Origin of the sequence: Vibrio satsumensis (assembly GCF_050337435.1) — a bacterium.
GTDB lineage: Bacteria > Pseudomonadota > Gammaproteobacteria > Enterobacterales > Vibrionaceae > Vibrio > Vibrio satsumensis.
Genome location: NZ_JAKJSX010000008.1, coordinates 115,343 through 173,013 on the forward strand (window position 1 = coordinate 115,343; position 57,671 = coordinate 173,013).

At 44.2% G+C, this 57,671-nt stretch carries 45 protein-coding genes (1 of these 45 cut by a window edge); 23 read left to right on the plus strand and 22 right to left on the minus strand.

Going from position 1 to position 57,671, the window contains the following annotated elements:
- The 3 genes in view from L4C44_RS11540 to L4C44_RS11550 are tightly spaced (at most 31 nt apart) and all read right to left on the minus strand, a layout consistent with a single transcriptional unit that may run on beyond the window.
- On the minus strand, positions 1–1,015 hold the 5' portion of the coding sequence (locus tag L4C44_RS11540) for a M48 family metallopeptidase (RefSeq protein ID WP_428805062.1). It extends 599 nt beyond the left edge of the window; 1,015 of the gene's 1,614 nt are visible here — the first part of the coding sequence; its start codon is at positions 1,013–1,015; its stop codon lies beyond the left edge, outside the window.
- Positions 1,015–1,392, minus strand: coding sequence for a hypothetical protein (locus tag L4C44_RS11545; protein WP_048660953.1), 378 nt, complete (start codon positions 1,390–1,392; stop codon positions 1,015–1,017). Before L4C44_RS11545 ends, L4C44_RS11540 begins: the two co-directional genes overlap by 1 nt.
- 31 nt (positions 1,393–1,423) lie before the next feature.
- Complete coding sequence (locus L4C44_RS11550) at positions 1,424–2,830, minus strand: CHASE2 domain-containing protein (protein WP_146491059.1); 1,407 nt, start codon at positions 2,828–2,830, stop codon at positions 1,424–1,426.
- 293 nt (positions 2,831–3,123) lie between these two features.
- On the opposite strand from L4C44_RS11550, the gene L4C44_RS11555 reads away from it, so the two are divergent.
- The 3 genes from L4C44_RS11555 (at position 3,124) to L4C44_RS11565 (ending at position 6,001) form a co-directional block, all read left to right on the plus strand.
- Positions 3,124–3,921 (plus strand): Cof-type HAD-IIB family hydrolase, encoded by a 798-nt coding sequence (locus L4C44_RS11555; protein WP_327784716.1) that lies wholly within the window; start codon positions 3,124–3,126, stop codon positions 3,919–3,921.
- A gap of 189 nt (positions 3,922–4,110) precedes the next feature.
- Entirely contained in the window at positions 4,111–4,758 is a 648-nt protein-coding gene (locus tag L4C44_RS11560; RefSeq protein ID WP_428805063.1) for a DsbA family oxidoreductase, read from the plus strand.
- Between the two features lie 34 nt (positions 4,759–4,792).
- The gene (locus tag L4C44_RS11565) at positions 4,793–6,001 is read left to right on the plus strand and encodes a winged helix-turn-helix domain-containing protein (protein ID WP_428805064.1); all 1,209 of its coding nucleotides are present in this window, start codon (positions 4,793–4,795) and stop codon (positions 5,999–6,001) included.
- A 63-nt stretch (positions 6,002–6,064) separates the two neighbouring features.
- Here the strand turns inward: L4C44_RS11565 and L4C44_RS11570 are convergent, their stop codons facing one another.
- The gene (locus L4C44_RS11570; RefSeq protein WP_428805065.1) at positions 6,065–7,003 is read right to left on the minus strand and encodes a LysR family transcriptional regulator; all 939 of its coding nucleotides are present in this window, start codon (positions 7,001–7,003) and stop codon (positions 6,065–6,067) included.
- Between the two features lie 106 nt (positions 7,004–7,109).
- Here L4C44_RS11570 and L4C44_RS11575 point away from each other — a divergent pair, with 106 nt between their 5' ends.
- The 3 genes from L4C44_RS11575 to L4C44_RS11585 all read left to right on the plus strand — a co-directional run bounded on the left by L4C44_RS11575 (position 7,110) and on the right by L4C44_RS11585 (position 8,927).
- Complete coding sequence (locus L4C44_RS11575; protein ID WP_428805066.1) at positions 7,110–7,412, plus strand: putative quinol monooxygenase; 303 nt, start codon at positions 7,110–7,112, stop codon at positions 7,410–7,412.
- A 3-nt stretch (positions 7,413–7,415) separates the two neighbouring features.
- A complete protein-coding gene (locus L4C44_RS11580) occupies positions 7,416–8,390 on the plus strand; it encodes a Gfo/Idh/MocA family protein (RefSeq protein ID WP_428805067.1) in 975 nt (324 codons plus the stop codon).
- Positions 8,391–8,588: 198 nt separating this feature from the next.
- Positions 8,589–8,927, plus strand: a complete 339-nt coding sequence (locus L4C44_RS11585) for a Fis family transcriptional regulator (RefSeq protein WP_086714822.1) — start codon at positions 8,589–8,591, stop codon at positions 8,925–8,927.
- Between the two features lie 86 nt (positions 8,928–9,013).
- On the opposite strand, the gene L4C44_RS11590 is transcribed toward L4C44_RS11585, so the two are convergent.
- Entirely contained in the window at positions 9,014–9,913 is a 900-nt protein-coding gene (locus L4C44_RS11590) for an AraC family transcriptional regulator (protein WP_428805161.1), read from the minus strand.
- Between the two features lie 498 nt (positions 9,914–10,411).
- Here L4C44_RS11590 and L4C44_RS11595 point away from each other — a divergent pair, with 498 nt between their 5' ends.
- The gene (locus L4C44_RS11595; protein WP_428805068.1) at positions 10,412–12,643 is read left to right on the plus strand and encodes a hypothetical protein; all 2,232 of its coding nucleotides are present in this window, start codon (positions 10,412–10,414) and stop codon (positions 12,641–12,643) included.
- A gap of 61 nt (positions 12,644–12,704) precedes the next feature.
- Here L4C44_RS11595 and L4C44_RS11600 read toward each other — a convergent pair whose 3' ends face one another.
- Positions 12,705–13,166, minus strand: coding sequence for a hypothetical protein (locus L4C44_RS11600; protein WP_146491046.1), 462 nt, complete (start codon positions 13,164–13,166; stop codon positions 12,705–12,707).
- Positions 13,167–13,346: 180 nt separating this feature from the next.
- Positions 13,347–14,105 carry a DeoR/GlpR family DNA-binding transcription regulator gene (locus L4C44_RS11605; RefSeq protein ID WP_285953867.1) on the minus strand — a complete coding sequence of 253 codons (759 nt, stop codon included), beginning with the start codon at positions 14,103–14,105 and terminating at the stop codon, positions 13,347–13,349.
- A 280-nt stretch (positions 14,106–14,385) separates the two neighbouring features.
- Here L4C44_RS11605 and ltnD point away from each other — a divergent pair, with 280 nt between their 5' ends.
- The 8 genes from ltnD (at position 14,386) to L4C44_RS11645 (ending at position 23,628) form a co-directional block, all read left to right on the plus strand.
- Positions 14,386–15,300, plus strand: coding sequence for an L-threonate dehydrogenase (gene ltnD / locus L4C44_RS11610; protein WP_428805069.1), 915 nt, complete (start codon positions 14,386–14,388; stop codon positions 15,298–15,300).
- A 2-nt stretch (positions 15,301–15,302) separates the two neighbouring features.
- A complete protein-coding gene (gene otnK, locus L4C44_RS11615; RefSeq protein WP_372385674.1) occupies positions 15,303–16,559 on the plus strand; it encodes a 3-oxo-tetronate kinase in 1,257 nt (418 codons plus the stop codon).
- 11 nt (positions 16,560–16,570) lie between these two features.
- Positions 16,571–17,218, plus strand: coding sequence for a 3-oxo-tetronate 4-phosphate decarboxylase (otnC, locus tag L4C44_RS11620; protein ID WP_179946885.1), 648 nt, complete (start codon positions 16,571–16,573; stop codon positions 17,216–17,218).
- Positions 17,218–17,994, plus strand: a complete 777-nt coding sequence (gene otnI / locus L4C44_RS11625) for a 2-oxo-tetronate isomerase (protein ID WP_428805070.1) — start codon at positions 17,218–17,220, stop codon at positions 17,992–17,994. Before otnC ends, otnI begins: the two co-directional genes overlap by 1 nt.
- A gap of 178 nt (positions 17,995–18,172) precedes the next feature.
- Positions 18,173–19,627: a GntP family permease gene (locus tag L4C44_RS11630; RefSeq protein WP_146491041.1), complete on the plus strand. Its 1,455-nt coding sequence runs from the start codon at positions 18,173–18,175 to the stop codon at positions 19,625–19,627.
- 114 nt (positions 19,628–19,741) lie between these two features.
- Positions 19,742–20,926: a glycerate kinase gene (locus L4C44_RS11635; RefSeq protein ID WP_428805071.1), complete on the plus strand. Its 1,185-nt coding sequence runs from the start codon at positions 19,742–19,744 to the stop codon at positions 20,924–20,926.
- A 200-nt stretch (positions 20,927–21,126) separates the two neighbouring features.
- Complete coding sequence (katE2, locus tag L4C44_RS11640; RefSeq protein ID WP_428805072.1) at positions 21,127–22,578, plus strand: catalase KatE2; 1,452 nt, start codon at positions 21,127–21,129, stop codon at positions 22,576–22,578.
- 177 nt (positions 22,579–22,755) lie between these two features.
- Entirely contained in the window at positions 22,756–23,628 is an 873-nt protein-coding gene (locus tag L4C44_RS11645) for a patatin-like phospholipase family protein (protein WP_428805073.1), read from the plus strand.
- Between the two features lie 119 nt (positions 23,629–23,747).
- On the opposite strand, the gene L4C44_RS11650 is transcribed toward L4C44_RS11645, so the two are convergent.
- From L4C44_RS11650 to L4C44_RS11660, 3 genes are all read right to left on the minus strand, one after another.
- The gene (locus tag L4C44_RS11650) at positions 23,748–24,740 is read right to left on the minus strand and encodes a 2-hydroxyacid dehydrogenase (RefSeq protein ID WP_428805074.1); all 993 of its coding nucleotides are present in this window, start codon (positions 24,738–24,740) and stop codon (positions 23,748–23,750) included.
- A gap of 195 nt (positions 24,741–24,935) precedes the next feature.
- A complete protein-coding gene (locus tag L4C44_RS11655; RefSeq protein ID WP_146491036.1) occupies positions 24,936–25,274 on the minus strand; it encodes a TehB family protein in 339 nt (112 codons plus the stop codon).
- Between the two features lie 66 nt (positions 25,275–25,340).
- Entirely contained in the window at positions 25,341–26,144 is an 804-nt protein-coding gene (locus tag L4C44_RS11660; RefSeq protein WP_428805075.1) for a ferredoxin--NADP reductase, read from the minus strand.
- A 342-nt stretch (positions 26,145–26,486) separates the two neighbouring features.
- Here L4C44_RS11660 and yihG point away from each other — a divergent pair, with 342 nt between their 5' ends.
- The gene (gene yihG, locus L4C44_RS11665) at positions 26,487–27,422 is read left to right on the plus strand and encodes a 1-acylglycerol-3-phosphate O-acyltransferase, YihG family (protein WP_327784731.1); all 936 of its coding nucleotides are present in this window, start codon (positions 26,487–26,489) and stop codon (positions 27,420–27,422) included.
- A gap of 163 nt (positions 27,423–27,585) precedes the next feature.
- On the opposite strand, the gene L4C44_RS11670 is transcribed toward yihG, so the two are convergent.
- From L4C44_RS11670 to glgX, 3 genes are all read right to left on the minus strand, one after another.
- Positions 27,586–28,308 carry a tRNA (adenine(22)-N(1))-methyltransferase gene (locus L4C44_RS11670; protein ID WP_428805076.1) on the minus strand — a complete coding sequence of 241 codons (723 nt, stop codon included), beginning with the start codon at positions 28,306–28,308 and terminating at the stop codon, positions 27,586–27,588.
- 141 nt (positions 28,309–28,449) lie between these two features.
- A complete protein-coding gene (locus L4C44_RS11675; protein ID WP_102478806.1) occupies positions 28,450–30,192 on the minus strand; it encodes a sensor domain-containing diguanylate cyclase in 1,743 nt (580 codons plus the stop codon).
- A gap of 248 nt (positions 30,193–30,440) precedes the next feature.
- Positions 30,441–32,414, minus strand: a complete 1,974-nt coding sequence (gene glgX, locus L4C44_RS11680; RefSeq protein ID WP_428805077.1) for a glycogen debranching protein GlgX — start codon at positions 32,412–32,414, stop codon at positions 30,441–30,443.
- A gap of 434 nt (positions 32,415–32,848) precedes the next feature.
- Here glgX and L4C44_RS11685 point away from each other — a divergent pair, with 434 nt between their 5' ends.
- The 3 genes from L4C44_RS11685 to L4C44_RS11695 all read left to right on the plus strand — a co-directional run bounded on the left by L4C44_RS11685 (position 32,849) and on the right by L4C44_RS11695 (position 36,097).
- Entirely contained in the window at positions 32,849–34,240 is a 1,392-nt protein-coding gene (locus tag L4C44_RS11685) for a carbohydrate porin (RefSeq protein WP_428805078.1), read from the plus strand.
- A 78-nt stretch (positions 34,241–34,318) separates the two neighbouring features.
- Complete coding sequence (locus tag L4C44_RS11690) at positions 34,319–35,173, plus strand: MalM family protein (RefSeq protein ID WP_428805079.1); 855 nt, start codon at positions 34,319–34,321, stop codon at positions 35,171–35,173.
- A gap of 96 nt (positions 35,174–35,269) precedes the next feature.
- A complete protein-coding gene (locus L4C44_RS11695) occupies positions 35,270–36,097 on the plus strand; it encodes an alpha/beta hydrolase (RefSeq protein WP_428805080.1) in 828 nt (275 codons plus the stop codon).
- Positions 36,098–36,152: 55 nt separating this feature from the next.
- Here L4C44_RS11695 and L4C44_RS11700 read toward each other — a convergent pair whose 3' ends face one another.
- The 3 genes from L4C44_RS11700 to L4C44_RS11710 all read right to left on the minus strand — a co-directional run bounded on the left by L4C44_RS11700 (position 36,153) and on the right by L4C44_RS11710 (position 42,181).
- Positions 36,153–38,969 (minus strand): amylo-alpha-1,6-glucosidase, encoded by a 2,817-nt coding sequence (locus L4C44_RS11700; RefSeq protein WP_428805081.1) that lies wholly within the window; start codon positions 38,967–38,969, stop codon positions 36,153–36,155.
- A gap of 32 nt (positions 38,970–39,001) precedes the next feature.
- Positions 39,002–40,180, minus strand: a complete 1,179-nt coding sequence (malE, locus tag L4C44_RS11705; protein WP_123284887.1) for a maltose/maltodextrin ABC transporter substrate-binding protein MalE — start codon at positions 40,178–40,180, stop codon at positions 39,002–39,004.
- 369 nt (positions 40,181–40,549) lie between these two features.
- Positions 40,550–42,181, minus strand: coding sequence for a glycoside hydrolase family 13 protein (locus L4C44_RS11710; RefSeq protein ID WP_428805082.1), 1,632 nt, complete (start codon positions 42,179–42,181; stop codon positions 40,550–40,552).
- Positions 42,182–42,375: 194 nt separating this feature from the next.
- On the opposite strand from L4C44_RS11710, the gene L4C44_RS11715 reads away from it, so the two are divergent.
- Positions 42,376–43,293, plus strand: a complete 918-nt coding sequence (locus L4C44_RS11715; protein ID WP_428805083.1) for a LysR family transcriptional regulator — start codon at positions 42,376–42,378, stop codon at positions 43,291–43,293.
- Between the two features lie 150 nt (positions 43,294–43,443).
- Here the strand turns inward: L4C44_RS11715 and L4C44_RS11720 are convergent, their stop codons facing one another.
- Both L4C44_RS11720 and pulA read right to left on the minus strand, forming a co-directional pair.
- A complete protein-coding gene (locus L4C44_RS11720; RefSeq protein ID WP_428805084.1) occupies positions 43,444–45,210 on the minus strand; it encodes an alpha-amylase family protein in 1,767 nt (588 codons plus the stop codon).
- A 248-nt stretch (positions 45,211–45,458) separates the two neighbouring features.
- Positions 45,459–49,100 carry a pullulanase-type alpha-1,6-glucosidase gene (pulA, locus tag L4C44_RS11725; RefSeq protein WP_428805162.1) on the minus strand — a complete coding sequence of 1,214 codons (3,642 nt, stop codon included), beginning with the start codon at positions 49,098–49,100 and terminating at the stop codon, positions 45,459–45,461.
- 603 nt (positions 49,101–49,703) lie between these two features.
- On the opposite strand from pulA, the gene L4C44_RS11730 reads away from it, so the two are divergent.
- Positions 49,704–50,093 carry a DUF1294 domain-containing protein gene (locus L4C44_RS11730; RefSeq protein ID WP_372385690.1) on the plus strand — a complete coding sequence of 130 codons (390 nt, stop codon included), beginning with the start codon at positions 49,704–49,706 and terminating at the stop codon, positions 50,091–50,093.
- Between the two features lie 55 nt (positions 50,094–50,148).
- Here the strand turns inward: L4C44_RS11730 and L4C44_RS11735 are convergent, their stop codons facing one another.
- Positions 50,149–50,733 (minus strand): LysE family translocator, encoded by a 585-nt coding sequence (locus L4C44_RS11735; RefSeq protein ID WP_428805085.1) that lies wholly within the window; start codon positions 50,731–50,733, stop codon positions 50,149–50,151.
- 141 nt (positions 50,734–50,874) lie between these two features.
- Here L4C44_RS11735 and L4C44_RS11740 point away from each other — a divergent pair, with 141 nt between their 5' ends.
- Entirely contained in the window at positions 50,875–51,315 is a 441-nt protein-coding gene (locus tag L4C44_RS11740) for an Lrp/AsnC family transcriptional regulator (RefSeq protein WP_010431662.1), read from the plus strand.
- A gap of 26 nt (positions 51,316–51,341) precedes the next feature.
- A complete protein-coding gene (locus L4C44_RS11745; protein ID WP_327784736.1) occupies positions 51,342–52,271 on the plus strand; it encodes a LysR family transcriptional regulator in 930 nt (309 codons plus the stop codon).
- Positions 52,272–52,426: 155 nt separating this feature from the next.
- On the opposite strand, the gene L4C44_RS11750 is transcribed toward L4C44_RS11745, so the two are convergent.
- From L4C44_RS11750 to L4C44_RS11760, 3 genes are all read right to left on the minus strand, one after another.
- A complete protein-coding gene (locus L4C44_RS11750) occupies positions 52,427–53,488 on the minus strand; it encodes a c-type cytochrome (protein ID WP_327784737.1) in 1,062 nt (353 codons plus the stop codon).
- A gap of 9 nt (positions 53,489–53,497) precedes the next feature.
- On the minus strand, positions 53,498–54,139 hold the full coding sequence (locus L4C44_RS11755) for a c-type cytochrome (RefSeq protein WP_428805086.1): 642 nt from the start codon (positions 54,137–54,139) through the stop codon (positions 53,498–53,500).
- 437 nt (positions 54,140–54,576) lie between these two features.
- A complete protein-coding gene (locus tag L4C44_RS11760; protein WP_428805087.1) occupies positions 54,577–57,669 on the minus strand; it encodes a tetrathionate reductase subunit A in 3,093 nt (1,030 codons plus the stop codon).
- Between the last annotated feature and the right edge of the window lie 2 nt (positions 57,670–57,671).

Here is a 57,671-nt window from a genome sequence, read left to right on the forward strand (position 1 = left end):
TTCTATATTCACGTTTAACGTAAGCTGATAGGTCTTTCTTGCGATCTATTGGAGAGGCATGTCTGGCAGAAAAACTCTGCAAAAGTTGAGTGCCAGCTTCATTTGCAGCTAAATAGCCTAAGTTACTCCATTTGTTTTCACTGGATAAGTGCTTACTCGCATCACTCGCTAGGCTAACAAAGCTTTGAAAGTCTTGTTTTTTTTCCTTGAGCTGAGCTGTTGTATACTTCTGACTACTGTCTAGTCGTTCAAGTACTGGTGAGAAGGCTCTTGGGCTGTACCCCGCTTTTACTAAGAGATCCATGCCGAGTAGATCTGCTTCATCTTCAGCATTACGGCTCATTGAAGAGCTAATAACGTCTCGACTTAAGCGGTTAATGGTTAAACCCGCACGGTAGGAGTCTTTAATTAGATTTTTGGTCGAGCTTTTATTTTGGTTAGTTATTTTGTAACCATTGTTTGTTTTTTCCGTTTTCATATCAGTGATGAGTGCGGTACTCATTGCTATGTTTGCCGTTTTACTGACTAAAGCGCTTTGCTTAGCAAAGTATTCATTGGTGTCGTTATGCTTAAGTAAAATATGGGAAAGCTCATGTGCAATAATGAACGCTACCTCATCTTCAGATTCCGCATCGGCTAATACGCCTTGAGTGATGACGATGGTACTAGGTGTTGCATAAGCAGAGTAGCTGCGGTCAGATGAGACCATAATGGCAATGTCGTTATCGACAGGTTGGCCCCACTGCTTAAGAATTTTAGCTAAGATACCTTCTAGGTATTTATTAACGTATGGGTTTGCGATCAGGTCTTTATCGGCAGCGGCGCGCGTGTTGACTATATTCGAAAACTCAGCGCTCGCCTCGGTATTTTTCTTTGGAGAATTTGTTTCACCAAGGTGTTGGTCGATATATTTACCATCGAAAGATTCATATTTGCTGCCTACAAGATTATTGAGGCTGTCGACGGCACATCCTGATATTAATAAAGGCGCAGCTAGCCAAAATAGTTTCTTCATTAGTTACACCCCTCACCTAAACCAAGGGTTGCGTAAGTACCACTGTCACTTTTGGCACTAATGACTTGTGTGCTACATACGACACTGGCCACCGCAGTTTTATTGAGCTGCACTTCGATTTGGTCAAACCATTTTTCTTGGCCATCAATTTTGACCATTACCATCTGTTCTTTGCGGTCATAGTTTTCAACAATGAGCCCACTTTGGGTTGGGTCAGGTAAAGTCTTCGTTGATACGTCTGCGCATTCATTATTCTTGTCACACACCCAAACATTATCGACTAAAAAGTCAATAATCTTGACGTGGTCTTGCGCCATGGCTGCTGATGTCGAAAAACCTAATGATAAGCCTAGAACTAGCGTTGATAATAGTTTCATAAATGTTCCTTATTTACTGAATATTATGTGTTTATTGTATTTTTCTTAATTTATGCTTGGCTGTTTTTGCGAATACACAGGCTTTCTCTCGATATATTTCGAGTTTTGGTCTGAAAGCTTCAAATATGAAGAAGAAAAACACCGGCAAGTCGATAAAAATGATCAGAACCAATCCATACCAATTAGGTGCACCGACGTTAAGTACAAAGTGAGATATGGCAACTGAAATGGCGATGACAGCAATGATGATTATCATCGGAACGAAAGCGCCCCAAAGTTTTTGTCTTTCATTGAATTGCAGACTTTCTTGTTGTTCTAGAAAGTTAAAGCGAAACCAAATGACTAAAAATAGAACGATGGTTTGCACTGAAATCTCAACCATATCTGCAATACTTAGGTTAAATAACCCAGTGTCGTCAGGGGAACGCCAGTAGTCATCTTTAAGTGTGACTAGGTTATCGAGTGCCATAGCATGAAAGTAGACCCCAGGAAGCGTGCCGTGAACGGGTGAAACAACTAGATCGACACCACCAGTAACATGGTAACCAACGAGTACCATTTTCCCCTTAATGGCTTGTTTTAGTTCAGGTGAACCAGCTGCACCAGGAGCACTGAGCTTGGAAGCTGCAATAGTAAGAAAGGGCGGACAGCGTTTTCTGAGCGTGGCATCGACATCATTTTGGTCTTGTATGCCTTGAGTAAGGCTTACGACAAGTAACTCTTTTAACTGTTGAAACTGGCTGGTGTGTTCTCCACAGTCAAACCCAAGTGGAAAAAATGACTCCTGGTTACTAGCGTGTTTGTTGCTCCATTGGACAATGACCGCGTCATCCATATTGCCGATGGATGTGGTATCGCACTGTTTGTCTCGTGCGCACCAGTCTTGATACATCGCAGCCGCAACGGTGTTCATTGTCTTATCATTCCATGGGACAGACAACGGGTAGTATCGTCCTTCACCACTCCAAGATACTGCTGCCAGTTGTGCGACATTTGATATTTTGTGTCTTAGTGATTCCGGATCATTAAGTCTTTGTTCAGTGTCATAATTGGTGTTGCTGGCCATGAAAATGGGGAACTTCTGGTTATCCAGCATGCGCAACCAACGCTTTAGATTATCGGAATGCTCATGATGTTGAAGAATATCGTAGAACATGGATTGTGGTTCGTAACGTGAGATAGTTTTAAGTAGCCGGGCAAGATTTCGGTAGCTAACCGGGTAAGTGTTAGTTTCTTCTATATATTGGTCATCAATTAATACAACTACAATGTCTTCAGAAACTGTTTCACTAAAGAATGGAGACCATAATCTTAGAATATGATCTTCATAGTGGTCTTCGGCAGAGTTTCTGATTCCAAGTGGGTCAACAATGAAGACGACTAATATCAGGCTCGTTGTGATTAGGGCTTTAAGGAATATTTCGAAGCTAAAAAACATTAATCAACAACCATAAATTATAAATAAGCAATATGTAGGTGAACAACTCGTTGCAAAGTTGTGCAAAATAACACTGCTAGGGGTGTTTTTATGGGAGTAATATCACAAAAGTATGGCGTATTTATAAATGGAACAATAAGTTAATGATGAGTCCCAGTTTTTTCACTTTTTATTGATTTTTATGTTAGTTATTTAATCATGTTAGAGGGGATCAATTAGGTTAGATTGAGATATAATCAACGACTTGCCCACGACATTGTGGACTCATTACAATTTTAAGGTAAGTATCTGAAATGCCACAACAGAACATCAAATTTATCGCTGCTGATATGGACGGCACTCTGCTTAATGAACACGGAAAATTAGCCCCAGAATTTTTCAACCTGTACGAGCGACTAGAAGCTCAAGACATTATCTTTGCTGCTGCGTCGGGTCGCCAGTATTACAGCTTAATGGAAACTTTTGCTCCAATTAAAGACCGCATGATGTTTGTTGCTGAAAACGGCACATTAGTGATGCACAAAGGCCAAGAGCTTTACAGTTGCTTGCTTGATACTGATGCCATCAAAGACATCATCAAAGAAGCGCGTGCTATCGAAGGCGCTCATGTTGTGTTGTGTGGTAAGAAGTCGGCATACATCGAAACTAAAGACGAGCGTGCTTTAGCTGAGATCTCTAAGTACTACCATCGCCGTGAGCAAGTAGAAGACTTGCTGGCGGTAGAAGACGATTTCATCAAGGTTGCTATTTGCCACTTTGATGGTTCACAAGAGAAAGTAAACCCAAGCATCGACGCTAAGTTTGGTGAGAATTACCAAGTGGTTGTGAGCGCAAAAATTTGGTTGGATGTGATGAACGCTGAAGCGTCAAAAGGTGCGGCGCTCAAGCATCTGCAAAACACATTAGGTTTCACTTACGAGCAGACCATGAGCTTTGGTGACTACCTGAATGACTTGGAAATGCTTAAAGAGAGCTACCACTCTTACGCAATGGAAAACGCACATCCTAAGCTGAAAGAGATCGCACGTTTTGGTGCGCCAAGTAACGTTGATGCGGGTGTGTTCCAAGTGCTAGAGAAGCTGCTAGCATAATGCGCTTTAGCTCGAACAGATTTTGGTCAAAGCCAACTCGGTAATATGAGTTGGCTTTTTTGTTGGCTACAGGTGCTGTGATTGGTATTAGTTGAATTTGAACGATTGTTCAGGTTGTTGTAGTCTGAAGATAAATTGGATGCCTGCTTTTACTGTAGACATGCCTTATCAACTATATTTGGAATGACGATGAGCAAGAAACTTCAACTCGATATTATTTCTGACGTAATGTGCCCATGGTGCGTGGTCGGCTACAAAAACTTAGAGCAAGCCATTACGGAACTTGGCTTAGCGGAGCAAATTGAACTTGAATGGCAGCCGTTTGAGCTGAATCCCGATATGCCGCAAGAGGGTGAAAACTTGCGTGACCATATCATGAGGAAATACGGTTCTAGTGCGGAAGAGAGCCAAAGTTCGCGTGAACAGCTTGCGGCTCGTGGCAAAGCGGTTGGTTTCGATTTTAACTTCTATGACAACATGAGAATGGTCAATTCACGCCACCTGCATGTGCTACTGGATTTTGCACTAGCGCACGGTAAACAGACTGAGTTAAAGCTACGCTTCTTTACCGCTCACTTCACAGAGCAAAAAGATCTGTCTGATCTTGAGGTCATCGCGCAAGAACTTGAAGCGGTTGGGCTAGATTCAACGAAGGCACTGAAGTGCCTAAAGAACACCGACAACTTGAAGCAAATAGAAGCGCAAGAGTTTGAGTGGCAACGTATGGGGATCTCTGCGGTTCCTACCGTGGTATTTAACCGCAAGAGTGCAGTCACTGGCGCGCAGACGGTCGAAACGTACAAGCAGATCCTTCAAGAGCTTATTGCTGAATCATAAGCCGGTCATTGCTATCAATTAAAGTCTGAAGTTCATGGAATCACTTTCACTCGCACAAGCGAAAAAAATTGTACTGCTTTCGCAAAAACTACCGCCTAAAAAGCTGTCGCCTAAAAATCAACGTAATGGGGGCGCTTTGGCGAATACGCTGTCTGCGATTGAAAACCTTGGCTATGTGCAAATTGATACGATCTCTGTGATTCAGCGAGCCCACCATCATACGCTGTGGAATCGCAATCCAGACTACCAATTGAACCACCTTGATAAGCTGTTAGAGCGTCGAGACGTTTTTGAGTATTGGTCGCATGCTGCCGCGTATTTACCTATCCGAGACTACCGCTTCAGCCTGCATCGAAAGAACGCGTTCGCAAGTGGTAAGCTGAAGCATTGGTATAAAAAAGATGAGGCACTCATGGCTCATGTTCTCAAACGTATTGAGAGCGAAGGGCCATTGATGGCGAAAGACTTTGAAGGGGATAGACCCAACCCCGGCGGGTGGGGTGGTAAACCGGCTAAACAGGCGCTAGAAACTTTGTTTATGCAAGGTGACTTAATGGTGCCAAGCCGAGTGAACTTTCATAAGGTGTATGACCTAACCGAGCGAGTTTTGCCGAGTGGTATTGATACCTCTGAACCCACAGAACAAGAGTACATTGAGCACCTGATTATTCGTTATTTAGAAACGAACGGTGTGGGCATCGCATCGGAGATGAGCTATCTCCTTAAGAACACCAAGCCACTGATACAGAAGACACTCCAACATATGCTTGAAGACAAGCGAATTGTGAAAGCGGATGTTCAAGGTGCTGATTACTACGTGTTGCCTAATGCGTTTGAGTTACTTAATCAGCCACTATCTCGAACCAAGTTAAAGATACTGTCTCCGTTCGATAATCTGTTGATTCAGCGTAAGCGAATGCAATCACTGTTTAACTTTGACTACCTGCTTGAGTGCTATGTTCCAGAAGCTAAGCGCCAGTTTGGTTATTTCAGTTTGCCGATTCTATGGCAAGGAGAGCTAGTGGCGCGAATGGATTGCAAGGTCGACAGAAAGAATCGTTTACTCAATATTCGTAACTTGGTTGTGGAAGATAGAATCAAAAGCTATGAGTCGTTGATTCATGCCTTATCTGATGAACTTAAACACTTCATGGTGTTCAACCAATGTGATGAGATGGTCGTTCACAATACTACGCCTTCTGGCCTTGGCAGTTACTTGATGAGTCATTGGCAAACGCTTTAACCTTCATCGTTGCTTCAAAGCCATTAGTAACGCAGCCCACCTTAGTTGCTTTGATCACTCTAGTTATTTAGAAAGCTCGGCTAACAAGAACTCGACAAAGGTTCTGTTTTTCAGAGACAGTTGTTTGGTTTTATAGAGTAGATGAATCGGCTTTGGTAATGGTGCCATACCAGGTAAAATTTCCAACAAAGCACCACGTTCAATCTCTTCTGCGACTAAGATAGTTGGCTGTAACAACACGCCTACGCCTTGTAGAGCGGCATATCGCAACACATCCCCATTGTTCGACATCAAACGCACTTGTCCTTTATTCCCCGAGCTATACGCTGCTTGGTGGTTCTTAGGGGCTAGGAGTTGCGGCTCACTGTTTTGGGTATTGCGGAGTTGGGGTTCACGACCATTCACATCACGACGGCTGCTGTAACTAAATCCAAGCGATGGGTGCTGTGCGAGATCTTCTAATACACGAATCTCTGCATGTTGGTTTAGGTATTCAGGAGCTGCGCAGTAACACATCTCGTAATCACCTAAATATCGAGCGACTAAACTGGAGTCAGACAGGTCACCAATTCGCACTATCAAATCAATATCCGAAGAGTAGGGATCAACAAGATCGTTGTTCAGTACGAGCTCGACATTAATCGTCGGATTATTGGCAAGGAACTTCGCCACTATCGGGGCAAGCACCTTGTTCCCATAGGTCACTGGGCAGTTTATTTTGACCGTGCCTTGAGGCTGGTTTTCTAAGGTTTGAATTAGATTTTCAGCATTGCTGATGTCTTCCAGAATTCGTTTACATTCTCGATAGTAGAGCTGCCCTGAATCGGTTAAAGACTGCTTACGCGTAGTGCGATGAATCAGCTGAGAGTTAAGGCTCGATTCAAGATGATGGACATGTTTACTGATCATGGTCGCCGACAGATTGAAGTGGTTGGCGGCACTACGAAAGCTGCCTTGCTCTACCACGTAAACGAAGACTTTCATGCTAGTTAACTTATCCATTAAACACTCTTGGTTGATAAAAAATAAACAAAAGGTGAGTTTATCAATTATTAGGGGTTAATTATATTAATGGCAAACCAATAGTTGATTAAAATAAGAGCGTGAAATGCCTCAAACAAACGAAACTATCTTTGTTACTGCCGAACTTAAGATTAAAACCAACATTGAACGAGAGGCTGCAGTTGAAGCCATCGAACAGTTTTGCTTAGACATGCAGAGTGAACCGGGCTGCCTACAAGCAATAGCAACCTATGATCAAAGCCAAAGCGACCGCGTGATTTTGCTTGAGCAATACGCAAACCGTGAAGCGATTAATCAGCACTTTGGTATGCCTCATACCCAAGCGTTTATTGAGCGTGACATTGCCGAGTTGGTTCAAGCGTTCGAAACTCAGAAGCAGGAGAAATAAACCATGAAATGGGGAATCCTAGGAACCAGCTTTATATCAGGTGTAATGGCGGATGCGATTAAAGGCGATGCTCAAAGTGAGCTGTATGCCGTTGCTGGACGCACAGAGAAAACACTCAATGAGTTTGCGGCGCAGTACCAGCCAACATTGACCTTCAACAGCTATGAAGCTTTGATTGAAGATGAATCGGTCGACATTATCTACATCGCGCTACCTAACCACGTTCACCACGAATACGTGATTAAAGCCGCTCAAAACGGCAAAGCGATTCTGTGTGAAAAATCGTTATCGGTTGATATGGAAAAAACCGAACGAGCTCTGCAAGCGGTGAAAGAAGCGAGCGTATTCTTCGCAGAAGGTTTGATGTATCTAAACCACCCGCTTATCGCCAAGCTTCATCAAGAGTTGGCAACCGGTGAGATTGGTGAGGTGCGCTCAATTCAAGGATCTTATGTTGCGGCGATTGATCAGTTCGTTAACCCTGCGAGCAAGGGTGCACTGTACAACTTGGGTTGTTATCCAATGTCGCTGATTCACTCTGTCGCACAACAACAGTTTGGTGAGAGTGTATTCGATGATGTGCAGATCTCAGCAATCGGTCGACGAGGCCAAGATGGCAACATCTGTGAATCGTCGGCGATGATGCGCTTCAACGACCGTTTTACCGCGCAAATTCATACTGCAGAAGACCACGGCTTAAAGCATGGTTTTACGATTTTAGGCAGTAAAGGCTGTATCACTCTCGACACCAACCCATGGTTACCGACCGAAGAAAACTCGTTCACGGTTGAGATCTATGAAACGTCGACACGTGAAGTGAAAGCTGAAGCGCAAGGTGACGGCTTCCATTATCAAGTGCGAAATATTCGCCAAGCAGTTGAGCGAGGTGACACACAACTTGTAGCGCCAATGGCGACTCACCAAGACTCTCGCGTAATCATGAAGTTACTGACGGATTGGGAACAAGCGGCGAGCTAGTGTCTTAACCAAACCCTGTATCTGCCTCATGTTTGATGCCTCGTACGTTATCAAGTATGGGGCGTTTCTCTAAAACCTCTAGCCAATAATTCCCAATAAATACTTTGCATTTGAAACAGTCGCAGTGTCCAATATCGGTTGAGACTACATTGACCAAAAAACCTTACATTTTAAGGTGTTAAATAGAGGCTTTGCTTCATGCGTAAATCAGATAAGAAGATCGAAAACCAAATCAGAGATGTGCTAACTGACGTTTGTGAAGACACGCTAAAAGGCTTCGATGGTTTTTTGTGGGTGACTCACTCGGTCAACTTCTCTTCATTTCCGCAAAGTTTGAAAATCGTCTGTGTATTCGATACCAATCAGGATAGAACGAATTTTTTGAATGGTGACGGTCAGCAAGATGTCTCCGGGGTTATCCAAAAAGCGTTCAATCAAGTTGGGATTCAACTGAAGAATACTGACAAGCACATCAGTTACGATACACAAGAAAATTGCGACCGTGACCATCAAGGGAAGTGGAACCAGAGGCTTTAAGGAGCTTTATCACAGCGCTAGTTGGAAAGCGAACTGAAGAGACGAAAGCCTACACGAGGTAGGCTTTGTAACGGTATTTACTCTTATTATTTAATTGCAGTACAGAAGCTAACGTCTGAATGTTGAGTTTGCAGATCGTAGCTGTGGTAAAGTTCAAAGCAAGGTCGGTCTTCGGTTTCAATGCCGGACTCTATGACCTTACGCATGAGATCGTCCCACGCTTTAGCGTATTGACTTGGCTCGGTGATTGTTTGGCGCATCACTGCATATTGTCCACCAGGGAAATCTTTCAATTCGATCCCACTTGGTACTTCGGTGTCGTCTGAAACCATCAAGCAGATGTCAGTACGGCATTTATCGTTCGGTGTTATTTCCGGATTGTCATGATAGATAAATATGCAGCTGTTCCCTGCTAACCCTTTCATTTCGGCCCATTGATAAAGACGACCGCTTGGTTCTTCATAACCTTGTCCGTAAGGGCCAGTCACTCGTACATACGCCAGTTTTGATGGTTCGAATTGTTGCGTTTTCATTGTCATACTCCATGTTGTTCGTTCGGAGTCAGTATATGAATTGCCAGCACCAGCATCGTTTCCATTCTTGCGCAACGTGTGTCCAATCTTGCTATTTCGAGTTAACTCGCTGAACGCTTGGTAATCTTCACAATCACGGAATGCACTCGGTGTGACACCAAAGTGCTGTTTGAATGCCTTTGCAAAACTTTGAGACGATGAGAACCCATAGTCCAATGCGATATTAATAATGGGCTGCTTGGATTTGAAGAGATCATTCGCTGCCGCTTCCAGTCTCAATCGGCGAATGAAATCAGCAAGCGTCTCGCCTTGAACGGCCTTAAAAGTGCGATGAAAGTGGTAGGGTGAAAAGTTGGCTAACGCCGCGACTTCGATTAGGTTGAGTGGCTCGTTAAAGTGCTTCTCTAGATAGCGTATAACGGGAATCAGCCGCTTATGATAGTCAACGTACATCGCTTTATTTACCACCCTTTATTGCCATTGTTCTTATATAGACTCCGAGACTAACCTATCCCAATTGAGTTTCAATAGAGTGGCATTGAAACTGAGATTCGATGCATTGAATCTAATTCCTAGGTTCCGTTTCCTTCGATCAACAAGATTAACTTCTCCCAAACTGAGTTGCCTTTTTGGCAATTGCGCGTTCAATAACCGTTCGACTTAATTCTCATAATGAGAAAAAGTGAAGCAGAGAATCGTGACTCTCGAATGCTTGGCTTGTAAGCAAAATTAAGATTATAAGTTTTTAGATTTCTTTCTAACTTTCTGACTTAATTCGGGTATTTTAAGTCGCTTTTTGAAAGCGAGTTAACAAGACAACTTGACGCTTGATCAATGCACATTTCTAACCGATACTTTTTTCGTATTTTGATTCCTAAATTGACACGTAAGTTGGCTGACTTTTCGTCTTGTGATTTAAGGCATGACAGTATCGATTAGGAAATTTGAATCATGAAAACCTACATTTCTGGGCTGCTCTCACTGATACCGTCATGTTTAATCGCTGGCTACGCTTTTGCTGTTGGTACTGCGGTCGTGCTGCCAGGGCAACATGAAGCGGGTGTTGATCTATCGGGCTCGCCACTATCTGCGAATGCTGTCATTGATTGGGAAATTACCAACAGTGACATTGTCTTCGGAGCTTATGCCGACAAAGCCGACAATGAGCGGGCCATGACAATTGGTTATATGTACAACCAAGTCATGGCGATGAACTCGGGTTGGTTGGAGAACGATCTCCGTAACCAAGTTGAGTTTGAAGGCCTCAACTTCGAAGACTATTTCCTGCACTTTTCTGAAGATACTGTCATTGCCGAAGTTGATAAAACTCACGGCGAAAAGACTCTTTTAAACCGAAAACCTATGATCTTGGGCTATACAGCCAGTGAAGACCATGCTGGCTTTTGGCTGTATCAAGAGCCTCCGTGGGATGCCGATGTGTTTGAGAATTTCGAACAGGGTGGGGCTTTGTATGTCTATCATGCTGAGCAGTTCGAACGGCTGACCTTTAAGTTCTCACAGTTTGCTGGCAGCGGCGAATTTTGGATTGAATACCCAACAGCTATTGATTCTCACGGAAGGGTTTCACAGTGGGAGAGGCTCGATGTAAAGAAAGACAAAACGCTCAATATGACCAAAAACCAATCGGTGATTTGGAACCTTCCGGATAACTGGGTAAGAGCCACAACTCATGATGGCAGTGGTGCGAGCTATGGTGGCGGCCAGTATTTTGGCTCCACCTTTTTGAGAGATGGTGGGCGCTTATACGTTGTAAGAGTTCGTTGGCGCAGTGAGAACGCCGACGACAGGCCGCGTTTAAAAGAAGTGAAACTCAAGAACAGTTTTCCAACTGTCAAATTAACCGATGCTCCGACTTCAACCCCGGACGGCAATGCTATCAGCCAATGGCGAAAAATCCGCGGTTTTGATGTGTCTGCAGACCTAGATGGCGATAACTACTTGTCGCCAAGCGAGTATCGAAATCGAACCAATAAGAACGCAACAGCGCGTTTTCGTTGGGAATCAAGAGTGGTGCCATTTGGTCGAATGTGGAGCGCTAACTCATCTTGGTCGCTAACGAACGTCGCAAACGCGGATTATCTATCTGCTATTCATCGCTACTACAAGCAAAGCTGGGCAAGCCAAGGTTTGAATGGTGCGTACAACGACGACACAAATAAACTCATTGGTTCGAACCAGTTCTATGTTCATTCTGGCGGGCATGTTCAAGAGTTAGGAGCTGTTGCGGGTTCGAATCAAGCGGATGAACTCTATAAACAACAATTTTCAGTGTTTCTCAAAAACCTATCTGCTTTAGAAAGTGATGCGTCGATTGGGTTGAATATCGGAACCGCGAACTTACTGGGTCGAAATGGACAGTCTCATCTTAGCGAGGCGGGATCTCTGTATTTACGCGAGCACTACATTTTTCCGTCTACTGGGTTTAGTGGTTACTCGGGGATCTCTAAATTCTGGGATAATTCTGCGCTCGCCTATAATGGGCAAAGTGTTATTTTTCAGGCGACAACGCGTTATGGGCGAGTTCAGTATCTTGGAAATAGTGAAGAGAATTGGAAGCGAGACCAATACTCGACCCTAGCGATCTATCACCTCAATCGACACGCTCAACATAGCTACTTTAATCAGTGGAACAATGGTTACGTCTATGGAAGTGGCAATACGACTGCTGACACTTTCTGGCAAAGTGGTGTCCCTAAAAACATCGCCTACCAACCAAGTTCGTTATTGGCCGTTGATTTGGGAGAGCCGAGTCATCAAATCCCACAAGGCTTTGAACCGATTCCTTTGATGCTATCAACAACGACACCTCAACCCGCGGACTACACCATCGTTGGCGATTCCTCGATGAACGAAATGGTGCATGCTGACCTGCCCAATGGCATGACTCACGTTCTACCGACGTTCACGTACTTTATGTATCAATCTGAAAATCAGGTGGTTGCTGGTGGTCCTGAGGACATGGTGTTAGCGAGAGAATTCAGCAATGGGCGAGTGTTATACCGAACCGACTTCCACGGTAAGAGCGTGAACTTTTATGAAGCGGTAAAACTTACTGTCACACTGGATGTCCCAATGAAACCTGTTGATGCTAACGGTAACGTTGGTGAGTATGTGAGTGAAATAGAGATTGGCGGTTATGAAGGGTTGTTTTTGCTTTATTAGAGCGAACTTCAACGAGGGCGAATTTGAATTAGCGCTATTTCGAACCGACGCTAATTCAAGTTTAGGTTTTTGAAATTAGCTTATTCTTTTTACACTGCTTGAACTCTTTGGCGATCCACGATTGCTCGTTTAAACCATTGTCGATTAAAGCAAAAAGGTAACCATCGACTTTGCTTGAAGCTGCTGGGTATTCTTGAAAAGCGTGCTTAGGGTATCCGGGGTAATCCGTTTCGTATTGAGCGTCTAACTGCTTACCGAGTTGACGCCATTTGACGAACAACTCGGAAGAGGATGTCTCAACTTGGTATTGACCCAAAATGCGTTGGTGATGAGTTAATGCCACCTTAGCGCAGTGGTTGGTTTGCACTACTTTTTGTATCAACTTAACCTGCGTGTCAGTCATGGTTTTCGCTAGCGCATTTTCTTGTCCGATACGTTCCATTCGCTCATCAAATGTTTCGGCCTGTGCAGGAAGCACAAAAGTAAGTGGTAAAGCCAATACCAAAAGGTGTTTGTAGAACATAACCAGACTCGTTGAAGGGGTTTGTGACTATTATGCCGCCTGGTGACAATATTATTAATGGATATAAACACTTAATTGTAAGAATTATTTTTATCGAGTGGATAAATAGATGTTTTTGATTGGGAGTATTCAGGCTCTGAATGTTTGGTTGGTGAGCCTGAAGCTTGATGGGGTGAGCAGTTACGAATTAATGACCTTAATGCCTTTATCTTGAAGCTCATCAATCACACTACCAGAAAGATCAATGTCGGTGATCACGCCATCAAGCACACCTAAATCTAAGGCGTGGAAGGTAGCGATGCGCCCATATTTGGTTGAGTCTGAAATCAGATAGTTAGTATGGGCTGCTTGAACAATGGCTTGTTTGACTAATACCTTATTTTCACAAGGTGTTGAGAGCCCTTTTAGATTCCAAGATGAAGAAGAGATAAACGCAATATCAATATTCATCCCTGCCAAGAACTCAGCCACTTTGCCCCCAATACTCGATTGATTTTCACGGTCAATCTTGCCCCCAGTATGGTAAATCTCAGATTGTGTGTTGTTCATTAGGTACGCGGCAATTGCAAAGTCATTGGTGATGATAAGCAGATCATCTCGCCCTGCAAGTTGGTGGGCGATCTCCAAAGAGGTTGTTCCAGCATCTAAGTAGATAGTTGAATACTCAGGAACCAACTGAGCAGCTAGTTGACCTATCTGAGCCTTTTCACTTGCTTGTTGCTCTACCTTTATGTCGTGTGACAACTCGCTGTGAAGTGCTTTGGTCAGCTGAACACCACCCGAAACTGAAATCACTTTTCCTGATGTCTCTAGCTTTACGATATCTCGACGAATAGTCATATGAGACACCTCTAGGTGATCAACAAGCTCAGAAATACTGATCACTTCTTGGTGTGATAATAGTGACAAAATGGTTCTCTGACGTTCTGCTGGAATCATGATTCTTCTTCTATGTTCTTATTTTTCATCATCCTATCAACCTTTCGTTGTTTTGTGAATATCTGTGAATATCTGTTGTGATACAGCAATAAGAACTGTGATTGTTGCGGGAATTACCATTATCTAATGCCTCGAAAGGGGTAAATCACCCACGAATGTTAACTTTTGTTAAAAGTGTGACTTATCACTAAGTCGCACTCGGTTGCTTCACATATAATCACAAACATAAACAAGAATTAACAAATCTAGAATTCAATAATTACGTGAAAGGCATCTTGCTATGAATGAAGTTCAATCTGTTGGTGTTATCGGTTTAGGGTCTATGGGTATGGGCGCAGCTAAGTCATGCGTGCGTGCAGGGCTTGATGTGTATGGTTTCGATTTGAATCCGCAAGCGCTTGAAACTCTGGGTGAATATGGTGCTAAAGCGGTATCGACGAATGCCGTTGAGTTTGCAGACAAACTGGATTCTGTTTTGGTATTGGTTGTGAATGCCGCTCAAGTTAACACGGTACTGTTTAAGACTGGCCTTGCGGCAGCACTTAGACCGAACACACCAGTTATGGTCTCGGCAACGATCTCAGCAGAAGACGCTAAACAAATCGAAACTCAGCTAGCTGAACATGATCTTGTGATGCTCGATGCGCCCGTTTCCGGTGGCGCAGTAAAAGCAGAAGCCGGTGAAATGACCATCATGGCTTCAGGCACGATTACCACATTCGAGGCATTAGCTCCTGTACTCAATGCGACAGCGGCAAAAGTTTACAACATCGGTGAAGCGATTGGCCTTGGTGCGACAGTGAAAATCATTCACCAATTACTTGCAGGTGTTCATATTGCGGCGGGTGCAGAAGCAATGGCACTAGCTGCTCGCGCGAATATCCCTCTAGACCTGATGTATGACGTAGTGACTAACGCAGCGGGTAACTCTTGGATGTTCGAGAATCGTATGAAGCACGTTGTTGATGGTGATTACTCTCCAAAATCTATGGTCGATATCTTCGTAAAAGATTTGAACTTGGTATCGGATACCGCTCAAGACCTAAAATTCCCACTTCCATTATCAAGTGCAGCATTGAACATGTTCGTTAGTGCGAGTAATGCAGGCTTTGGCCAAGAAGATGATAGTGCTGTGATTAAAGTGTTCCAGGGCATTGACCTTCCGGGCGTTGACTCGTCAAAAGGAGAGAAATAATCATGTTATTAGGTGTTATTGCAGACGATTTTACAGGTGCAACAGACATTGCTGGTTTCTTGGTTGAAAACGGTATGCGCACTATCCAATTGAATGGGATTCCAACGGGAGAGTTTGACGCATCAGCAGATGCTGTGGTGATCAGCCTTAAATCTCGCTCTTGCCCAGTTGACGAAGCGGTAACGGATTCTGTTGCTGCGCTTAAATGGCTTCAATCTCAAGGTTGCCAACAGTTTTATTTTAAATATTGCTCAACGTTCGACAGTACTGCTGAGGGCAACATCGGTCCCGTGACAGATGCGCTTTTGGCTGAGCTTGGAGAATCTTTCACTATCGTTTGCCCTGCATTACCAGTAAATGGTCGCACGGTTTACAACGGACACTTGTTTGTTTTTGGTGAGTTATTAAGTGATTCCGGTATGCGTAATCACCCTGTTACACCAATGACAGATTCAAGTGTGGTTCGAATGATGGATGCACAATCAGAAGGCGTTTCTGGCTTAGTTAACTTCCAGACTATTGAACAAGGTTCTGATGCTATCACTACCCGTTTTGACGAATTAAAAGCTCAAGGCAATCGCTACGCGGTAGTTGATGCATTCAATGCAGAGCACTTGGTGACGCTAGGTCAAGCCGTGAAACCTCTGAAGCTAATCACAGGTGGCTCAGGCTTAGCCGCTGGTATCGCTAAAAATTGGACAGAACATCTTGCTGACCAAAGCGATGCAAAACACGCCGGTACCCCAGTAAAAGCGGCAACGGTTGTGTTCTCAGGCTCTTGTTCAGTGATGACTAACCAACAAGTTGCGGTATACAAGCAACTTGCTCCTCACTTTGCTATCGATGTGAAAGCTTGCTTAACCAATGACCAATACGCCGATGAAGTCTTCGATTGGGTGATGACCAATAACCAAGGCGAGTTTGCACCTTTAGTTTACGCAACCGCAGATGCTGTCGTGCTTAAAGCTATTCAAGAAGAGTATGGCGCGCAAGCTTCAAGCCACGCCGTTGAACAGTTCTTTAGCCAACTGGCGATCAAACTACAACAGCATGGAGTGAAAAACTTCATCGTTGCTGGTGGTGAAACATCAGGCGTAGTGACACAGAGCTTAGCGGTGAAAGGTTTTCATATCGGTCCTCAAATTGCACCGGGTGTGCCTTGGGTGAAATCGGTTGAAGGTGAGCTTTCACTGGCGCTTAAATCGGGCAATTTCGGAGATGAAAACTTCTTCGCTAAAGCGCAATCATTCTTTTCATAAGCGAGGTTCAGATGAGTGAAATTTTGATGAACGAGCAACAGTTAAGAGAGCAAATGGTGACGCTCGCTCGTTCAATGTTCGAACGAGGCTATGCGACAGGTGGGGCGGGCAATTTGTCGATTAAATTGCCAAATGGACACTTCTTGGCAACACCAACAGGCTCTTCATTTGGCCGCCTTGTCGCTGAGGAATTGTCTGTTGTTGATATCGACGGCAACCACATTTCAGGTAAGAAACCTTCAAAAGAAGCGGCGTTCCACCTAGCGATTTACCGTAATAATCCTGTATGCAATGCCATTGTTCACTTGCATTCTACGTACCTTACGGCGCTGTCATGCCTTGAAGGGCTTGATCGCAACAACGCGATTAAGGCGTTTACGCCGTACTTTGTGATGCGAATTGGTGAATTACCTGTGATTCCTTACTTACGTCCGGGGGATCCACAAATCGCAGAAGAGTTGGCAAAACGAGCTGGCGACTATCGAGCCTTTTTATTGGCAAACCACGGACCTGTTGTCACTGGCACTGATTTTGTTGATGCCGTGGATAATGCTGAAGAATTAGAAGAGACCGCTAAATTGGCATTCCTGCTGAAAGATAAAGATATCCGTTACCTGACAGACGAAGAAGTCATGGACCTAAAAGGGAGAGGTAAATAATGGCTAAGTTCGCAGCAAATCTAACCATGTTATTCACTGAAGTGCCGTTTCTAGAGCGTTTTGAAAAAGCGCACCAAGCGGGCTTCAAAGCGGTGGAATATCTATTCCCTTATGCGTTTGAAGCAGAAGAACTAGCAGAGAAAATGGACAGATACGGTTTTGAGCAGGCGCTTTTTAACATGCCTCCAGGTAATTGGGATGCGGGTGAGCGTGGTTTTGCCGCTATTCCAGATCGTGAAGAGGAATTTAAAGCTAGTGTTGATACGGCGCTTATGTACGCGACAGCTCTGGGCTGTAAAAAAGTCCATGCAATGTCAGGCATATTGAATGAGAACTTTACTAAGCAACAACACGTTGAAACCTTCATCTCAAACATTCGTTTTGCGGCTGATAAGTTTGCTGAGCAAGGCATCGAATTGATGATTGAACCTCTTAATAGCCGTGATGTTTCGAACTATTTTGTGGCGCATCAACGTGAAGCTGTCGAACTGATTAAGTTGGTCGATAGACCAAATGTGAAACTTCAACTCGACCTTTATCACGCGCAAATCATGGATGGTGATTTAAGTACTTTGATTCGTGAAGTTGCTGCTTATACCGGTCATATCCAAATTGCTTCTGTACCAGAGAGGCATGAACCATCGGAAGGCGAACTGAACTACCCACATTTATTTAGTGTTTTGGATGATTCAGGTTACCAAGGTTGGATTGGCTGTGAATATAACCCAAGAAGCACGACAGAAGAGGGGCTTAGCTGGGTAAAAAGTTATTTATAGCGCGGTGTGAATGGCGTTTATATGTAACGAATCATAAAAGTAAAAACTGATTTAGATAACACGGCTTACAGGTAAGCCAACACATAACGATAAAGTGCAATGGGTGACCCGGTATCACCCATATGCACCACCCTACAAATTTTCTAAAAATGAAGAAAGAGACAAAAGGAATATAAAAATGGATGGAGCACTGATAGGCATCGTAATTGGCATTTTAGCCATGATGGGCATGATCATTAAAACAAGAATCCCAGTGGCGCTTGCGATGATTATTGCAAGTATCATCATGGGCCTATTCGCTGGTATGGCACCAACAGAGCTGATCAACGCAATTAAAGCCGGCTTTGGTGGCGTGCTTGGTGGTATTGGTTTGATTATCGCGTTCGGCGTTATCATGGGCGCGTGTTTCGAGCGTTCTGGTGCGGCTGTTAGAATGGCAAAAACGTTTGTAAAGCTGTGTGGTAAAGGTCGTGAAGACTTAGCACTAGGTTTTACAGGTGTACTTGTCGCTATCCCAGTTTTCTGTGACTCTGCGTACATTATTTTACACTCTCTTGTTCGCGCAATTTCACGTGACACAGGTAAATCAGCGGTTGGCTTAGGTGTGACTCTGGCGCTTGGCCTACTGATCACTCATGCGCTTGTGCCACCAACTCCGGGTCCGGTTGCGGTTGCAGGTATTCTAGGTGTCGATCTAGGTGAATACATGCTGTGGGGCTTGATGGTATCTATCCCTATGATGTTGCTTTCTATGATTTACATCCGCCGCGTAGGCAATGAGTACTACCGCGTACCAAATGGTGAAAACTGGATCACAAACCAAGCTGACTGGGCGAACCTAGAGAAAGTAAAAGAAACAGATGACAAAGAGCTACCAAGTAACTTTTTATCATTCGGTCCAATTTTGCTACCAATCGCATTCATCCTAATCAACACACTTGTTGGTCAAGGTGACAGTGCGATGCACACTGTGATCTCTTTGATTGGTAACCCTGTGGTTGCTGTTGGTATCGGTGTTCTTATGGCGCTATACGGTCTTACTCGCCACATTGAGCGTAAAGACATGGTTAGCTCTATGGACGATGCTCTGTCTACTACAGGTCTAATTCTTGTAGTAACTGGCTGTGGTGGCGCAATGGGTGCCGTACTTAAAGCATCAGGTGCAGGCCCTCAAGTTGCAGAAGCGATTGCAAGCAGTGGTATCCCACCACTACTTGTTCCTTTAGCGATTGCATCTATGCTACGTCTAATCCAAGGTTCAGCAACGGCTTCTATGATGGTTGCAGCGACAATGACGCTACCGTTGGTTGAGACACTAGGCTTAGATCCTGTATTCGTAGCGCTTGCTTGTGCGGTAGGTCCAGTTGGCTTCTCTCACTTGAACGATTCATACTTCCACATCATCAACCGTACGTTAGGCATTACTGAACTTGCTGACCAAATTAAGATCTGGTCTGTGTCTTCAACTATCGCATGGGCGATTGGTGCAAGCATCATCATGATTCTTAACCTAGTGTTTGGTAAAGGCGGCACGTTGATCGACCCACTGATTCCAATTGCGGTTCTAGGTGCTGTATTTGTGTGGCTAAAAAGCAAAGAGAAATCACAAGTAAAGACAGCCGTTACTAACTAATACTGCTTACCTTTATATACTGCCCCTATTAAGTGATTAGCTTTGCTGATCTTCAATAGGGGCATTTTTGGATCGGGCACTCATCAAAATTACTAATCTTTTGGATCTCTCAGTATGAAAATTGTTATTGCACCAGACTCGTTTAAAGAATCTTTATCGGCGGTATCGGTGGCAGCGTGTATTGAAAAGGGTTTTTGTGAAATTTTTCCTGACGCTGACTATGTGACTTTACCTCTGGCCGATGGCGGCGAGGGTACGGTCGATGTTTTACTGCAAGGCTTAAAAGGGCAGAAGCGAATCCACCAAGTAGAAGGGCCGCTGGGTGAACTTGTAAACGCAGAATGGGCAATGCTTGAACCGTCAGAGCGTAATCCAAACAAAACCGCACTGATTGAAATTGCTGCCGCATCTGGATTGGATTTACTGACTCCAGCCCAACGAGATCCTTTGGTTGCTTCTTCTTTTGGTACTGGGCAACTGATGTTAGAAGCGATAGAGCAGGGTGCTCAAACGATCATTCTTGGATTGGGTGGCAGTGCGACTAATGACGGTGGCGCGGGTATTGTTCAAGCTCTAGGTGGTCGCTTGTTAGATAGTAAAGGGCAAGATGATAATGGACAAGATCTTAGCCGAGGTGGTGCTGTGCTAGCGGAGTTAGCATCTATTGATCTTACAGGGTTAGATTCTCGCTGTGCTGACATAAAGCTTATCGTCGCGTGCGATGTCGATAATCCACTGTGTGGTGATAATGGTGCCAGCCATATCTTCGGCCCACAAAAGGGTGCAACCCCAGAACAGGTATTAATGCTTGATAAGGCGCTTGCGAATTTTGCAGAAATTGCTGAATCGCAAGGTTGTGTTCGTGGGGATGATCCCGTTCAAAATCGTACGGGTTATGGCGCGGCGGGTGGTGCTCCGATGGGGCTAGGTTTGTTATTTGATATGGAGATTAAACCCGGTATTGAGATGGTACTCGATGTTTTACAAGCCAATGACGTGCTGAAAGGCGCAGACCTTGTGATAACTGGTGAAGGACAGATGGATAACCAAACCCTGCAAGGAAAAACACCTTATGGCATTGCCAAGCGTGCAAGTTTACAAGGTATTCCAACCATAGGTATTGCCGGATCACTGGGTACTGAAGTAGAGGCTTTGTATGGTGAAATGAGTAGTTTGTTTGGAACAGTACGCTCTCCTCAGCTACTTAATCAGGTGTTAAAAGAAGCAGAAGTGAACCTAACAAGAACGGCGAGAAACATTGCTGCGACGCTTAAATTAGGGGCTTCTATTTTACAATAAACCAATATCAAACAGACGCTTACTTAATGATGCAGTTTGATAGGTTTTATAGATAGCAACGATAAATATAAACGATTATATTTTCTGCCAACTCAGGTCTATTCTTTATCCATATTATTTCAGTGGTTTTTAAAGTATTGAATCCACTTAAATCTAAGATGTGGCAACGATGCGATATCTTTAACCTTAAGGAATAGACCATGAGTAAAAAACTGACCACAGCTGCGGGTTGTCCTGTCGCTCATAACCAGAATGTTCAAACGGCGGGCAAACGTGGCCCTCAACTGCTGCAAGATGTTTGGTTTTTAGAAAAATTGGCACACTTTGATCGTGAAGTGATTCCGGAGCGCCGTATGCACGCGAAAGGCTCTGGTGCTTACGGCACATTTACAGTTACGCATGACATCACCAAATACACCAAGGCAAAACTGTTCTCTGAAGTGGGTAAAAAAACCGACTTGTTTGCACGTTTTACGACAGTAGCGGGCGAACGTGGCGCGGCTGATGCAGAGCGTGATATCCGAGGCTTTGCATTGAAGTTTTATACTGAAGAAGGCAACTGGGATATGGTGGGCAACAACACCCCAGTATTTTTCCTTCGTGATCCTCTGAAGTTTCCAGACCTAAACCATGCGGTGAAACGTGACCCGCGCACTAACATGCGTAGTGCGAAGAACAACTGGGATTTCTGGACCTCTTTACCGGAAGCTCTGCACCAAATTACCATCGTGATGAGTGACCGCGGTATTCCTGCAACTTACCGCCACATGCACGGTTTTGGCAGTCACACGTTTAGCTTCATCAACGCCGATAATGAACGTTTCTGGGTTAAATTCCACTTCAAATCTCAGCAAGGTATTAAAAACCTATCTGATGCAGAAGCAGCGAAGCTGATCGGCGATGATCGTGAAAGTCACCAACGTGACTTGCTAGACAGCATCGACAATCAAGACTTCCCTAAATGGACACTGAAAGTACAAGTGATGCCGGAAGCGGACGCGGCGAAAGTACCATACAATCCATTCGATCTTACTAAGATCTGGCCACATGCGGACTACCCATTGATTGAAGTGGGTGAATTTGAGCTAAACCGTAACCCACAAAACTTCTTCGCAGAAGTAGAGCAGTCGGCATTCAACCCGGCGAACGTGGTTCCGGGTATCAGTTTCTCACCAGACAAAATGCTTCAAGGCCGTTTGTTTGCTTACGGTGATGCGCAGCGCTACCGTTTGGGTGTTAACCATCAGCATATTCCAGTGAACGCACCTCGTTGCCCAGTACATAGCTACCACCGTGATGGTGCAATGCGTGTTGATGGTAACTTCGGTAGCACACTAGGCTATGAGCCAAACAATGAAGGCCAATGGGCAGAGCAACCAGACTTTGCAGAACCAGTATTGAACTTGGATGGTGCGGCAGCGCACTGGGATCATCGCGAAGATGAAGACTACTTCTCACAACCAGGTGACTTGTTCCGTCTAATGACACCAGAACAACAAGCAATCCTGTTCGATAACACAGCACGTAACCTAGGTGGTGTGCCTAAAGAGATTCAACTGCGTCACCTAAGACACTGTTACAAAGCCGACCCAGCATATGGCGAAGGCATTGGTAAACTGCTTGAAATCGATGTGAGCGAATTTAAGTCGTAATCAATAAACTCGTTTAAATAGTAACAAGGCCGCTGAGTTAATCACTCAGCGGCCTTTTTTATAGCCGAATTCTCTTGATAGTCTTTACCTATCAGAATGATAAATCTATCCCATTATCTTTATAGGATGGACGGGATTATCCTACGGTTATCAGTTTATAAAGTAGTAGAGTTTGAGATGAGTAAAAGCGCATTAATCGTTGAAGGTGGGGCAATGAGAGGCATCTTCGCTGCCGGAGTGTTAGACGCCTATATGGAAGACGATTTCCGTCCCTATGATTTCGCCATTGGTGTGTCTGCTGGTGTGTCGAATCTGGTTGGTTACTTATCTCAAGCGCCAAAACGCAGCTATAACGTGATTACTACGATGGCGACGGATAAAGCCTTCTTCAATCCAGCACGCTTTGCCAAAGGTGGTAACTTAGTGGACGTGAAGTGGTTATGGAACGAATCCAATCAACGTTATCCGCTTGATTGCGTTGAGCTGTTCTCAAGTATTCCACTGCTTGCCGCGGTGACTAATGTGGATACTGGCAGTGCTGACTATTATCATATTAAGCCGGAAAACTTATCTAACGTGGTTGAAGCTACAACGGCACTACCTATCGCTTACCGCGAAACTCCATGTTTCTCTGGTGGTTGTTATACCGATGGTGGTGTCGCTGATTCGATTCCGGTTCGTGAAGCTTATCGTCGTGGTGCGCGAGACATTACGGTGATTCTCTCTCACCCTCTGAGCTACCGAATGAAGCCGCAGAAGTATCAGTGGATGCTGAAAAAACTATTAAAGAAATTCCCCAACATTGCTGAGTCGATGGCGGTGCGTGCCGAAAACTACAACCAATCTTTAGAGTTTATTCGTAACCCTCCCAAAGATGCGACCATCAAGGTGATAGCGCCGCCGGAAGCATTCGCGGTCAAGCGTTTAACTATGGATCAAAGCATCTTGGATGCGGGTTATCAGATGGGTGTGAAGGCAGGAGAAGAGCATCTGGCTATTCGCAAAGGGACCTATGGGTTAGATATCGAGGATTGCCACTTCTGCATCTAACTCTGCTTTCGATATTGGCATAAACGAAAAAGCCACGCTGTTCACTTAGGAATAGCGTGGCTTTGTATTTGTAGAGCTAGTTTGTTTTTAACTCAGTCTGCTACTAACTCAAGTTGTTGTTAAACCAGTTCGTTGCCGCTGGTGTTGCCTGTAAAGAAGGCATCAACACTGGTTAGGGTTGTATTGGCGATGTTGAACAGAGCATCTTTGGTCAAGAAAGCTTGGTGACCTGTAAACAAGACGTTGTGACAAGCAGATAGGCGACGGAATACGTCATCGACAATCACATCATTAGATTTGTCTTGGAAGAACAGCTCTTTCTCGTTGTCATACACATCAAGACCAAGCGCACCAATCTTGCTTTGTTTGAGCGCTTCAATTGCGGCTGTTGAATCAAGCAACTCACCACGACTGGTGTTGACGATCATCACACCATCTTTCATCTTGCCAAATGCCGTTGCATCCAACAGGTGGTAGTTCTCTTTGCTCATTGGGCAATGCAGAGAAATCACGTCGGACTGTTGGTAAAGCTCGTCGAGTTCTACGTAATTAGCACCAAGCTCTTCTGCTAATGGATTTGGGTACGGGTCGTAGCATAAGATGTTCATGCCTAAACCTTTCAGAATACGCATGGTTGCTAAGCCAATTTTACCAGAGCCGATAACACCGACGGTTTTACCATGGAAGTTGAAGCCAACTAACCCCTCAAGAGAGAAGTTCGCATCACGAGTTCGCTGATATGCCTTGTGTAGCTTACGGTTTAAACACATCATCATACCGACGGTGTGTTCTGCTACAGACTCGGGTGAGTAAGCAGGGACACGGACGACTTGCAGGCCAAGCTCTTTGGCTGCGTCTAGGTCGACTTTATCAAAGCCTGCACAGCGCATTGCAATCAGCTTTGTGCCGCCTTGTGCAAGAATCTCTAGTACGTCTCCAGATAGGTCATCGTTTACAAATGCACAAACGACTTCGTTGTCGTGCGCCATTTTTGCGGTTGTTGTGGTGAGGCGAAAATCGTGAAAATGAAAGTCAGCGTTGAGTTCGCCTTTTGCAAGGTTAAATGACTTTTCGTCGTATGATTTTGAGCTAAAAAAAGCAATGTTGAGCATGGCTTCCTCTCTTACCTAAAATATAAAGAACCCCACATATTCATTATCTGAAACGGGAGTAAAACAAATAACTTTGTGCAGTGTGCTAGAGTTTTATAATCTTGTCTATCATCATTAGTCATTGTTATTATTAAGGTTATTTTTCTATTTAGTCACAATTACTAATTTCAGCATAAGGTTAGCCGATTGACATCTCTATCTGCTTTTACGAGTGTTGAGCGTCTTCTTAGTTTCCTTTTCTGACCAGAAGTTAATGTTGAATTGCGCGTCGTCGCTCAGCTCTACTCGATGCCAATATTGAGGTGGACTTGTGGCAAATTGCCCTGCTTGGATCGTGATAACACTTTCTGGTTCTGTCGCGTCGGCATCAGCAAAACCATAGAAGGTGACGGTGCCTTCCATTACGCAGATCTGGCCGAATACGCCTTCTGCGGTGTTATGGTGATTAAGCAATGCAGCCGGTATGTTGTCTTTGGTGAAAAATGGCGTTGAACGTTGAATTTTCCAGTGTGACGGAATACGGAAATGACTCATATAAAACCTCTTATCTGTCTGTATTTTAAATACAAGCTTTAGCTTTGATGGAGTTGGTGACTGTGATTACCAGTAGTTTTCACTGCTGAATTGGCCAGGCTTTCGGCGTAAGTGCTTCTCAAAACTTAAGCTGGTTAGTGCTTCACTTGTGTCGCGAACCATTTGCGGATTGCCGCAAAGGTAGAAGAAACTGCGGGTTTGATTGAAAGCGACAGACGCGGCTTGCTCAAGGTCGCCTCCAAGTAACAAGCTTGGGATTCGTCCGCGCAAAGTTCCGGTGACTGATTCTCTAGAAATAATTGGCACATACTTGAGTTTCCCTTGAAAGTGATCGACGAGTTGAGTGATACGGTCTCGATAAGTCAGGTCTTGCTTTGTTCTTACGGCATGAACCAGTACAAGGTTTTTGAATGAGGTGACTTTTTCAGATTCAGAGCCGTTTTGCTGCTGTATCTGCATGCTTTCGAGCATTGAGATAAAAGGCCCAACCGCGGTTCCGGTCGAAAGCATCCATAGATCATCGGCGATCTCTGGGATCTCATCTAAGGTCATAAAACCGCTTGGGTCTTTACCGACAAAGATGTCATCGCCTACCTTCAACTCATGAAGTTGAGGTGAAAGCTGACCGTTCTGATCTTTAATAATCAAAAACTCCAGATGTTGATGTCCTTGTTCGTGATCTGGCGCGTTTACCATGGAATAGGCGCGTCTTACGAACTCACCCTCACTATTTAGCAAGCCCAGTTTCGTGAACTGACCTGCCTGATAAGGAGAGACAGGAGCACTGACTTGAAGTGAGAACAGCTGGGCTGTCCATTGTGTTTTATGTAAGACTTTTCCGGTTACCAAACCATGAGGAATATCTGTCATATCATCACCTTTAAGAAGAGAGGTTATCTCATTAAGGATACTCAACTATTTACACTTTGGAGTTGCATGTAGCATGCCAATAATGAGAATGCTTATCAATACTTAGTTTGTAGTAAAAACAAACCTTAATTGTGTCAAATAGACATGATTCGCCTTAAGTCTAAATGACACTGCTGGTGTTTTTTGATGCTGACTTTGTTGATTCAGAACAATGAGCTGGTCTTTGGACATAGGCTAAATCAGTACAGTGGTTTGACCCCTCGGATATTCAACCAATTACTAAAGAGAATATTTTGTAGATGAGTATAATGGCGGCTTTCGATCTCAATATAGCCGTGTTTTATGCTTGATAATCTTCGTATGGCCTTGAACGTACTGTTCGTGACCATCAATACTGCAATGACTGCGTTTACCGTGAGTTTCTTTGGCCTCATCAAACTGATTCTGCCAATCTCTGTTGTACAGAAGTCGTGTACTCGTTTAGCTAACTTCACATTTTGGTGCTGGGCTTCGCTCAACCTTTGGATGTTGAACGTGAACAACGACATCGAGTGGCAAGTGGAAGGCGGGGAAGATATCTCGACCAAACAGTGGTATTTGATGATGTCGAATCATCTGAGTTGGGCGGATATCGTGATCTTGTCTTCTATCTTGAAAGACAAAATGCCGATGACTAAGTTCTTCCTTAAGCATGAACTGCTGTACGTCCCATTTGTTGGGTTGGCATGTTGGGGGCTAGATATGCCCTTTATGAGACGCCATTCTCGTGAGTTTTTGCTGCGTAACCCAGAGCGTCGTAATGATGACTTCGATGCAATCAACAAAGCGTGTACTAAGTTCAAACTTGCACCGACAACCTTGGTGAACTTTGTTGAAGGGACTCGTGCCAATCATGAGAAACTAGCGACAGTCAAAACACCTTATCGTCACTTACTCAAGCCTAAAACTGGCGGTGTGGCGTTTGCTCTATCGGCAATGGGTCCAATCTTAGATGGTATCGTCGATGTTACTTTGGCTTATCCGGAAAACCAGACTTCTCCATTTGAAGATATGCTGAAAGGCAAAATGACCAAGGTAGTTGTGCGTATTAAACTGCATGCAATGGATGAGAACGTGAATGGTAACTACTTTGAAGATAAGGCATTTAAACGTCGCTTCCACAGTTGGTTGAACAATACGTGGAAAGAGAAAGACGACTATCTTGATACAGTTTATGGTGTTGATACGCCCTCTGAGGTTGAAACGACTGGTGAGCCTGATGCGGTTCATAAGAAATAAGAGCAGTAAGCTTAAACCAAATTGATAGCATTAAAAAAGCCGATAGTTCATTGAACTGTCGGCTTTTTTATTTAATCGGCTTTACTAACGGTAAGCGATAAAGTTAGTACTTACTATAATCTAGTGGTAGTAAAATCAATGCTATATGCAGAACAGGTGAGGACTAAATCGCTTGGTATGCATCAATGATGTGCTTCACTTCGCTGGGTTTACCTTGCTGCTCTTGGCCTTGATGAATGCGAAGATAATGCTGCAATGTTTTGGCTTTGTATTGCTGTGATACCTTCATTTGTTCATCACAACTTGGTGTCCAGACCTTGTCACCTACGTTTGATATCTCGCTAATGTTTTGGCTATTTTCTGAATCACCTTGGTTATTACTCACCAATAACACCTCGTAGTAACGACGGTTCTCTTCGAGCAACATTTCATCAATAAGACCAAAATTGAGCGCCTTTAAATGGCTTCTCAACTCGAATTGCTGATGCACCGGACAAAGCAAGAAATCGATCGCTTTGTTTGGGTGTTGACGATGAATGTCATCGACGAGTTTCTGAGTGAGATCGCCACCGACGCCTGCAATAATAACTAGGTGTTTGCCAGTATGTTTCTCAAGCGGAATAGCGGCGACATCCATGCAGTAGACTTGCCATTGACTGGTAACCGTTTGTTCAGCTTTATTATCTTGTGGAAAGTAGTGCGCTAGCTTGTCTTCAAGTTCACTCATTAGAGACGGGACAATATCGACAAAGTGAATCTGAGGTGCTTTATTATCCGACAACAGTTGAACACCCAAAAAGCCATGATCACAGCAACAGTCCCAAATATGCTGGTAGTCATTGCTGACAAGGGAGTGGAGAGTTTGCAGTCGGTTACTTAGCTTCATAAGATTCGTGTCGTTAGAAAAGGGGATATTGTCTTATCGAAGGCGCATTGTAATGACTTTCTAGAAAAACAAAAGCACCTTGAATTTGGAACCCTAGGTGCTTTGTCGTGTGTGATAGTCTATAGGCTTGTTGGAATGCGTTTAAGATGCTTTGGCAACGGCTCTGATGTGGCTTTCCACTCGGTTCTTACCAAGCTGTTGCGCGATAAGCTTTGCCTGTTCCGCTAGCGCTAAAGCTGAGTCTGTTTCGCCTTCTATTTGTGAGTACCCCACGCTAACCCCTAGCGATAAGGTGATATCTGGAGTGACGATGGTTTTCTCCGCGATTCCGACTCGGCACTGGTCTAGCTGGAATTTGGCATCTTTCACATCATTGGCTTTGAACAATACCGCGAACTCCTTTCCTCCAACACGCGCCAAGCAAAGTCCTTTCGGCTTCGGGAAGTAATAACGTATCGATTCTGCAGTCAGCTTGATCATCTTGTCACCGACTGCTTCACCGTAGGCACGGTTTACGTGGTCGAAGTTATCGATATCAAGCAGAGCAACATAGGTATCGGGCTCGCTCGCGTAGTTTTCGATGGCGATACTGAAACTGCTCTTATTGTCTAACTGCGTCATCAGATCTTTGCTACTCAATTGATGTTGAAGCAGTAAGTTAGATAAAGAGACCTCAGTGTAATCCCGGATCATTCGCAGAATACTCTGGCTGATCGGTAAGTTTGCGTTTACGTACAACACTGCGATCAACTGCTTACGAGAGTGCAAAGGAATACAGTAATGACGTTGGTGTATTTTGAGTTTACACGCTAATGGGTCGGCGTATTTTCCGCTTCTGTAAGCCATGGTGTCCGGTGTAAATCGCTCTGCAAGGGCTTTGTCACAATGTACCGTTGACTTGTTTCCGTGATAGTCGATGGTACTGAATGCGTGGTTCTCAGGCTGATAGAGACAGAATTGAATGCCTTTTTGGTAGGTGAAGCTGTCCAGTATGGATCTTAACTCTCGCTTAAAGCTTACAAGGTCATCGACTTTATTCAGTTGTGACAAGGACACATTCAAACGATAAGCCAGATAGTTTGCGCCAATCCACAATAGAAGCAGTGAACCAAGTACCAAGCCAGTTAACGTAAATTGGTGTGAGCTGGTTAAGATATCATGGCGATCGGTGCCTGCGATGAATACCCAGTTCAAGCTGTTGTCAGCGTCAAATACCGATATTTTGAAGTTATCTTGATAGTAATATTCGTGCTTACCAACGGTTTCACCTTGTGAGAGTTGATGGCTGATACCTGCGTGATAGCTGACTGATTTAGATCCGATACGCTTTGGGTCTGGGTGGAAGACCAGTCGTTCTGTTGCTCGGTCAACTACAAACACATAGCCGTGATTAAGCGTTTTTAAGTCTCTTAATCCTTGTGTGGTGTGTAAAAGGTCAAACTCAATCCATATTTCTTCATTCAATCTTTCCGCTGTATGTTTAACTGCGAACACCCAACGACCATCTGCTTTTTGGTAAATCGAAGAGATGTAGAAATCCTCAACCACACTGTCTATTGAGTTCCATTTTATGGAATCGATTTGTTCATGGGAAAGAGGTAATCCACGACTTGATATATATTGTTGGGATTGTGGTTGGTATCGAACGATATCGGAGAAGTTTGGCGTTCTTTTTAGAATATTATCGCTCAATTCTCTGAATTTTTTATCACCGATTGGAGCCGTTTTAGGTAGGCCTAGACTGGTTTCTAAAAAATAGAGCTTGCCGAATGTCGCTTCGATGTTGGAACGAATAGTGGAGCTTGCGATACGAATGTTTGACGATGATTGTTCAGTTGCTGCTGTTTCTACTTTTTCAAGCTGAGCCACAGCTAGATAGAGCATCCCTCCAGTTAATAAAGTAATGTATGGTTTAAAAAGCCGAATTAATGTTTTAGGTAAAGCCATGATATCCAAAGACGTTATAGATTCATTTTTATAGTACGGCCATACTAAACAGTTTTCGTAATCACATCAATGCAAATGATTCCATATAAATGAATGAGTTTTGTGATATTAGGCTAACAAAAAAGCCAGTCATAAATATAACTGGCTTCTATGGTTTTCGGTGTTTTATTACGTTGGCTTAACTTTTAACTTAACTCAGTTTTGCCTGGTGAATAGTGCAAAATTGCCATCGAAGTTGGCGACAATAACATTTCACCTTCAGCATGACCTGGTTTTACATTTCGTAGGTTAGTATCGCAGATCTTCACCCAGTTTTGATCACGATCACTAGGTAAAGAAAAACGTGCTGGTGCGTTGGTTTGGTTGATCAGATAAATCAACTCGTCACCATTTTTACCAATGCCTAAATGCAGCGCAACTGAGCTTAAACGATTCCAGTCATCATGCTCCATGAGTGTGCCATCGACACGCCTCCAGAAGATGCGGTTAGAGTTACGCTTTTCGCCACTGAATGCTTTAATAAATGGCACCATGTATTGCTGACGTGCGGAGATCATCTCAGACAACCAAGTCTTGAAGTAACTCTTACGCTCTGAATCTTCCCAGTTAAGCCAGCTGGTTACGCCATCTTGGCAGTAAGCGTTGTTGTTACCTTTTTGAGTATGAGATAACACATCTGCCGTCAGAATATGTGGAATACCAAAAGCAAACAGTAAGCTCGCCATGAAGTTACGTTTCTGCTTCTCTCGCGTGGCGATAACCAACAGGTTTTCTGTTTCTCCTTCAACACCATAGTTCTCAGAGCGGTTGTCACCGTGTCCATCGCGGTTGTTTTCACCATTCTCTTCGTTGTGTTTGTGCTTGTAAGAAACAAGGTCTTGCATAGTGAAACCATCATGGTAAGTGATGTAGTTTACGGTGAGTTTGTAAGGCCAGTGCGCCGCACTGTAGATATCGCGAGAGCCCATTAGGCGCGTTGCAAACTCTTTAAGGTATCCTTGGTCACCGCGCCAGAAGCTACGAGTGATGTCTCTGAGCTTGTCGTTACACTCATTCCAACCTAACGGGAAATTACCAACTTGGTAGCCATTCGGGCCGATGTCCCAAGGTTCAGCGATGAGCTTAGTTTCTTTAAGTACAGGATCTTGAGCAACGGCTTTGAAAAAAGCGGCCTCTGGATTGTAGTTATCGCCTTCACGGCCCAGTGTCGCTGCCAAATCAAAACGGAAGCCGTCTATTTGGAACTCACTGACCCAGTAACGAAGGGTATCCATGACCAAGTTTAGTGCTGGCTGGTGAGTAAGGTCGACCGTATTACCACAACCTGTGAAGTTCGCGTAATGACAACCATGCTTAATGTAGTAGCGGCTATCCAGCGCTTTTAGATTGAACGTTGTCCCGCCTTCACCACCTTCAGCTGTGTGGTTGTATACGACGTCAAGGATGACCTCGATACCATTGCGGTGCAGTTCACGAATCGCGGTTTTGAGCTCAGTAACAGCGTCTTTTTCTGCATAGCGAGGGTCTGGCACCATGAACAGGTATGGGTTGTAACCCCAATAGTTCACTTTCCCCATATCCAATAGGTGGGGTTCATGCATGCACGCGGCAATAGGTAAAAGTTGTAGAGAATTGATATTTTGCTGTTTATAGAACGCAAGCATTTCAGGGCTAACTAACCCTAAGTAACGGCCTTTAGTATTGGTTGCTACTTCAGGATGAAGTTGAGATAGGCCTTTTACATGGGTTTCAAAAAGAACGGTCTCTTCGCGGCCAATTCTTGGTTTTTCTACGCCTTGCCAATCGAAAGTGTCATCAATAACAACACATTTCGCCATAGCAAAGCTCTTCTCATTGGTATACGGCGTGACGTAATCGAGCGGTTCGCTGATTGCTTTGGCATACGGGTCTGAAAGTAGGATTGGCCCATTGTCAGTGTCAGCAATGAAGCCGTATTTTTGCCCCGCTTTTATACCATCAATAAAAACATATCTGATATCAGCGTATTCATTTTCCAACTTATAAGTGGTGAATTCATCGTTCTCGTCAAAAAGAGCAAGAGAGAGGGATTTACAGTCAGGAGAATAAATTGAGAAGTTACAGCCAGTGTTTCCTAGCGTTGCGCCTAGTGGATAAGGGCGAGCGAGCGTTCTAGTCATTGCTTGATTTCTTGTTCGTTTATCGACATCAGTGAACTATAAGTAAAAAGCTTTGTCACAGTAAGGTCAAGCAACTTCACAGAATAATTATTGTTAAAAAAATAATTTACCGATTAGGTTCAAATTATATATTTGAAGTAGATCTCACTTAAGGTGAATAATTAGATCTGTGTGCTGTCTACTCCTCCTAGATTAAGTGATCTAACTCCTGTAAACACCGTTCTGTATAGTTTCTACTCCCTTCTCATCCCCCTTGATTTAGTTCAGGGCGGAGGAAGTAAAACTTGTCATCCCCTCTTAATATTGGCTCCGTTGAAACGAATCAGGGGAAACCCTAAACCTCTCTATCTTACGTCCGCCATAACTGCCTTTGGTTGTCGCAAGAGAGCAAAAATATAAAACCTAAAAATAAATCGTCCTTAATGGAGTTAAGAATGAAAAAAGTAAGTTTGATTGCTGCTGCAGTGGCTTCTGCATTAGTCGCTGGTTCAGCGTTCGCAGAAAATGAAGTGGCACTTGATGTAACAAGTGGTGATTCTGCAATGGAAGTTGAGGTGAAAAACCCTACTGACGTTATTGCTGATGGTTGGGAAGTTCATGGTTACATGTCTTCAAACGTTCGTGTAGTAGATGGAAAAACTGTAGACACTGAATTTGGTAAGCCAGATTACAAAACAGCGGGTACACACGGTAAGAGTACTAACCAAGTTGAATTTGTAATTAAGAAGCACTCTGAATACCAAAATGGTGTGTGGGCTGATTACGTTCTTCGTACTGAATATGGTAATGGCAACTCTTATGCATATACTTCTTCTGGTAGCCAAAAAGCTGATACAACAGCTCAATTTGAAGTAAAGGAAGCATATGTTGAGCTAGGCGGCATTTTAGGTGAAGACACTTCAATTTGGGGTGGTCAACGTTTCCTAAACCGTGCCGCAGGTATTCTGTCTGGTGAGTTCTGGAAGCAATCATCAGGTATCGGTGCTGGTATTCAAACTAAGTTAGGTGGTAATACGGCAGGTATTGCGTACGTAATGGCGGACCCTGAAGCGGGTGAAGCAGATCAGTTAGTATGTACAGACCCAACCGATCCTAACTACGACCCAGCTCAGCCTTGTAAAATTGAAAACCGCGATGACCGTTCAACGGCTTCATCTATTGACCTTTACTACTACGGTGTAGATGTTGGTATCGGTAGCATGGACTTTGACTTTAAATATGGTCAGAAACAAATCGATGGCGGTGAAAACGAAGACGGTATCGGTGCATCTGTAACGCTTAATACAAGCTACTACGGCTTAGATGGTTGGACACAAAATGCGATTGCATACGGTACTGGTGTAATGCAAAACCGTGGTGTTAACTTCGGTGGCTGGTCTGGCGGTAATGATGATGCAGAGTCTCTATTCTTGACTTCTTACGGTGTACTAAATATCTCAGAAAGATGGCAACTAGGTACAGAAGCGACATATATCACAGCTCTTGATGAACTTTGGGGCGCTAAAGGCCTAACACGTTATATTGTTGCAGCTCGCCCTTCTTACAAACTGAATGACAACATTCGTCTAGAAGCAACAGCTTCTTACGGTCACGAAGAAGGTGATGAAGGTTACTGGGGTCGTACAGGTGACGATGTAGAAAGTAACATCATTAACTTAGAGATTGCTACAGCATTTACGGCAAACTCAGATTACTTCGGTCGTCCACAGGTAAAACCTTACATCAGCTACATCAAAGCTGATGACGATGCAAGTGCTAAGCAAATTGGTATCGAAAACGGTAATGACCAGTTTGTATTCGGTGTGCACACTGAAATTTGGTTCTAAACCATTTGCAGTCGAAGGCAGCCAATTGGCTGCCTTTTTCCGTTTCCCCAACAACAACCAATAGTGAGAGAGATTAAAATGAAAAATAAAAGCTCTATGTTAGCCGTGGTACTAGGTGCCTTGCTAAGCGGTTGTGCTTCAGATGCTCAAGTTCAAACTAAATTAGATGCACCAACCAATGCAGAAGTATGCTGCAGCGATTTTTCGCAGTTCCCATACGCACAATTGAATGACAATGAAGATTTAAAATTTGATATCGACTTGGGTTCACCTGTCGGTACATTTGCGACCGGTAATAGCCACTTTGCAGCGTTCAAATTCAGCGAACGCTCTGGTGAGATGGTAGTAAAGCTCTCTAGTTTGATGATCGATGATTCTGTTTTCGCTCCAGAAGCTATGCTTCTTGATGAGAACTTCAAGCCACTAAAAACGCTAAAATTCGAAGACTTTAAGGTTCAGGCATCCGATGCTTTTACTCGTACTAGCTACATTGAACGATTACGTGTTGATGCAAGTAAAACACCTTATATCATTATCTACACACCAGCTGATGAGCTAGGGAAGGCGATTAAAGTCGATCACCCTGCGAAAGTTCGAGCGAAAGAATTTGGTGAAGTGATGCCTATGGTCACTGATCCTGTATATACAAATCAACTAGGTGGTCGTTTAGAACTAGAAGTTGAAACCTTAAAACTTCGTCCTTACCGCGCTCAAGCTGCAGTAGTACCTGTAGCTGCTGTGGCAACTAATAAAGCTAAAGTCACTCCGGAAATCCGTGTTCAACAAGAAACACAAGATTTCTACTTATCCGCTATAAAAAATGCGGTTGAATCTGGTGACGTACCTAAAGCTTTAGGCTTATTGGATGAAGCGAAGGCGCTTAATGTGGAAGGTGCTCAAGAAGCCTTTGTTAGAGCCGTTAACGCAAAATAGTCTAGTAGGTTATTAACTTAATAGATTAGATGAAGCGCTCCTGTCAGGGGCGTTTTTTATATCTGAATTTATAGAAATTTTAGGTTTGAGGTTTTGATGCGATCTGAATTGATTATTATTGATGAGTTCTTCATTCCACAATTGAATCGTACTCGAACGATTCGAATATACCTTCCAATAGGCTACCACCAGTCAGATCAAGCTTATCCAGTTTTGTACATGCACGATGGTCAGAATGTCTTTGAAGAGTCTACAGCGACTTATGGGATGTGTTGGGAAGCACAAACGACACTTGATGAGATGCAAAGGCTTGGTAAGTTGTCAGGGTTAATTGTCGTCGCAATCGACAGTAGCGATGAGCTCGATAAAATGGGCCGTTATAATGAGTATTCACCTTGGAAAGCACATCGAAACATAAAAGAATTGGGCGTTGATGACGGGCTACTTAAATTTGGTGGTGAAGGTGACGAGTATATGGCTTTTATTAGTCAAACATTGAAGCCTTATCTCGATCAAAAGTACAGAACCAAGCCGAGCCGTGAATTTACTTATCTTGCTGGTAGCTCCATGGGTGGGTTAATCAGTTTGTATGGCGGCTGTCTATACCAGAACATCTTTGGTGCAATCGGGGTGTTCTCACCAGCTTTTTGGTTTAATAAACCCTCATACTTCCAGTATATAGAGGATACTGATTTCTCATATCCAATAAAAATATATATGGATATGGGAACGGATGAAGCCCGTGACAATACAAAGGTAAACTTTGCAGGTGTATATCTGAGTGGTTCGAGGGAAGTAAATGAGTTATTAACTCAAAAGAAGAATGTGACATTTTTTTACCAGGAGTGCGATGGACATAAACACAATGAGCTGGCTTGGTCTTTGCGATTCCCTGATTTCATCGACTTTATTTTTAGAAAATAAAAGAAGACCTAGTCATATTAGGTCTTCTTTTATATAGGCTTTCTATTAACTCACTTTAATCCTTGGCGGCAGCTAGTTCTTGCTTATTTCGTTTGTTTAATAGGTAGTCATTGTTCATCAAACAATGGTGCTTCCTTGTAAAGTCGGGCTTAGCAAACTGTAAGTCATTTAAGATGGCGTAATTTGGTTTAGGTTTGATATCAATATGAGCTTGCTTATGGCTCACAGTGACCTGTTGATGACTGTCTACCACTATTTCTAACTGATCTGTTAATGGTGTCGAGATAACGGCAACCGACTCTCGATCTATATCGAGCGTGAGAACTAATGTTAATTCAGCACGACTAGGATTTTTTGATTGAATGCTGTAGTGAGAGGCACCGTTTTTAGCTTCAAATGATAGTTGCAGTTGGTTTCCCTGACCAAATGGTAACGAAGCTACTAATTCACTCCAACAGCTTGGAAGGTTTGGTGTCAGGTGAATCTCGTTGTCTAACAAGCGCGGGCGGAATCCCAAATAATCCTGCTGCGCATTACGTGCATACTCTGATACTGACCAAGCTTGTGCAAATGTCCCTGACTCTATCAGAGTGCTATCACCCGTTTGATACGCATCCAAATTCTCGCTCATGGTTCCTCTACAGCCTTGAGTTAGGATTTGTTTCGCCAAGTTTTTGGACAGCTGATAACTAAAATCCTGTTGCTTAAATTTGTTGAGAGCAGTGATGGTGAAGCCAGCATTCCATCCCCAAATCGTCCCATTGTGATAAGCAGCGTCTTTATGGTACTTAGCTTGGTTGTCGTGATATGGATGAAAATCGACATGCTCTTGTTGTAATGAACATATCCCCCATGGAAACAGGAGCTTTTCGACAGCGTTCTTTACGATGTATTGCTCTCTTTCGCTCTGATTGAGTTCAACCTTCTGAGGAATAGAAATCGTCATAAGTTGATTTGGGCGCACGCTATAGTCAGGTTCATCGCCTTCTAATAGATGGTCGGCCAAACGATGATGAGTGTTATCCCAAAACTTGTCAGCGAAGGTTTCCTTCACCCTGTCGGCTCTGCGTCGCCAACTTTTTATCGATTCAGAATCCCCCACCAATGTAGCGAGTTGAATGGCACAATTTAAGCTTTCAAACCAGAGAGCTTGAATGTCATTGGCTTTCGGCCCGCGAGGAGACCATGGTGTCATCCCATCAATTTTTGCATCCATCCATGTATCAGGATGGCGATGTGCCATCAAACTATCCTCAGTTAAGTAGTGTTTTTCGACGCCTTTAATGAAACGTTTGAGAGTTGGGTAAATTGCCTTCGCAAAGGTTTTATCTCCAGAATAGTTGATGTATTCAAGTGCTTCCCGAATCATCCATGGAGTGCCATCAGTGGTGTTATAAATGATGTTCGTTTTACTGGTTACTCGATTAGGTATTCGACCAAAATTCGCGGAGCTTTCGTCGAGCATTTGCATTGATGCAAAGTTTTCGATGATCTCTTTTGCTTCGTTGAATAAACCATTTACCAAGCTTGTGCCAGACAACGCGATAAACGTATCGCGCCCCCAACAGTCCTTGAACCAAGGCAATCCAGCCCAAATACCAGTGCCGAACTCATGACTCACAAAGGTTCGGCTTGCAAGGCGCGACCACATAACCGCTCGGTTGTATTCAAGGTCGTTAGTCCATAAGTAGTTATTGGTTAAGAACTTATAAATGCGTTGTTGGTGCAGTACGTGTTCGTTATTTTTTACAGCTTGATCTACTAATGAAGTCGCAGCGTCGAGACTTTCAGCAAATCCTAAGTAGATCTGGAATTTTGTTTGTTTTTTCGCCGTGGTCAGCATGAGTTTTACGTTGCTCTCTGATAGCAGAACAACGTCGTCAAGTTCATGGTGAGAGTCTAGCGATACCTCTCTCGCATGCATTGCACTATGACTGCCGATAGCTACAAACTTTGGAGAGCCTTCGGGGCAAACTTGTTCGCTTAGCTCAAATACTACATTTTTGTTTGAGGTATGAACTTTGGAATGAACAGTCGGTATGTTGAGTTCTGGAATCAAACTTAGAGCACTTGGAGTGTTCGATGAAACCGTTAACGACATGAGCCTAGAACCTTGAATAAGGCTTAATGATTCTTGGCTATTGTCATAATGATGTTCAATACCATAAGGCATCAAACTGGCATGTTTTGCCTCTGATTTATTATTGAGTTTACCATCGACATAGCTTGCAAAGCTTCCCAGAATCCAGCCTTGATGATGGCGGTACTTTCCACTGTTTACATAGCTATAGGTTGTTCCGTGATAATAGCCATCGACATTGTCTCCAAAAACAAACGGAAATGATTGTGTGTCTGAGATAGCGAGTTTTTGGAATAGTTGGTCGTGCGGCATTGCAAAATCAGGGTGGCTCCAGCTAGGTAACGCCTCCTCAACTTCAATCAGGTGGCTATCAACAGCTTCTCGTTGAGGTGTTGATAGATCATTGTATTCGCCTTTTGTTACGGTGAGCGTTGGAGTCGAAGAGGAGAGTCCAACTTTCAATGAGTATTGACCTGCTTCTGTTGGTGATAGCAATAGGTCATTGCCAATGCCTTGCGTGTTGATGAGAGGTATTGTTTGTTCGAGGTTGCAAGTCGTTGCATTACTTTCATGCCCTGAAAGAGTCCATTGCTTGGTTCCATCTAAATCCGAAATTTTGAAACGATACTGGTCGGTAGATAGGCAGATGCTAGCTCGGTAAGAGCCGTCTTGTTCTTTAATTAGTGGGGTGTCTAACCCCCAACCATTAAATGTACCTTTTAGGTAAAGAGTAGGGATTTGCATAACGAGGTGACTTCCAAAACAAAAAAGGCACAGCATACGCTGTGCCAAAGGGACAATAGGATATTAATAAGAAGAAAGGGTTATTTGGTAATTTGCTTCGCAGCTGTGTCTAGTGCTTCTTTAACGGTTTGCTTACCTTGCATTGCGTTATCGATAGCAGCGCCTTCAGCGAACCAGTAAGCGGTCATCTGAGGAATGTTTGGCATAATTTCGCCGTTTTCAGCATTGGTCATTGTTGACTTAATACGCTCATCACTCTCAAGGATTTTTTGGAATGATTTTAATGTAACTGCACCAAGAGGCTTGTCATCATTCATGGTTTTTAATGCATCGTCTTGGAATAGGTAGTTTTCTAAAAACTCTACCGCAAGGTCTGTATTTGGACTTGCAGCATTGATACCAGCGCTTAGAATTCCAACAAACGGGTTACCTTTACCACCATTTAATGTTGGTAATTCTGCCACGCCATAATTAACACCAAGCTTATCTAAGTTCCCCCAAGACCAAGGGCCGTTAATGGTCATCGCGACGTTACCATTAGTGAACTCAGCTTCAGCGACTGAGTAATCCATATTCGGGTTAACAACCCCTTGGTTTACCATATCAACTAAGAATTGGAGACCGTGAACACCAGCTTCGTTGTTAACGCCTGTACTTTTAGCGTTATAGCCCGTTTCTGTTTTCTCGAATGCGAATGCACCACCTGCAGAGATCATTGGCCATGTGAAGTAAGCATTTTTCACATCCCACATGATGGCTTTTTTGTCTTGTTTAGCCATCTCTTTTTGAATAGCGGCAAGCTCTTCCCATGTTTTTGGCGGGTTAGGTAGTAGGTCTTTGTTGTAGATTAGAGAAGGAGCTTCGATTGCTAAAGGGTAGCCGACAATTTTACCATTCACCGTAACCGCATCCCAGCTGAAGTCGACGAGCTTATCTTTGAACTCTTTGCTTGGGTTTAGTTCATGAAGTAAACCTGACTCTGCGTAGCCACCAAAACGGTCATGTGCCCAAAAAATGATATCAGGACCGCCACCTGTCGCTGCGTGTTGTTGGAACTTCGCTTCTAATGAATCTGGGTACTGAACGTTGATCTTTACGCCAGTATCTTCTTCGAATTGTTTACCAATTTCAGCAAGGCCTGCGTAACTTTTATCGCCGTTAATCCAGATCGTGATTTCGCCTTCTTCCATAGCAAAAGCTGGCGCATTGAAAAGAGCAGCAAGTGTACAAATAGACAGTGTTTTCAATAGAGGTTTCATAGTTTCATTCCATATTCAGAAGGTTATCCATAACGATAATCACTTCTATCAGTTCTTATTATCTGGCTTGATTTTATCGGTTTATTTTCGTCTTGAGAAATAGGTAAATGGGCTGGAGATATAGTAAAAATCTATACCATGATAATAAACCTAGAGTTTTAGAGGCTGCTGGAACGCTTTTGTGATGTTGAACGTGAAAAGAAATGTGAAGGTGGGCTCAAACAAATTGATGGTGTTTGGACAACAGTTTGATAGGGAGAAGATTGCTTATGCTGGCTTGTGCTGTGTAAGTTAGGTTCAAAGCTTTAGGATAATAAAAAAGGCAAGGTGTGACCTTGCCTTTACATGGGGGCTGGATCTTTAGAGGGGCTAGAGTTTTAGCGCAAATGATTCATACGGAGCTAGGTGTAATTGCGCATCGACACTTAGAATTTCACCGTAGTTACTGATTAAGCAAACTGGTGTTTGAGTTTGATATTGTTCAGGCGTTTCAAGAGCGAGTGACTCCCCAGAGAAGTTACATACAACCAGTAGTTGTTCACCATCCAGCTCTCGGACATAAGCAAAAACTTTGTCATGTTCTTCAAAAACAGGAACGAATGATCCGTAAACAATTGCTGGGTGAGCTTTTCGTAATTCGATCAATTTCTTGTAGTGATAAAAGATTGAATTTGGGTTCGATAATGCATCTTGAACATTGATCTGAGGATAGTTTGGGTTGAGTTCAATCCACGGTGTTCCTCCGGAGAAGCCTGCGTTTGCCTGATTACTCCAATGCATTGGTGTTCTGGCATTATCACGGCTGTTCTCATGAATGGCGTCCATCATGTGCTCATGAGTTATACCAGATTCCGTTTTCACTTTGTAGAAGTTATGAGTCTCGATATCTTTGTACTGATCTAAGCTGTCGAAAGCGACGTTCGTCATACCAATTTCTTCACCTTGGTAGATATAGGGCGTACCCTTCAAGAAGTGTAAGCAAGTCGCAAGCATTTTGGCTGACTCAACTCGGTAGTTTTTGTCGTCGCCGTATTTTGATACTAAGCGTGGTAAATCGTGGTTGTTCCAGAATAGGGAATTCCAGCCGCCATCTGCCAATTCTAGCTGCCATTTAGTCAGAACATTCTTGAACTCTCTAAGGTCGAGTGGAATCGGATTCCATTTGTCACCGTTTTCCCATGTCAGGGTAATGTGTTCAAATTGGAATACCATTGATAGCTCATTTCTATCTTGTCCGCTGTATAGCTTAGCGATCTCTGGTGTTGCGCCCCAAGTCTCTCCAACGGTTAACAAATCTTTATTGCCAAAGGTAGCCTGATTCATTTGTTGTAATAGTTTGTGTAGTCTTGGCCCGTTGCCCGTAATTCCTTTGTCGATCTCTTTACCGATAAGGTCGATCACATCTAATCGGAAGCCGCCGATGCCAAGATCAATCCACCAGTTCATCATATTATGAACTTCTTCTTGTACCTTCGGGTTTTCCCAATTCAAATCTGGCTGACGTTTTGAAAATAGATGGAAGAAGTATTGTTGTGTTTGCTCATCCCAGTGCCAAGCGCTACCGCCGAAAATCGATTCTTGATCATCTGGTGCGCTGCCATCCGGTTTTGCATCGCGCCAAATGTAATAATCTCGATATGGGTTGTCTTTTGAGGAGCGTGCTTGCTCGAACCAGCGGTGCTCGTCTGACGTGTGGTTTACCACTAAATCCATGACAATTTTAATGTCACGTTTCTTGGCTTCGTCCATAAGACGTTTCATGTCTTCCATGCTACCAAACTCTTTAGCAATCGCTTGGTAGTCGGAGATGTCATAACCATTATCATCCATTGGAGACTGATACACGGGAGATAGCCAAATGACATTGATACCAAGCTCTTTGAGGTAGTCGAGCTTGCTTATAATTCCATTCAGGTCGCCAATACCGTCATTATTTGAGTCTAAAAAGCTACGCGGGTAAATTTGGTAGACTACTGCGTCATGCCACCATTTCTGTTCCATCTCAATTTCCACTTAATTAGTTAATTGTCTTTACTATAGTCACTTCAACTTTCTGTGGGAAATAGCATTCCTAATGTTCTATATAGAAAAATCCTATATCATGGAGGTTATTCGCTGTGCAGTGTGTACGGTGGTCTAATTTGCTGAAATTCTAACCTCGCATTTTGTGATCGAATGCAAACTAAGAGAATCCTATGAATAAGCTATACCGATATTTTCTGATGGTTGCCCATACCGGTAGCATTAAAGGTGCTGCTGAAAAGCTGAATATTAGCCAACCTTCCTTAACCGCGGCTATCAAAAAGCTTGAGAGTGATATTGGTGTCGCTATTTTTGTTCGGAAATCAAAAGGCGTTGAGCTCACCGAATATGGGCTTTTGTTTCGTGAATTTGCGCAAGAGCAACAAGAAAAGCATCTGTCGTTAATGCACCGATTTACTGATATGCAGCAGCGTCAATTAGGTAAGCTAAAGTTAGGCACTGGAGAAGCTTGGTGGGAGCAATTTGTTTGCGGGGCTGTTGCTGAATATAAGAAAAATGAATCGACAGGTTCACTACATTTGGAATTCGGAAATAATTTGTCCTTGATGCACCACTTGGTTCAAGGCGATATCGATTTGTTTGTTGGCCATGAAATTTATGGGTTGCATGAACGATGCAAGGTGACTTTTTATCCCTTATTTCAAGACAAAGAAGCAGTGTTCGTTCGAAGTGGTCATCCATTACTAGCGAAGAAAAACTTAGGCTCCAGTTTGTTAAGGCGCGACATGTTGGAGTTTCCAATACTCCAAGTCACTCCCGATCATTCAAGGCACAATTCCGTACTCTCAGATCACGTAAACTCACAGCCTGGAGGGCGTGACACTGAAACAGTAGGACGCGATATCTATGACGTTGATTCTCTATTCGCTAGTTTAGATATGTTAAGAATGTCAGATGCTGTGATGCCATACAGTCATAAAATGTGTGATTGGATGGAAGAAAGAGGTTTTGAAACTTTGTTGATTGATGACTCTAAGCGAGGGAATGTTGGACTTTACGCGAAGCAGGGGGCGGATGACCTGAAGATTAAGAGTTTCATCGATATCTTACAGAACGTTAATTTCAATTAGATTGTAAACGCGATTAGAAGGTTGATTTTAGGTGACCTAATCTAGTCATTTATTGTCGTATCTAGGTACTTAACATGACAGAAATATCACGTTAAGTACCTCTTATGCGTACTCTATCCTAAAGCCATAAATTGCTGTGAGGTAAATCGGTTATATGGTCAATACCCATGCTAGGGCTGCTAGAGGTTTTAGTTCAGCATTTAAGTAACCAACGCCGTTTTTAACAGATAGTGTCAGCTGTTGGATGCCTTCAATATGCTCGTTGACTGCATAGTTACCATCTACGATTCCTAACTCTTGAATAACTTCCGCGATAATCTTTAGCTGAATATTTTCCGTAGTGCTTTGACTGAAGTTGGTAGCTGCAATAACCAGTTCTTCTTTATCAAATCGCAAGAAAGCGTAAATCGAATCACTTAGCTGACCGGATTGATGTAAATCTAAGTACTTCCCGGTCATTGATGAATGCTCGAGTGCAAAATTCATCACCCGTTGATAGAAAGTTCTGAGTTGTTTTTCTTGTTCATTGAGTTGCCCACCATCGAACTTTCCACCGTTCATCCACTTCTGATGTTGAGGTACGCCTATATAATCAAATATGGATGTGCGGGAGGGTTGGCCGAAGCCTGCGTTCTCTGCGCCAGGTTCACCGACTTCTTGTCCGAAGTAAATCATCGTTGGCGAGCTGCTCAATAGTGTACTGACCAACATTGCTGGTTTTGCGATTTGTGGGTTACCAACAAACTCTGGAGAAGCGACACGCTGTTCATCATGGTTGTCTAAGAAGTGCATCATGTGATGTTCAATGTCCATCATTTGATGCTGAATCTCTGGGATTATTGCCGTTGAAGCCTTACCTTGCATAATTGCTTTTAGGCCATCGTAAAGATCAACTTTGTCGTACAGGTAGTCCATTTTACCTAAGTGAATATAATCACGGTACAAATCCGGTTGATATACCTCAGCCATTAAAAAGGCGTTTTGGTTTTTCATTTTTATTGATGAATTGAGATAGCTCCAGAACTCAACAGGTACCATCTCAGCCATGTCGTAACGGAACCCATCCACCTCTTTTTCTAGCCAATACAAAGCGATGTCTCGAAATTTAACCCATGAATTCGGCACGTCAACATCTTGCCAAAAGTGGTAATGATCTAGGTGATCACGCTTGGCATAGTCATTTGGTAGCTCTGGGAAGTCTTTTGAGCCGTCAGGTCGAATGCCATAATTAATTTTGACAGTTTCATACCAATCATCAAAGTTCGGCTTGCTTAAGCGAGATCCATTCCCTGTCCATTTGGCTGGGGTTTCAAGGAAAGGGGAGCTTAAAGCTGGGTGTTGCTCACCACCAAGTGGGAGAAATGCGAGGTCGATTTCTGGCAGTTCGAATGAGCTATTAGGGATGTAATAGAAGTTGTTATTACGATGATACTCAACAGTTGTGTCGTCTTGATCGCCAAAATCGCAGGTGCCTTCAGGGTTATTTAGACCTTCGTAATTGCGAGCTATGTGGTTAGGGACAATATCTATGATGACCTTCAAGCCGTTGTCATGGCTTCTTCTGATCAAATCTTCGAATTCTTCCAAACGTTGCGCAGGGTCATCAGCAAGATCGGGGTTTACTGAATAATAATCTTTGACTGCATAGGGTGATCCAGCACGGCCTTTTACAACACTAGGATGGTCATCAGATACACCGATATTCTTGTAATCGTTGATCAAAGCATGGTGTGGTACCCCGGTGTACCAAATATGAGTAATCCCAAGCTCTTTAATTTCAGTTAGGGCTGTATCCGTAAAGTCACTGAACTTACCGACACCATTTTTTTCAATGGAGCCCCAAGGTGTGTTCTGTGTATTTTTATTGCCAAACAAACGTGTAAAGACTTGATAGATTGAATGTTTCTTGGTGTACATACTTATATTCCATCTTTGAAGTAGAGGTGTAGGTCTTTGTTCTTTTAGCTAGGAGGCTAGCCTAATCGGAATGAAGCTTTATCCTCCCTAATTAATAAATTCAGGGCGTAGTTACTGAGGTATGTGAGCTGCTGCTCAAAATAGAATGGAGAGATGTTTACTTCACTTCAATGTCATTAGGGCTAACAGAGAAAAAGGGAGACTAATGTCTCCCTTGAGTAATTACCTGTTCTGATATTTTGTAAATTCTACGGCTTGGTTACAGAAACAACGGCCTTGTCTACATTGCCATCCAGCTCGTGAATCGCATTCAGAGTGAATGTATAGCTACCAGCTTCTGTTACGCTTAGTTGGCAGTTACCATCAGTACCTAGGTCGATTGAACCATCAGCAAGTTCAACGGAATCACAACCAAAGTTAGGTGATACCCAATCAGCATCAGCAAACTTGAAGCCATAGTTACCCGCTTCCAAGTTGCCTGTTACAGAATAAACCCCATTAGCAACAAAGCTCATCGCCCAATCATCAACAGGATTCCATCCATTCATGTCACCACGAACGTAAACTGTTGTTTGGCCGTATGGTGGAATACTAGACACATCCTTGTCTGAGTTATCAACCGGCAAACCAGCACCTTGTGCACCGTCTTGAGCTTGCACGAACACAGCGGTGGTTAGTGCAGGTACTGTGAAGGTTTCAGCGGTAAAGGTTGCGTTTTTCACTGTGTCGTCAGCTGAGTTTTGTTGAACGTCATGAAGCGTAAAGCCTGTCGCTCCTGTGATCTTGAACGATTGAGATTCACTGGTTGAGTTTACAACCGCGACAATCGCATCGTTCTCTGGATCGAGGTCTGTACCTGCGGACACACCATCATCAATAGACATGACAATCAAGCCTTCGACTTGGTCTTCGCCAACGTTACGGAAATCGACACGCTTCATAACTTCGTCAGCCGTATCTAATCGGAACAGTTCGCTTGAGCTACGGATCTTTAATAGCTCTAGGAATTGCTGCTTAGTTAATTCAATGTCGTCTGCGTCTGGTTTCGCCGTTGGGTCCGCAATGATGGTTTTGATCAGATCCCAGTTCGCACCATCTTTGTCTTCACGAGGTAAGCCGACGTTCCAGTTGTTATCAGTACCATCAAACATTACGCGGTTGTACCAGTCACCAGAATCGTAAGAATCGCGCTGCATAGACTTAGATCGTAGCAGTTCAGAACCCATATGGATGAATGGTATGCCTTGGCCTAGCATCACGGTAGAAAGCGATACAGACTGCATACGCGCACGCTCTGCAGAGCTAGTACCAGTGGCGATCTTGTAAGCGTTGTTATCCCAAAGCGTTTGGTTATCGTGTTTTGAAACGTAAGAGATGTTCTCTGAAGGCATCTTGGTGTAACCAGCTGGCGCCCCGTTGTAATCAACGTTTTTACCCAGTTTGGTATCGCCTTTGTAATCAATCAGTACGTATTCTGCGAGGTTACCTGCCATACCCAAACGAACAAGGTCTTGGTTATGTAAACGACCGTTGATTGAGCCTTGATCTGTCTTGGTTTCTTCATTGGCAATCGCTGCATTACCAAAGCCTTGGTTAAAGCGAAGTGGGTGGTTGCCTTCTGAATCGACGCCACCATCAAATGGGCTACCGCCACGAACTGCATCACGCAAACGGTCTGAGAATGTGCCGATCTCTGTACCCGCCATGTTTACTTGGTTCGCTTGATCGAAGCGGGCGTTGTTGGCGACTTCACCAAAGTCCCAGCCTTCCCCGTAGAACAGAGTATTCGGGTCAATTTTACGTACTTCTTCTAGCGCTTCGACCATCACGTCTTTTGGTTGGTGGCCCATTAAGTCGAAACGGAAACCATCCACTTTATAGTCGTCAGCCCACACCTTAAGAGAGTCGACCATCAATTTACCCATCATCAGGTTTTCGGTCGCAGTGTTGTCACAACAAGTCGAGTTTTCTACGCCACCAGTGTTGACGTTAAGACGGTGGTAGTACCCAGGGACAATCTTATCCAGTACCGACTTATCGTTCACACCAGACGCATTGGTGTGGTTGTATACCACGTCCATGATCAGCTTGAGATCCATGTCGTGCGTGGCTTTCACCATTTGACGGAATTCTAGAATGCGCTTCGAACCATTAGGATCTGTCGCGTAACTCCCCTCTGGAACCGTGTAATGGAATGGGTCGTAGCCCCAGTTGAAGCTGTCCAGCATGCGCAGGTCATTCATCAACGCTTGTGCATCGCCTGTTGAAGGATCATAACCATCGAGTACTTTTTCGATGATTTTGTTTTCGTCTTCGCTTCCACACAACGCAGCGGTAGGTTTTACATCACATAGCTTACCAACTGTGTCAGTAATATCGACACGGCTCGCTTCATCTTCATCAACGGTAGCGATATCGAATGCCGGTAAGATATGTAGCGTCGTCAAGCCCGCATCTTTCAATTCTTTTAGGTGTTTGACTGACTCACGATCTGCTTCTGTGAGAGCGAGGTATTTTCCATTTAGGTTCGCTGTACCTAGCTTATCGCTAAAACTAAAGTCACGAAGGTGAGACTCGTAAAGTACATGGTCTTCGTCTTTCTCTACGGTTGGTCGTTCGTAGTCGTCCCAGTTCGCTGGTTTCAAGGTTGAATCATTAAGGTCGATGACTTGAGAGTATGCAGAGTTCTTCGACAAACTGAGTGAGTAAGGGTCGGTTACTAGGCGAGTTTCAATGTTACCTGTGGTTGGATGGTAAACCTTCACTTGGTAACGATAGTAACTGTTGACTGCATTAGACACAGCATCAGTCGCCCAAATGCCCGTCTCAGTGCTTTCCGTCATTGGGATCACTTGGGAACTTTGCAGATCTTCGCTGTATAGGATGAGTTCTACATTTTGCGCTGTTGGTGCCCAAAGCTTGAAGGTAGCCGCACTGCCTTCAACAATAGCACCTAGTTCTTCACCCATCGCATTACCAGTATCTTCACTAGCAAATACCGCATCAAGTACACCTGGTTTTTGAACCTCAGTTGAAGAGATAACATCGCCATTAGCATTGTAGGCAACAAAAATTATCTGAGATTTTAAGATGGTGCGTAACGTGTTGTCGTCAACGTCGATAGCAAGGGCTGGTAAGCTTGCAAGGTGGCGGAAACGCTCTTTCAATTCAGAAGATAGCTCCCCGTCTTTGCTTAGTTCAATTGCAGTTCCGCCGACAATTTCTTTGTCGTCGTTCATCGTGATGCTGTTATCTAATGCATAGAAGAGTTTGACAGAATCGGCATTGCTAGCGGCTTCCCAAGCAATGGTGGTCGCGTCTAACCAATGTGCTTTTTGGCCATCAATATTGACTGGTCTTTCTGAAATTGGGTCGTAGTACAACTCGCTGCTGCCATGGAATCCGAATACACCTTGCGAATCACCAAGCTTGGCTAACTCGATTTTCGAATTTGCACTACCAAACGCTTTTTCGTCGCCATTGTGTAAGATGAAGTTCATGCATTTATGCGGGTCAGAAGCATCAGGATCGACTTTTAACACATAGTAGGCACCGTAGGTATCGCTGATGCCGTCAAATTCATATGGTGCGTCCCAGTTGGTACCGCTTTCACTAAGACCCATTGCGATTAAGTCAGTGCTGGTGCAGCCTTCGCCATTCCAAAGGTGCAACCCCCAGCCATCATAGGTCGAGCTAGACGTGCTCGCAGCCGCGACATCACGTTTGTAGTAAACAACGACTTCGTTTTCGCCAGCTTTGTATAAGCCACTGTTGCCAGCATCCGTGTCGCTGTCGTTATCGCTACCACAGCCTGCGATAAGGGTGGCAGTGAAGAGAGGCAATATCGCTTTGGCTAGTGTTGAGCGTTTGAAGCTTCTCTTTTTTGTAATGTTGAAGGTGCGTTGTAGAGTGATGTTCTTATTAATATTTATGTTGTTCACGTTTGATATCCATATTTCACTTTTTATGAAGATGAATATCCTAGCTTTAACTAAGGTCAACTATTTGTGATGGCAATGTATAAAGTTATTTTTAATTAGTAAATATAGGAAACCTAGTGTCAGTATCACGCTTTGTATCTGGTTGTGGTTAAATTAATTGGATCAATCACTCATTTGTTTAATATCAATAATATAGGGCGTAGAAGCTAGGCGTAGTTAATAAGGATGAGAGCTCATCCTTATTAATGTGAGATTAATATCACTTTGTAATGTTCTTATTTTTCAAGAGTAATAAAGTTTTCATGTTCTATTTGTTCTTAATATCAATATTAGTAATTTTTATGTATTAGGGATGATAGCTGCACTCAAGGAGAAGCAAAAAAGTAGGTAGATTACGTCAGTTTCATTTGCAGATATTTGCAATTCCTATAAATTCCACAGTGCATTTAAGGAGAAGGTAGGTTTCTTGTGAGCGAAACCACCAGTTATCCATCTTTATCAAAATCTACAGGGCGTAAGCTACAGTATGTGAGCTGTTGCCCAAAGGAGTTGATGTTGTCTTCATCTATTCAAATCGCTACCACTTATCTGGTTCTGGTGGCGGTGTCTGTGTTGTTTGCGGGAAGTTCTAAAGCGCTGTTGGTGTGGTATTTCGTTATCGGTGTCGTGACGTTTTTTGTGTACGCAAAGGACAAGCAAGCCGCGATTAATGGCAATTGGCGTGTGCCTGAGAAAACCCTGCACATTTTGTCTGTTGCTGGTGGCTGGTTAGGGGCTTTGATTGCTCAAGATAAGCTACGCCATAAAACGCAAAAGCAGCCGTTCAGATCTATCTATTGGCTGACAGTGGCAATGAATGTTGCGGTGTTTGTGTGGACGCTAACCCCGAGCGGGCAGGTGATATTTGGTCGTTGGCTTAGTGATCTGGTGGGTTACTTTTAACGAGAATAACGGTTAGCACCGGAGTACTAACCGTTAAAACATAGAAGTTATTCGATTAAAGCATCGGAATGGTCGACGCTAACAGCAAGCCCGCCATACCGTAGTTAAAGCTTTTGATGCGTACTGGCGTTGTTAGCCAGTGTTGTAGCTGTTTGCCTGCTGCCGTCCAGAATGTCACTGATGGTAAGTTGGCTAGCGTGAATATCGCCGCGATGATCGCAAGCTCCCACCATGAACTGCCACTGCTATACACTGAAATCGCAGTCAGTGCCATTGACCAACCTTTAGGGTTTACCCACTGAAAACTTGCTGCGCCAATGAAGGTCATCGGCTTATAAGCTTCGGTGCTTTTGGCTTTACCGCTCAATGCTATCTTAATCGCAAGGCACACGAGGTAAGCAAGACTCAGGTATTTCAATATTTGGTGAGAGACAGGGTAAGCGTTGAAAATGCCCATCAAGCCGAAACCAACCAGCAGTAACATGGCTGCAAATCCCAGAGCAATTCCTAGCATGTGCGGAATGGTACGGGCAAAGCCAACATTGGCTCCTGATGTCATGAGCATGATGTTATTTGGACCTGGTGTGAAGGTCGAGACAAACGCAAACAAGGCAAGTGCGCTAAGTTGTTCTAAAGGCATTGTGATTCTCCAGCAGTAAAATGAACGAAGTGACTGACCGGTCATGACTTTCACGTGTTGAGAAACATAGTAGGTGGAAAGTGAGGCAATTATGTGCTTTTATTTCACTTATTATCACTAAATGCACAATAATAAGTACCTATGGATAGATTTGACGAAAGGATATTGCAAGAGCTTAAATTGGACGGCAGAATCTCCAACATTGAGCTTTCAGAACGAATTGGCTTGTCGGCTTCAGCGACCCTAAGGCGAGTACAAGATCTCGAACGTAAAGGTATCATTCAAGGTTACCGCGCAGTTCTGGATAATGGCCTAATGGGTGTCGGCTTTATTGCTTATGTTTCGATTGGTTTATCGAGTCACAGCAAATCGGCTCAACTAGAGTTTGAACAACATGTCAGCATGGAAAAAGAGGTAGTGGAATGCCACAACATTACCGGTGCTAACGAGTACTTGCTGAGAGTAGAAACCAAAGATCTGCCGGGCTATAAGAAGTTTCATGCCGATGTGCTTGGGGAGTGCGCTCAGGTTCAATCAATAACGACCATGGTTGTGATGGATACCCCCAAAGATGAACGCTAGTCGAGTTTTATTTCAGGAGAGGCGTAGTGCCAAATACTAATCAGTTGTTATTGTTCTTAGATGTCGTTCAACAAGGGTCGTTTACCAAAGCGGCAACCTTGCACGACATGGACAATTCCTCACTCTCTAAACAGATAAAAAAACTCGAGCAAGACTTAGGTGTTCAGCTGCTCAACCGTTCTACGCGTTCGTTCTCGTTGACGTCGGCAGGGGAAGATATTTTAGCGCAAACCTATGTGCTGAAAGATACTATTAACCAGATCCAAGGCATTGCTGATTCATACCAGTCTGAACCCAAAGGTGTACTACGAATTACGTCGCCCATCTATTTTGGTCAGCAATACTTGCAACCTATCATTACTCAGTTCATGAGAAAGTACCCAGATGTTCAGATTGTGCTGTCATTAGACGACAAGATCGCCAACATTATCGCAGGGCAGTTTGATATCGCATTTCGCTTCAGCAAGTTGGTGGAATCAAATCTAATTGCCAAGAAGATTGCCGACAGTAACTTTATGTTGGTCGCCTCGAACGACTTTGTGAAGCAGCATGGTGAACCTAAAACGCCACAAGATTTGCTCGCGTTACCCGCTGTGATTTATACCAATGGTGATATGACGGTTGATCATCTGAGAATCAGTGAAGAGCCGCATGGCAACACTTTCCAGAGCCTAACGATTCGTGGCAACTATAAGGTGAGTGATGTTCGCACCATGGTGTCTTGTGTAAAAGATGGCTTAGGCTATGGCTTTCTTGATCAATCAAACCTGTACGCATCGATGAAAGAGTTGGGCTTAGTGACACTGCTTCCTGATTACGCTATCTCAACAGCGGATACTGCTATATACGCCGTCTACCCACACCGTAAGCAGACCAAGCTAGTGAAAGAGTTCATCACCTCAGTGCAAGATTATATTGGGTCGCCGACGATTTGGGAGAAGATGCAGCAAGATTAACGGCTTCTCTGCCATATCAAATCAAAAAAGAAGCCAGAACGTCACATGAACTGGTTTCTTTTTACTTTTCTAACGCTCACTAATTTACAATGTAAAGTTCAGCTATAGCTGGCGTGCGCGTCTCTTTTTCCACAAAGAGTGCCCTTTGATTGAAGTTAGTGGTTGTGAATCGCTTCCTTGCCACTTGGGTACGCTTTTGAACCCAGTACATGACCGTCGACTTCTTTACCATAGTAACCTTGGTGGTTGTGGTAACGCTTAGCATTGCCGGCAACATCACCCTTGTATCGTGGGTCTTGTGGGCGTTCATGGCTGTTCACAAAAGCTGCCACATCCCATGCATCTTGAATTGAAAGTTGCTGACTCTTACCAAGCGGCATGTTTTCGTAAATGAAATAAGCCGCTGTGTTTATACGGTGCATTCCCGCGCCCCAGTTAAACGCGTTCTCACCCCATAATGGTGGGAAGTAAGAGCGACCATCAGCTCCTTTAATGCCTTCGCCATTTTCACCATGACATGTTTGACAGCTGGTTTGGTAAACCTTTTCACCACGCGCTATTGACGGCTCTTGTTCAGGGTTAGCAATCTTAGGGTAGCCGCGGCCTGCCAACTTGCTGCGATCATCGATTGGGTATTTGCTTAACAGCTCTTCTGGTAGAGGGAAACTTTCAGCTTTACCACCGACTTGTAAGTCAGCATCGCTAATCTCAGGAACCGGCGTGTCTTGCATGCCGTTCTTGTCTAAGATGCCGCCCATCGCCAACCAGTATGAGTAAGCCGTCAGTGCGACCATCTCTTTTGAACCCACGGCTGGTGGCAGGCCATTCATTGAATAGGTGAAACAGCCTTGAATACGCTCTGCGTAGCTGTTGACCTTGTCGTTTTTCTTACGGTAAGCAGGGTAGGCCATGTACGCCCCCCAAAGCGGTGCTGCGTTGGGCTTCATGCCCGCTTGCATGTGGCAGTTGACACAGTTTTGCTCGTTGCCCACGTATTCGCCGCGCATCTGCTGCGAATCAACAAACAGTGAATAGCCCAGTTTAACTTTGTCGCCAAATTCCCCAGCAGGAATATCGACCAAGTCTCGTGGCACCAGATACTTGTTATCTTGAGGTTTCTCGACTGCTGGCAGTTCGGTTTGGCGATCGGGTAACTCACCTTCGGCATAAGCGATTCCAGAGGCAAGGGTTGCGGTAATTAAAAGTAATGTTTTCATGCGAGCCCTTTAGTATCGGAAAGATGCGAAGTAGTAAGACAGGTTCTTGATTTCATCGTCGGTCAACTTGCCAGCGATATTTCCCATCATGTTCAAATCATCACCCTTGCGAGTGCCGCTTTTCCAAGCGTTGAGTTGCGCTTGAATGTAGTCGGCGTGCTGGCTTGCTAGGCGAGGGAACTTATCTACGCCCATACCACTAGGGCCATGACACGTGGCACAAGCGGGAATGTTTCTATCCCAATCGCCTTGGAATACAAGCTTGCGATACGGGTTATCAATATCGGCTTGTGAGCCGCGCTGTTCTAAATCTGTGAATTCGTATGAAGGTAGTGAGGCAAAGTATTCCGCAACTTCACGACGAATAGCAGGATCAGACACACCATCGGCCATGCCTTTCATGATCGCACTTTGACGTTCACCATTAGAGAATAGAATCAGTTGATGTTCGAGGTAATCGGCATTGAGCCCAGCAAGCATAGGGGCGATGTTAGGCATACCTTTCCCGTCAGCTTGATGGCACCCGCTACAGGTTTCTGCGGCTTCGGGCATAGGGTTAGGCGCTGCTTGTGCAAAACCGGATAAAGAAAGGCTTCCTAAAGCAGCGATGCAAAGCGTGAGAGTTTGAGTTTTTATATTCAGCTTAATCATGAGGCGTCGCTATTGGTTGTAATGCACGCATTTTCGGCATAATTGAGCACTTACGCTATTGTGGATTTCCACATTAATTCGCTTGGAACTTGAGGTAAATCTCACATTAATAACCTTAATCGTCATGGTGGTATTTAGTGAGTCCCAAAAAGCTGATTCAAATCGCCGTTAACGAAATGCAAGGGAGCTGCCATGTTCGCCTCGGTGTAACTGCTTGTTAAGGCTCTTTTATGGCACCGATTGTATAAGCATAGTGACTTTATGGAGACTGGCTAAAAATTGTGGCGTAGTGAAGACTGACTGATTGCTTGGGGTAGGGCTGCCGTTCGAAAAACAGAGCAACCTCGAAGGACGAAGTTGCTCTGTTGTGTTCCTAGTTACGAATGAGTAGGGACATGGTTGGATAAGTGCTTAAGTGAGATCTTACGGAGTTTAAATTAAACTTTGTAGATCTTAGCGGGAAGCGCTTGTCTTGCTGCTGCGCCCACCACCCAATCCAGCATGACGCCTTTGCCTTCTCTCGTCGGGTCAATTAAACCAATATCATTGATGTTAACGCCATCGTTTGACTTCATTTTTACCGGTTGCTGCATGTCCCCAATCCAGTGCGCACGTTCGCCGAGCTCTTTGTGTCCAAAGCCGTGTTCAAAGCCTAATGTGCCTTGTTTGATGCCATCAATCACCATCGCCAACGCGTGTGTGGTTGAACTCGGTGTTTCAATGGCAAATACGTCGCCTGTTTTGATGCCAGCAGAAGAGGCGTCTTGCGGGTGAATGTAAACTGGGTTCACGCCTTTGATCGACTCCAAACGTGGTGACAAGTTAGATACTGCACTGTGAATGTTGGATTTAAAGTTGGTTAGAGTAAATGGCCACTCTTTGGTCGGGAATTGCTCTGCTAAAGGTGTGCCGTCTGCCAGTTTCTGTGGATACCATGTCGGGCAACCCATGTACTGTTCACCACTGATGGTGTTGCGAGAAGTACCTAGCTTTTCATTCCAGATTGCCAATGGTTTGGTCCATTTGTACTTCATGGTTTCATTGGTGTAGGCATTGGTTGCGTCTTCAAAACGACCGCCACGTGCGAAGATATACGCCACTTTGAGCATCTCTTCTGGCTTGAGCGTTTTGTTCATCACAGGTACAAGGCGTTCTAGACCAGACCAAACGATATCTTCGGCATCTACATTCGGCACTCCGCCTTTAACGAACGCTAGATTAGCCGCAGAGCGTAGGTAGAAATCTTCCGCACTATGGATGCCGTGCCAGTTACCTTGGCTGTCTTTAATGACGTTATCGCCAAAGCCACCTAAGCCAAGTGTTTTCGCGACATCAATAAAGAAGTTCTCTAGGTTGATCGCGCGCCCATCTTGAGTGCGTGAGGTTTTAGGCTCAACTATCGGCCAACGAGCGGTGATCGCTTTGGTCGCAACGCCATGCCAAGGTGTTGCCATGCCCCAGCTTTCGTAGGTAACCGTGTCCGGCACAAGGTAATCTGATAATGCTGTTGTTTCATTGATGAAGGCATCGATAGAGACGATCAAGCCAAGCTGTTTTGGATCTTTAAGCTTTACACCCAACAGGTTATCTAACCCTGGCACGCCATAAAGTGGATTAGCCATGTGGTTGATCCACGCTTTTGCGCGGTAAGGGTAACCATCAATCGCAGCTGATAAGTGCTCGGTTAAAAGCGGTGCTGAGATTGGGTACCACGGCGCACGTGTTGGGTAGGGTGATTCACCAGCTGCAACACGGCGTTTGTATTCGTTGGTCTTGTGATACGGGAATTTGCTGCGAGACAAGAACACGCCTTGAGGCTTAGTTTTACCTTTGAACTTGGTAAAGTCGTAACGTGGACCAGCAACAGAAGTCGGGTAGCCGCCCGCTTTTGCCATCGCACCACCTTTGGCGTTGATGTTACCTATCAGCGCGTTCAGCATCAGAATAGAGAACGAGTTGTAGAAACCATTGGTGTGCATGTTGCCACCGTGAGTATCCACCACTGCTTTTGTACCATAGCTGGTGAAACGTTTCGCTAGCGTAATAATCTGATCTTGTGGGATTTCACATTGCTCACTGTAGTAAGCAAGGTCGTATTTGAAGGCTTCTTCTTTCAATCGTTGTAGAGAAGACTTAACACGGACGGTTTGACCATCAATTTCTACGTCTTGATCGACGAACAGAGCCGCTTCATTCACCTGAATATGCGATGATAATAGTGACGTTGTCACATCTAGTGCGATGAAGCCATCATCGTCAGACATCGGCTCACCTGTTTCTAGCAAACCAATATCCGATGCACGAAGCATGCGCCCGTTTTGTGGGTGTGCTTCGTCGCTGATCACGAGGTGAGATGCATTACACCAATGGGTGGTGCCGGCTTTCTGCATCGCTTGCGCACTTGGGCGAGACAAGAAATCATGGTTGTAACGTTGGTTCTCGATGATCCATTGGATCATGCCCAATACTAATGCTGAATCGGTGCCCGGTTTGATCGGAAGCCAGTTGTTGCGATCGCCCGCCGCAAGGCTTGATGATCCTGCAGGAAGGCTTGGCGTCACTATGGTGTAGCTCAGTTTTCCGTTAGTACGCGCCTCTGCAAGTTGTCGTGCTTGACGCTTAAACGGGTTACCTGCTTGAGCCGGAGACATACCGATGAAAAGAATGAACTCAGCGTTATTAAAGTCGGGTTTTAAGTGCGAGAACTTATCTAAATCATTCATGATCGCGCCTGAACCTGCGCGGAACGCGTAGCCACAGTAAGAGCCGTGGTGGCCAAAGTTGCGAGTGCCGTAGCTGTTAAACGCAAAGCGCTTCAAGATGTCATCACGGCCTTCATTACCCGCATTGGTCACAAGCAGTTGGTTGGCTTTTGGTCCGTATTCAGGGTTGTTCGGATCAAGTGGTGTTTTGATATCGCGAATCGAACGTAAGCCTTCCACTTCCCCCTCACCGAACAAGTCACCACCTTCGGTGATCTCAGAGATAAGCTGTTCGTAGCTGATGGGTTCCCATTTTCCCTCACCGCGCTTACCGACACGTTTAAGCGGTTGAGTAATTCGGTATGGGCTGTTTTGAATCTCTAACATGCCATTACCACGGGCGCAGGCTGTCGAGCGGTTATTGATACCTGATTCACCAGACAAGCCAATGTAGGCGTCTTTTACCGGCGTTTTGAACGGGATCTGCTGATCACTTGATAGCGGGTGGTACGGGTTACCTGAGATACGTAAGATCTCGTCATTGCGATTATCGATACGTACACGCAAGCCACACAGTGTCCAGCAACCGAAACACATTGATGGTGCCACGCGTTGGTTTGGATTTGGCGAGATCTTACCTTGCTCATCGACACTGTACTCCGTCTCTAACGAATTACCGTGGTGGATGTGGTTGGTTTTCTTGCCAGCTGTGCCATCGATAGCACCGTGAACCATGTGTTTTGTGGTTGTCGCATAACCTGCAGCAAAAGCTCCAACACCACCGGCAGCAAGGCCTGTTTTCAAAAATTGACGACGTTTGTTATCCATGA

Bases quoted from the DNA above. Each gene is read 5' to 3' on its own strand.
- L4C44_RS11750 (WP_327784737.1), bottom strand. From the start codon at position 53,488: ATGAAAACATTACTTTTAATTACCGCAACCCTTGCCTCTGGAATCGCT.
- L4C44_RS11595 (WP_428805068.1), top strand. From the start codon at position 10,412: ATGAAAACCTACATTTCTGGGCTGCTCTCACTGATACCGTCATGTTTA.
- L4C44_RS11635 (WP_428805071.1), top strand. From the start codon at position 19,742: ATGAAAATTGTTATTGCACCAGACTCGTTTAAAGAATCTTTATCGGCG.
- L4C44_RS11690 (WP_428805079.1), top strand. From the start codon at position 34,319: ATGAAAAATAAAAGCTCTATGTTAGCCGTGGTACTAGGTGCCTTGCTA.
- L4C44_RS11670 (WP_428805076.1), bottom strand. From the start codon at position 28,308: ATGAAGCTAAGTAACCGACTGCAAACTCTCCACTCCCTTGTCAGCAAT.
- L4C44_RS11660 (WP_428805075.1), bottom strand. From the start codon at position 26,144: ATGACAGATATTCCTCATGGTTTGGTAACCGGAAAAGTCTTACATAAA.
- L4C44_RS11755 (WP_428805086.1), bottom strand. From the start codon at position 54,139: ATGATTAAGCTGAATATAAAAACTCAAACTCTCACGCTTTGCATCGCT.
- L4C44_RS11585 (WP_086714822.1), top strand. From the start codon at position 8,589: ATGCGTAAATCAGATAAGAAGATCGAAAACCAAATCAGAGATGTGCTA.
- L4C44_RS11720 (WP_428805084.1), bottom strand. From the start codon at position 45,210: ATGTACACCAAGAAACATTCAATCTATCAAGTCTTTACACGTTTGTTT.
- L4C44_RS11565 (WP_428805064.1), top strand. From the start codon at position 4,793: ATGGAATCACTTTCACTCGCACAAGCGAAAAAAATTGTACTGCTTTCG.
- ltnD (WP_428805069.1), top strand. From the start codon at position 14,386: ATGAATGAAGTTCAATCTGTTGGTGTTATCGGTTTAGGGTCTATGGGT.
- L4C44_RS11685 (WP_428805078.1), top strand. From the start codon at position 32,849: ATGAAAAAAGTAAGTTTGATTGCTGCTGCAGTGGCTTCTGCATTAGTC.
- L4C44_RS11555 (WP_327784716.1), top strand. From the start codon at position 3,124: ATGCCACAACAGAACATCAAATTTATCGCTGCTGATATGGACGGCACT.
- L4C44_RS11575 (WP_428805066.1), top strand. From the start codon at position 7,110: ATGCCTCAAACAAACGAAACTATCTTTGTTACTGCCGAACTTAAGATT.
- otnK (WP_372385674.1), top strand. From the start codon at position 15,303: ATGTTATTAGGTGTTATTGCAGACGATTTTACAGGTGCAACAGACATT.
- L4C44_RS11590 (WP_428805161.1), bottom strand. From the start codon at position 9,913: ATGTACGTTGACTATCATAAGCGGCTGATTCCCGTTATACGCTATCTA.
- yihG (WP_327784731.1), top strand. From the start codon at position 26,487: ATGCTTGATAATCTTCGTATGGCCTTGAACGTACTGTTCGTGACCATC.
- otnI (WP_428805070.1), top strand. From the start codon at position 17,218: ATGGCTAAGTTCGCAGCAAATCTAACCATGTTATTCACTGAAGTGCCG.
- L4C44_RS11580 (WP_428805067.1), top strand. From the start codon at position 7,416: ATGAAATGGGGAATCCTAGGAACCAGCTTTATATCAGGTGTAATGGCG.
- L4C44_RS11630 (WP_146491041.1), top strand. From the start codon at position 18,173: ATGGATGGAGCACTGATAGGCATCGTAATTGGCATTTTAGCCATGATG.
- L4C44_RS11645 (WP_428805073.1), top strand. From the start codon at position 22,756: ATGAGTAAAAGCGCATTAATCGTTGAAGGTGGGGCAATGAGAGGCATC.
- L4C44_RS11695 (WP_428805080.1), top strand. From the start codon at position 35,270: ATGCGATCTGAATTGATTATTATTGATGAGTTCTTCATTCCACAATTG.
- L4C44_RS11550 (WP_146491059.1), bottom strand. From the start codon at position 2,830: ATGTTTTTTAGCTTCGAAATATTCCTTAAAGCCCTAATCACAACGAGC.
- L4C44_RS11545 (WP_048660953.1), bottom strand. From the start codon at position 1,392: ATGAAACTATTATCAACGCTAGTTCTAGGCTTATCATTAGGTTTTTCG.
- L4C44_RS11605 (WP_285953867.1), bottom strand. From the start codon at position 14,105: ATGATTCCAGCAGAACGTCAGAGAACCATTTTGTCACTATTATCACAC.
- L4C44_RS11710 (WP_428805082.1), bottom strand. From the start codon at position 42,181: ATGGAACAGAAATGGTGGCATGACGCAGTAGTCTACCAAATTTACCCG.
- L4C44_RS11760 (WP_428805087.1), bottom strand. From the start codon at position 57,669: ATGGATAACAAACGTCGTCAATTTTTGAAAACAGGCCTTGCTGCCGGT.
- L4C44_RS11655 (WP_146491036.1), bottom strand. From the start codon at position 25,274: ATGAGTCATTTCCGTATTCCGTCACACTGGAAAATTCAACGTTCAACG.
- L4C44_RS11675 (WP_102478806.1), bottom strand. From the start codon at position 30,192: ATGCTCTATCTAGCTGTGGCTCAGCTTGAAAAAGTAGAAACAGCAGCA.
- L4C44_RS11560 (WP_428805063.1), top strand. From the start codon at position 4,111: ATGAGCAAGAAACTTCAACTCGATATTATTTCTGACGTAATGTGCCCA.
- L4C44_RS11715 (WP_428805083.1), top strand. From the start codon at position 42,376: ATGAATAAGCTATACCGATATTTTCTGATGGTTGCCCATACCGGTAGC.
- malE (WP_123284887.1), bottom strand. From the start codon at position 40,180: ATGAAACCTCTATTGAAAACACTGTCTATTTGTACACTTGCTGCTCTT.
- katE2 (WP_428805072.1), top strand. From the start codon at position 21,127: ATGAGTAAAAAACTGACCACAGCTGCGGGTTGTCCTGTCGCTCATAAC.
- L4C44_RS11730 (WP_372385690.1), top strand. From the start codon at position 49,704: ATGTTGTCTTCATCTATTCAAATCGCTACCACTTATCTGGTTCTGGTG.
- L4C44_RS11740 (WP_010431662.1), top strand. From the start codon at position 50,875: ATGGATAGATTTGACGAAAGGATATTGCAAGAGCTTAAATTGGACGGC.
- L4C44_RS11735 (WP_428805085.1), bottom strand. From the start codon at position 50,733: ATGCCTTTAGAACAACTTAGCGCACTTGCCTTGTTTGCGTTTGTCTCG.
- glgX (WP_428805077.1), bottom strand. From the start codon at position 32,414: ATGACTAGAACGCTCGCTCGCCCTTATCCACTAGGCGCAACGCTAGGA.
- L4C44_RS11600 (WP_146491046.1), bottom strand. From the start codon at position 13,166: ATGTTCTACAAACACCTTTTGGTATTGGCTTTACCACTTACTTTTGTG.
- L4C44_RS11650 (WP_428805074.1), bottom strand. From the start codon at position 24,740: ATGCTCAACATTGCTTTTTTTAGCTCAAAATCATACGACGAAAAGTCA.
- L4C44_RS11570 (WP_428805065.1), bottom strand. From the start codon at position 7,003: ATGGATAAGTTAACTAGCATGAAAGTCTTCGTTTACGTGGTAGAGCAA.
- otnC (WP_179946885.1), top strand. From the start codon at position 16,571: ATGAGTGAAATTTTGATGAACGAGCAACAGTTAAGAGAGCAAATGGTG.